The following is a 57,671-nucleotide window of genomic DNA, read 5'->3' as shown; positions in this document are numbered from 1 at the left end:
GCCGGCCTGAATGATTTCCGCCATGTAGGTGCTGTGGTGCTGCACCAGATAGTTGCCATCGAACGCGCCGTACTCGTTTTTCAGCACATGGAAGCTATGCGGATCGCAGGTGACGATGCGGTTGAAGCTGTATTTGGCCAGGGTCTGGATGTTGCGTTTGGCGAGCAACTGGAAGGTCGCTTCATCGCCGAGACGCCGTGCGACATCGCCGCTGTCTCGCTCTTCAAGACCGAGCACAGCAAAGTCGATTTTCGCCGCTTTAAGCACTTTCACGAACGCGCGCAGGGTGCGCTGGTTGCGCATGTCGAAAGCGCCGTCGCCAACCCAGAACAGCACGTCGGTGGATTTCTTCTCGCTGAGCAGAGTGAGGTTCAGGTCTGCCGCCCAGTTCATCCGCCCGCCCGGGGCGAAACCGCCGGGGTTGTCGGTAGCGATGAGGTTTTCCAGGACTTCAGCGCCCTTGTTCGGCGTCGCGCCTTTTTCCAGAGTGAGGTGCCGGCGCATGTCGACGATGGCGTCGACGTGCTCGATCATCATCGGGCATTCCTCGACGCAGGCGCGGCAAGTGGTGCATGACCACAGGGTTTCGGCATCGACCAGACCGTTGACGATCGGTTGATGCGGATTGCCGCTGTGTTCGCCCACTGGTTTGCCGGGATACGGGCTGCCGGCGAATTTGGCATCGGTGCCGCCAGCCAGGCCGACGACCATGTCCTGAATCAGTTTCTTCGGGTTCAGCGGCTGACCGGCAGCGAACGCCGGGCACGCGGCTTCGCACTTGCCGCACTGCACGCAGGCGTCGAAACCGAGCAACTGGTTCCAGGTGAAGTCCTTGGGTTTTTCCACGCCCAGTGGCGCGTTCGGATCGTTCAGATCCAGCGGTTTCAAACCGGTGGAACGGCCGCCGCCAAAGCGTTCGGCGCGACGGTGCCAGGCCAGGTGCAACGCACCGGCAAAGGCGTGTTTCATCGGCCCGCCCCAGGTCATGCCGAAGAAAAGTTCCGACACACCCCACAGCACACCGATCCCCAAAATGACCGCGAGCAGCCAGCCACCGAAGTTCTCCGGAAGAATCCCGGCCACCGGCAAGGTCAGCAGAAAGAACGACGCCGAGAACGCCAGCAGGCTTTTCGGCAGGCGCATCCACGGGCCTTTCGACAACCGTGCCGGCGGATTGCGCCGACGCAGGTAAACGAAAATCGCACCGACAAACATCACTGCCGTCATCAGCAGCAAGGCGTAACCGAGGATGCGGTTATGCAGGCCGAAACCGTGCACCAGCAGCGCCAGCACAATCGACGCAACCGCACCGCCGGCCGTGGCCACGTGGGTGTTGGCGATGTATTTGTCCCGCGCCACGACATGGTGCAAATCGACCATATAGCGCTTGGGCATGGCGAACAGGCCGCCGATCAGATCGACCTTCGAGGCCCGGCCCCGACGCCACATCGCTACCCGCCGCAACGCGCCAAGGACACCAAGGCCCAAGGCTGCGAACAACAGGATTGGAAGAAGGGTGTTCAACATGGTGAAGCTCCCACCAGTACAACCTGGAGAAACACGATCCGCTTTACTGTGGGAGCGAGCCTGCTCGCGAAAGCGGTGAATCAGTCAGCTCATCTTTCACTGACAGATTGCATTCGCGAGCAGGCTCGCTCCCACAGGGTTTGGTGCAAGTCCTTAGAAATCCTTGCAGAGCCGCAGGGCGTCGTAGATGGCGGCGTGTGTGTTGCGCTGCGCCACGCAGTCGCCGATGCGGAACAGCAAGTAGCCGTCGCCGGTGGTGCTCAGCGAAGGTTGTGGCTGGATCGCGAACAACGCTTCGACGTCGATCTGACCCTTGTTGCGCGAACCCTCTTTGAGCGCGTAGTAGATTTCCTCATCCGGACGCACACCGTTTTCCACCACCACCTGATCGACCACCCGCTCCTCTTTGGCGCCGGTGTATTCGTTCTCCAGCACCGCGACCAGTTTGTCGCCTTCGCGGTAGACCTTCTCGAGCATCATGTCGCCGGTCATGATCACTTCTTTCGGGTACATGCTGCGGTAGTAGGTCGGGAACGACGTACCGCCGATGGCCACACCCGGTTTGATGTCGTCGGTGACGATCTCGACCTGGCTGCCCTTGTCGGCGAGGAAGTCGGCAACCGACATCCCGGTGAACTCGCAAATGGTGTCGTAGACCAGCACGTTCTTGCCCGGCGCAACCTTGCCGTCGAGCACGTCCCAGCTGCTGACTACCAGTCCTTCGGCGGCGCCCCAGTGCTCGTTCTGCTCCAGGTACGGATGCCCGCCGACCGCCAGCACCACCACGTCCGGACGCAAGTCCATGATGGTCTCGGCATCGGCCGCCGTGCCCAGACGCAGATCGACTTTCAGCCGCGCCAGTTCCAGCTGGAACCAGCGGGTGATGCCGGCGATCTGGTCACGCTGCGGCGCTTTCGATGCGGTGGTGATCTGGCCGCCGATGAATTCCTTCTTCTCGAACAGGGTCACATCGTGGCCGCGTTCGGCGGCCACGCGTGCCGCTTCCATACCGGCCGGGCCGGCACCGACGATCACAACCTTGCGTTTCGGTCCGGTGGATTTCTCGATGATGTGCGGCACGCCCATGTATTCACGGGACGTCGCGGCGTTCTGGATGCACAACACGTCGAGGCCTTGATACTGACGGTCGATGCAATAGTTGGCGCCGACGCACTGTTTGATCTGGTCGATCTGGCCCATCTTGATCTTGGCGATCAGGTGCGGGTCGGCGATGTGCGCGCGGGTCATGCCAACCATGTCGACGTAACCGCCTTCAAGGATGCGCGTAGCCTGGTTCGGGTCCTTGATGTTCTGTGCGTGCAGCACCGGCACCTTGACCACTTCCTTGATCCCGGCGGCCAGATGCAGGAACGGCTCCGGTGGATAACTCATGTTCGGAATCACGTTGGCCAGGGTGTTGTGAGTGTCACAACCTGAGCCGACAACACCGATGAAATCGAGCATGCCGGTGTCGTCGTAATACTTGGCGATCTGCTTCATGTCCTCGTGGGACAAGCCGTCCGGGTGGAACTCGTCACCGCACAGACGCATGCCCACGCAGAAGTCGTCACCGACCTCGGCGCGCACGGCTTTCAACACTTCCAGACCGAACTTCATCCGGCCTTCGAAGGTGCCGCCCCATTCGTCGGTACGCTTGTTGACGCGCGGGCTCCAGAACTGGTCGATCATGTGTTGGTGCACAGCTGACAGCTCAACGCCGTCGAGGCCACCGGCCTTGGCCCGGCGCGCGGCCTGGGCGTAGTTGCCGATCACCCGCCAGATTTCTTCCGGTTCGATGGTTTTGCAGGTGGCGCGGTGCACCGGCTCACGGATACCCGACGGCGACATCAGGGTCGGCCAGTTGAAGCCGTCCCAGCGCGAGCGCCGGCCCATGTGGGTAATCTGAATCATGATCTTGGCGCCATGCTTGTGCATGGCGTCGGCCAGATTCTGGAAATGCGGAATGATCCGGTCGGTCGACAAGTTGACCGAGCTCCACCACTCCTGCGGGCTGTCGATGGCGACCACAGAGGAGCCGCCGCAAATCGCCAGGCCGATGCCGCCCTTGGCTTTCTCTTCGTAATACTTGACGTAGCGGTCGGTGGTCATGCCACCGTCGGTCGCGTAGACCTCGGCGTGCGCAGTGCTGAGCACGCGGTTGCGGATGGTCAGTTTGCCGATCTGGATCGGCTGGAACATTGCTTCGAAAGCCATGGCGGGTTCCTCGACTTACAACGGCTTGACGGTGAACAGGCCGTCGTCGTGGCCTTCTTCGGAGCCACCGTAAACTTGCTCGGCAACCGTGCGAATCTTGCTGCCGCGCGCTTCAAGAATCTGATCCATGGCCCCGGCAAACCAGCCGGTGAACATGTAGTCGACCTTGCGCCCAACCTTGCCGTACACATAGACGAATGCCGAGTGTTCGAGCTTGACGCTGGCGGTGCCTTTGTCGAGGTCGATGTCCTGGATCTTGAACAGGCCCCAGCCACGTTGCGACAGGCGCTTCATGTAGTGCTCGAACACCGCAACGCCTTCCAGGCCGTGGCATTCAGCTTCTTTTTCACACCAGTGCCAGGCGGATTTGTAGCCGGCCTTGTAGAGGATCTCGGCGTAGGCGTCAGCGCCCAGAACCTCTTCGATGCCCATGTGGTTGTTGACGAAGAAGTGACGCGGCACGTACAGCATCGGCAGGGCGTCGGAGGTCCAGACACCGGTTTCGCTGTCGACTTCGATTGGCAATTGCGGGGCGATCTTGGCCATGGAAACTTAACTCCAGAAAAATAGTGGATTCAGTGATGACCGCTGCCCTCACCCCAGCCCTCCCACAGGAGAGGGGGCAGATCGGCGGCGGTCTTGAGTCAGCGTTACTCGCCCCAGACGTCCTTGAGGACGTTGACCCAGTTCTCGCCCATGATCTTGCGTACCACGCGCTCGGAATGGCCGCGCTTGAGCAGGGTTTCGGTCAGGTTCGGGAACTCGCCGACGGTGCGGATGCCCAGCGGGTTGATGATCTTGCCGAAGCTGGTCAGACGGCGGGCGTAGCCCTTGTCGTGGGTCAGGTATTCGAAGAAGTCCTGACCGTGACCCTGGGTGAAGTCGGTGCCGATGCCGATGGCGTCTTCGCCGACGATGTTCATGGTGTATTCGATGGCTTCGGCGTAGTCGTCGATGGTCGAATCGATACCCTTGGCGAGGAACGGCGCGAACATGGTCACGCCGACAAAACCGCCGTGGTCGGCAATGAACTTCAGCTCTTCATCAGACTTGTTGCGCGGGTGCTCTTTGAGACCCGACGGCAGGCAGTGGGAATAACAGACCGGTTTTTTCGATTCGAGGATGACTTCTTCCGAGGTCTTGGAACCGACGTGGGACAGGTCGCACATGACGCCGACGCGGTTCATCTCGGCGACGATCTCGCGACCGAAGCCCGACAGGCCACCGTCACGCTCGTAGCAACCGGTGCCGACCAGGTTCTGGGTGTTGTAGCACATCTGCACGATGCCGACGCCGAGCTGCTTGAACACCTCGACGTAGCCGATCTGGTCTTCAAACGCGTGGGCATTCTGGAAGCCGAAGAGGATGCCGGTCTTGCCTTGCTCTTTGGCGCGGCGGATGTCGGCGGTGGTGCGCACCGGCATCACCAGATCGCTGTTTTCGCGGATCAGCTTCTGGCTGGCAGCAATATTGTTCACGGTCGCCTGAAAGCCTTCCCACACCGACACAGTGCAGTTGGCCGCCGTCAGACCGCCCTTGCGCATGTCTTCAAACAGCTCGCGGTTCCATTTGGCAATGATCAGACCGTCGATAACGATGCTGTCTGCGTGTAATTCGGCTGGGCTCATCAGGCGTCCCCTTATTGGCGATTCATGCGCCGAATCGTCTGCCGGCGCTTTGGGGCCAGCATATGCCTCGGTGCAGGGGCGACCGGGTGCAAAAACGACAGGGGAATTGCCGAAAGCGTCAATCCGCGACAAAGGGTCGCCAGACGCTCCGATCAGCTACCTGTTCAAGCCCGTCAGCTTGAGCCAGAATCTGGCGCATCTTGGGATACACCACTGGATTAGAGCGGCGACAACAATGAAATCGATCTTCCTGGCTTTGGCACTGATGGCAACCGGCGTACACGCCGCCGAAGAGTCCGACAACAACCCGTGCGACGCGGTGGAAAACGACGTCCAGACCCTGGAATGCTCGACCTACAGCCGCACTACTGCCGAAGACCTGCTCAAGGACAACTACGCCAGCCTGACCGAACGCATGCAGACCGCGTACGGCAAGAACCCGACGCAACTGGCTGATATCACCGCCAAACTCAAAACCGCCCAGCAACAGTGGTTGAAGACGCGGGATGCGGATTGCGCGGTTGAGGCATTCCCGGCTACGGCGGGGAGCAAGGCTTTTACCATTGCGCAGAATGACTGCGTGGCACGGATGAGTGATGAACGGTCGGAGTTTTTGGAGTCTATTGGGCAGGAGTGATCCTGACTTCTCGCAACATGCCGTCAAACTTGTTGATTGGCTTTGGGAAAAATATAAGCAAAGATTCTGAAATCTTATAAAAGACTTATATCTCTCCTAATATGAAGTTACCCACAGATATCCAAATCATCAACGACGCCGAGGGCAACCCCGCCTTCGTCGTCATCCCTTACGCGCAGTACGTTGCGCAAAAAATGCAGCCCGACCTGATTCCCCATGAGGTCGTCAGTCGGATGGTCGATGGGGCAACACCGATCCGTGCCTGGCGCGAACACCTCAACCTGACTCAGGAAGAAGTCGCCAAACGCATGGGTATTTCGCAACCGGCGTTTGCCCAGCAGGAAACAGTCGCCAAGCCTCGCAAGGTTACGCGTGAGAAAATTGCGTCGGCGTTCGGCATCACCGCCAATCAGCTTGAGCTGTAAGCTGCCCTCTTCACTTCAAGGAATTCCCCATGAACATCTGCGGCATCGAAATCAAAGGCAGCGAAGCGATCATCGCCGTGGCCGCTCTCGACGGTTCGACCCTGAGCCACATTCCCCTCGCCACCAAGAAGATCGCCCTCGAAGACGATGACGAAGCGGCCAACGTGAAGCTGTTCGCGGCGCAGGTGGCGTCGTTTGTGCGGGAGAATTCGGTTGACCGGATTGCGATCAAGAAGCGCAGCAAGAAGGGTGAGTTTGCCGGCGGGCCGACCACTTTCAAAATTGAGGGGGTGTTTCAGTTGCTCGATGGGTGTGAGGTGACGTTGTTGTCGCCGCAGACGATCAATGCGCAGGCAAAGAAGCATAATTTCGAGCTGCCGGGGACACTGAACAAGTATCAGCATGAGGCGTACAAGGCGGCGTGTTCGGCGTTGGTGAAGAAGTAACCAACAGCAAGATCAAAAGATCGCAGCCTTCGGCAGCTCCTACATTGGAATGCATTTCCCTGTAGGAGCTGCCGAAGGCTGCGATCTTTTGATTTCAGGCCTGGGCAGTACGCCGGTCTTCGCGCGGGCAGCGGGCGAAGCGTGCCCGGTAGCTGCGGGTGAAGTACGACGGTGATTCAAAGCCGCAGGCGATGCTCACTTCAAGCACGCTCATGTCGGTCTGGCGCAGCAGCTGTCGGGCCTTTTCCAGCCTTAACCGCAGATAGAAATTGCTCGGCGTATCGTTCAGGTGCAGCCGGAACAAGCGCTCCAGTTGCCGCCGCGTCACCTTGATCGATTCCGCCAGTTGCAGCGTGGTCAGCGGCGGTTCGCTGTGCTGTTCCATCTCGCCAATCACCTGCACCAGTTTCTTGTTGTTGATCCCGTAACGCGTGGCGACTTCCATGCGCTGGTGGTCTTTGCGTGGACGAATGCGCCCCAGCACAAACTGCTCGCTGACCTGAATCGCCAGTTGCGGGCCATGGGCCTGAGCGATCAGATCGAGCATTAGATCGATGGAAGCCGTGCCGCCGGCCGAGGTGATTCGCCGGCGGTCGATCTCGAACAGCTCCTGGGTCACGCTGAGCTGTGGATAAGATTCCTTGAATGCGTCGATGGCTTCCCAGTGCAGGGTCAGGCGATGACCGTCAAGCAGGCCCGCTTCAGCGAGGACAAAGCTGCCGGTGTCGATGGCGCCGAGAGTCACGCCTTCGTTATCCAGCCGCCGCAACCAGTGTTCAAGGGTTGGCGTGGCGAATTTCAGCGGTTCAAACCCGGCCACCACCAGCAACGTCGCGCCTTTCTTCAACGGCTCCAGTGCCGCATCGGCGTTGACCGACATGCCATTGCTCGCCAGCACCGCCCCGCCGTCAGCGCTGAGCACATGCCAACGATACAACTCGCCACGAAAGCGGTTGGCCACGCGCAGCGGTTCGATCGCAGAAATAAAGCCGATGGCGGAGAACCCCGGCATCAGCAAAAAGTAGAAGTCCTGGGACATGGGCGCACTCGATTCGCGGGTAACGAGAGGGAGGGGAGCGTGGGATGTTGATACGCCGATTGTCGTCAGCGTTCAAGCGCACAGGTCGCTACAGTGCAAATGCCAGTCGCCGCAGTGCGCTTTCACGGACGTATAGCTGCGTAACTTGGCATCACCGGCGCATCAGACGCCGGGCCCCACAATAAACGACCTGCCGAGGAACCCGACATGAAACGACTGATCAGCAGCTGTGTTCTTGCACTCAGCGGTACCGCTTTCTTCAGCGCCGGCGTCATGGCCGCCGAACCCGCATCCTGCAAAAACGTACGCATGGGCGTGGTCAACTGGACCGACGTGATCGCCACCAGTGCCATGACCCAGGTCCTGCTCGACGGCCTCGGCTACAACACCAAACAAACCAGCGCGTCCCAGCAGATCATCTTCGCCGGGATCCGCGATCAGCGCCTGGACCTGTTCCTCGGTTACTGGAACCCGCTGATGACCCAGACCATTACGCCGTTCGTCGACGCCAATCAGGTCAAAGTCCTCGAAGCGCCGAGCCTGAAAGACGCCCGCGCCACCCTCGCCGTGCCGACTTACCTGGCGGACAAAGGCCTGAAAACCTTCGCCGACATCGCCAGGTTCGAAAAAGAACTGGGCGGCAAGATCTACGGCATCGAACCCGGTTCCGGCGCCAACACCCAGATCAAAGCGATGATCGCCAAGAACCAGTTCGGCCTCGGCAAATTCCAGTTGGTCGAGTCCAGCGAAGCCGGGATGCTCGCCGCCGTCGACCGCGCCGTGCGCCGCAAAGAGGCCGTGGTGTTCTTCGGCTGGGCGCCGCACCCGATGAACGTCAACGTGCAGATGACGTATCTGACCGGCAGCGACGACGCCCTCGGCCCGAACGAAGGCATGGCCACCGTGTGGACCGTCACTGCGCCGAAATACGCCGAGCAGTGCCCGAACATTGGCCGTCTGTTGACCAACCTGACGTTCACCGCCGAAGACGAGAGCCGGATGATGCAACCGCTGCTCGACCACAAGGACGCCTTCGAATCGGCCAGGCAGTGGCTCAAGGATCACCCTGAAGACAAGCAGCGCTGGCTCGAAGGTGTGACCACGTTCGATGGCAAACCGGCCGCTGAAAACCTTCAACTGACCAGCAAATAACTCTCGATTGAAAAGCCCTCTCCCAGATGGGAGGGGCGCCTGACCGACGCTTCGCAGCCCGAAAAGGGCTGCGGACAGACCCATCACGCCTTAAGGAAACCGCACCATGAACCACGACGTCATCATCACCTGCGCACTCACCGGTGCTGGCGACACGACCGCCAAGAGCCCACACGTGCCGGTCACTCCGAAACAGATCGCCGCTGCCGCCGTCGAAGCGGCCAAGGCCGGCGCCACCGTGGTGCACTGCCATGTGCGTGACCCGCAGACCGGCAAGTTCAGCCGCGACGTGGCGCTGTACCGCGAAGTAATGGAGCGCATTCGCGAGGCCGACGTCGACATCATCGTCAACCTCACCGCCGGCATGGGCGGCGACCTGGAGATCGGCGCTGGCGAGAACCCGATGGAGTTCGGCCCGAACACCGATCTGGTCGGCCCGCTGACCCGTCTCGCCCACGTTGAGGAGTTGCTGCCGGAAATCTGCACCCTCGATTGCGGCACGCTGAACTTCGGCGACGGCGACACCATTTATGTCTCGACGCCAGCGCAACTGCGTGCCGGCGCCAAGCGTATTACCGAGCTGGGCGTGAAGGCCGAGCTGGAGATTTTCGACACCGGTCACCTGTGGTTCGCCAAGCAGATGATCAAGGAAGGCCTGCTCGATAACCCGCTGTTCCAGCTGTGCCTGGGCATCCCGTGGGGCGCGCCGGCAGATACCACCACCATGAAAGCCATGGTCGACAACCTGCCCGCCGATGCGGTGTGGGCCGGGTTTGGCATTGGCCGCATGCAGATGCCGATGGCCGCGCAAGCGGTGTTGCTCGGCGGCAACGTGCGGGTCGGGCTGGAAGACAACCTGTGGCTGGACAAAGGCGTGCTGGCGACCAACGGCCAATTGGTCGAACGCGCCACCGAAATCCTCAGCCGCCTCGGCGCCCGGGTGCTGACCCCGGCGGAAGGTCGCAAGAAAATGGGCCTGACCCAGCGCGGTTAAACGAGCACTCATTTCCCCCTGTAGGAGCTGCCGAAGGCTGCGATCTTTTGACTTTGATTTTTAGAAGCAAGATCAAAAGATCGCAGCTTTCGGCAGCTCCTACAGGGATCACCTTACTCGGGAAAATCCCTATGAGCTTTATCACCGAAATCAAAACCTTCGCCGCGCTGGGCAGCGGTGTCATCGGCAGCGGCTGGGTCGCGCGTGCCCTCGCCCATGGCCTCGACGTGGTGGCCTGGGACCCGGCGCCCGGCGCTGAAGCGGCGCTGCGCAAACGCGTCGCCAATGCCTGGGGCGCGCTGGAGAAAAATGGCCTGGCACCGGGGGCTTCTCAGGATCGCCTGCGTTTTGTCGCGACCATCGAGGAATGCGTGCGCGATGCCGACTTCATTCAGGAAAGCGCCCCGGAACGTCTGGAACTGAAACTCGAGCTGCACAGCAAAATCAGCGCGGCCGCGAAGCCAGATGCCTTGATCGGATCGAGCACTTCCGGCCTGTTGCCGAGCGAGTTCTACGAGAGTTCGACGCACCCGGAACGTTGCGTGGTTGGCCATCCGTTCAACCCGGTTTACCTGTTGCCGCTGGTGGAAGTCGTGGGCGGGAAGAACACCGCGCCCGAGGCTGTGCAAGCCGCAATGAAAGTCTACGAATCCCTCGGCATGCGTCCGCTGCACGTGCGCAAGGAAGTGCCCGGTTTCATCGCTGACCGTTTGCTTGAAGCGCTGTGGCGCGAGGCGTTGCATCTGGTCAACGATGGCGTGGCGACCACGGGCGAAATCGACGATGCGATCCGCTTTGGCGCTGGTTTGCGCTGGTCGTTCATGGGCACCTTCTTGACGTATACCCTGGCCGGGGGTGATGCCGGCATGCGCCACTTCATGTCGCAATTCGGCCCGGCGTTGCAGTTGCCGTGGACGTACTTGCCGGCACCGGAACTGACTGACAAGTTGATTGATGACGTGGTCGATGGCACCAGTGATCAGCTCGGCCGCCACAGCATTTCGGCGCTGGAACGCTATCGTGATGATTGTTTGCTGGCGGTGCTTGAGGCGGTGAAGACCACCAAGGAAAAGCATGGGATGGCGTTCAGCGAGTGATGTGTCTGGCATGACATCGCTGCCCTCACCCTAGCCCTCTCCCGGGGGGAGAGGGGACTGACCGAGGTGTTTTTGCGAGCCACGCCGATTTGCACTACTGAGTCGAACTCAAGACTTGAAAGACTTGAAGATCTGCTCCCTTTCCCCCTCGCCCCCCTTGGGGGAGAGGGCTGGGGTGAGGGGGTAGCTCTTGATCTTAGCGACCCGCCAACTGCCGGAACCCAAACCATGCCCCACCTCACCACCTACCAAACCAGAATCATCGCCGACTGGGTCGACTACAACGGTCACCTGCGCGACGCCTTCTACCTGCTGATTTTCAGCTACGCCACCGACGCCCTGATGGACCGTCTGGGCATGGACAGCAGCCACCGCGAAGCCAGCGGTAATTCGCTGTTCACCCTGGAACTGCACCTCAACTACCTGCACGAAGTGAAGCTCGACACTGAAGTCGAAGTGCGCACGCAAATCATCGCCCACGACAGTAAACGCCTGCACCTCTATCACAGCCTGCACAAGGTCGGTGAGGAACAGGAACTGGCCGGCAACGAACAGATGCTGTTGCACGTCGACCTCGCCGGCCCACGCTCGGCACCGTTCAGCGCGGACACCTTGAGCTGCCTGCAAAGCATCGTCGCCGAGCAGCAAGACTTGCCCGCTCCCGCTTACATCGGCCGCGTTATCGCGCTGCCACCCGCCAGGTAATCCATCGATCTATAGGAGCCCGCCATGCACACCGCTGCCGTTGTTGCCGATTTCCGTACTTATCCGTTGATCAGCGCGCTCGGTGGCGTGCAGACCCTGGCGGATCGCGTTGCCATCGAATGGGCTGACGGTCGCATCAGCCCGTTTCACCATGTCTGGTTGCGGGATAACTGCCCGTGCCCGCAGTGCGTCTACAACGTTACCCGCGAGCAGGTGTTCGAGATTGTCGATGCCGCTGAAGACCTCAAGCCTGCCGCCGCCCATATCGATACCGACGGCTGCCTGCGCATCGACTGGCAGGACGGCCACCTCAGCCGCTTCGATCCGGGCTGGTTGCGCGCTCATGCCTATGACGATGAATCCCGCGCCGAACGCTTGGCCGGCAAACCCAAGTCTTATCTGTGGCGCAACGATCTGCAGTTGCCGGTATTCGAATACGCGGCACTGATGAACGACAACGCCGCGCTGCTCCAATGGCTGCTCGCCGTACGCGACATCGGCCTGACGCAAGTGCGCGGTGTGCCCACTGAATCCGGTTCGTTGAAACTCATCGCGCAACGCATTTCCTTTATTCGCGAAAGCAACTTCGGTGTGCTGTTCAACGTGCAATCCAAAGCCGATGCCGACAGCAACGCCTACACCGCTTTCAACTTGCCGTTGCACACCGATCTGCCCACCCGCGAGCTGCAACCGGGGCTGCAATTTCTGCATTGTCTGGTGAATGACGCCGAGGGCGGCGAAAGCATTTTTATCGATGGTTTTGCGATTGCCGATGCGCTGCGCAGTGAAGACCCGGCATCGTTTCAGGCCCTGTGTGAAATCCCCTTAGAGTTTCGCAACAAGGATCGCCATAGCGACTATCGCTGCCTGGCGCCGATCATTGCCTTGGATGCCTTGGGTCGCGTGACCGAGATTCGCATGGCGAACTTTCTGCGCGGGGCGTTTGATACCTCGGTGGAACAAATGCCACGGTTGTACCGGGCGTATCGGCGCTTTATCGCGATGACCCGCGAACCACGGTTTCAGCTGATGCAAAGGCTCAATCCGGGGGAGCTGTGGTGCTTTGATAACCGCCGCACGTTGCATGCGCGCAATGCGTTTGACCCGGCCACCGGGGCGCGGCATTTTCAGGGCTGCTACATCGACCGGGATGAGTTGTTGTCGCGGATTCTGGTGTTGCAGCGCTAGACCATTCAATGCAAAAAGATCGCAGCCTTCGGCAGCTCCTACATTGGAATGCGTTTTCCTGTAGGAGCTGCCGAAGGCTGCGATCTTTTGCCTTTCACAAAATGAAAAAAGCCCCGATACAAGCCGTGACAGGATCGGGGCAGAGGGTACTGTTGAGGAGCTGCCAAGCGAGGGTGACCAAACCTTCGTGTTGCAAGCTGAGTTCAGTGTGCCGACTCCCCTCGCCGCCGAGTTAGCCGAAAACGACCTGTTCATAGCCGTCGCAGCCACTGCGACAAATCGCCCTTGCCGTGCCCCCGCATGGCTACCAGAATCGAGCCACGACCTCCGTTATTGAAGAAGGATGCGCGTCATGATGTATGCCGATTTGATCGATCAGGAAGATTTGCTGGGCCAGCTCAAGGCGTTGGGATTTCAAGTGCCGAGCGGTTCAACGGCCGAGCAGGCTTGCGAGCATGCCGTGCGCGGCCTGGATAATGTTCGTGCGTTTGAATTGCGCAAAATGGTCAAGGACATGTACACCAGCGGCGCCAGTATCCAGCCGGCGGTGCGTCAGGCGATCGACAAACAATTACTGCCGGCATTGGCGGACTATCAGCAAAGCCATAGCGCCTGACAGCAGATCAAAAGATCGCAGCCTTCGGCAGCTCCTACATTGGAACGCATATCCCTGTAGGAGCTGCCGCAGGCTGCGATCTTTTGCCTTACAGCCTTACGCTGGCAAACGTCGACTCATTGCGCGCCTGACTCAACGCCGACATCGGCCCCGACAGCGGCGACATCACGATCGCCTGCGGCAGCGGCAGCATCGCAACTTGCTGGGTGGTGTTGGAACCTACGCGCTCGTCACGCGGCGGAATGCCGAAGTATTCGCGGTAGCACTTGGAGAAGTGCGGTGTCGAGACGAAACCACACACCGAGGCCACTTCGATGATCGACATCGGCGTTTGCTTGAGCAACTGCCGGGCGCGGATCAAACGCAGCTTCAAGTAGTAACGCGACGGCGAGCAGTGCAGGTATTTCTGGAACAGCCGCTCCAGCTGTCGACGCGACACGGCGACGTACACCGCCAGTTCGTCAAGGTCGATCGGCTCTTCAAGGTTGGCTTCCATCAGCGCCACGATTTCCTGCAGTTTCGGCTGGTTGGTGCCGAGCATGTGCTTGAGCGGCACACGCTGGTGATCCTGCTCGTTGCGGATGCGTTCGTAGACAAACATCTCCGAGATCGCGGCGGACAGTTCACGGCCGTGATCGCGGCTGATCAGGTGCAGCATCATGTCCAGTGGCGCGGTGCCGCCAGAGCTGGTGAAACGGTTACGGTCGAGGGTGAACAGGCGTGTGCTCATGGCCACGCGCGGGAAAGCTTCCTGCATCGCCGCCAGACATTCCCAGTGCACGCTGCAATCGAAACCGTCGAGCAGGCCGGCACAGGCCAGAGCCCAACTGCCGGTGCACACCGCGCCAAGACGCTTGGACTGGCGCGCCTGGCTTTGCAGCCATGAAACGTGTTCGCGGGTGACAGTGCGTTGGATACCGATGCCACCGCAGACAATCACGGTGTCCAGCGGTGGCGCTTTGTGCATGGAAGCGTCGGGAGTGATTTGCAGACCGTCACTGGCCCACACCTGGCCGCCATCGACGGTGAGGGTGCTCCAGCGATACAGCTCGCGACCGGACAATTGGTTGGCCATGCGCAGGGGTTCTACTGCGGACGCCAGAGAAATCAGCGTGAAATTGTCCAGCAGCAGAAAGCCGATGGATTGAGGCGCACGGTTCTGGGGTTGGGCCCCGGAGTTGAACGACGTCATCGCGGTATCTCCTCACACAAAGCGGGTGATGGCCTCAGGCGGAGGCTCTTGTTATTGCCAGCGTTCTCGCGTGGGAGACGGGCTTTGTTATGACAGAGCAATTGCCATGCCTAAAGTTGGATGGCCGTTCAATAACTCCTGAAAACGACGTCGCGACGTGTCTACACGAACGGTCCGACCAGGGGAGTTTCGAAGTGCCATCAGCGGCGGTGAAAGCCCTGCTCCGGCAGGTGTGAGCAGATCGGTAGCACTTGTGGGAACTGGCCTGCGCACGATTGTCGGACAGTGTCACCGCAGGCACGGGTGACGGACGGTAGGGGGTGCTGAGCGCCTGTAACAGCTGGGAAAGACTCTTATCTGTTTGCGACGCGCTAAAAGGTGGCGTGATTTATTGTCCGTGTTCACTTAGCGCGCAGTTTTGACTGGTCTGGCCTCATCGCTGGCAAGTCGAATCGTCGCACCGCAGCTCCCACAGGGATTTTCAGTGTGATCAAGATATCGGTATCACCAAAGAACCTGTGGGAGCTGGCTTGCCAGCGATAGTGGCGACGCGGTCTCAGCACTCAACCGCGCTAACGGCCAAGCCACCGCGCGAAGTCTCTTTATATTTGTCATGCATGTCGGCGCCGGTATCGCGCATGGTGCGGATCACCCGATCCAGCGAGATAAAGTGCTGACCATCGCCACGCAATGCCATCTGCGCCGCGTTGATCGCCTTCACCGCGGCAATCGCATTACGCTCGATGCACGGCACCTGCACCAGGCCACCGACCGGATCGCAGGTCAGTCCAAGGTTATGCTCCAGACCAATCTCCGCCGCGTTGCACAATTGCTCCGGCGTGGCGCCAAGAATCTCCGCCAGCCCTGCCGCCGCCATGGCGCACGCCGAGCCGACCTCACCCTGACAACCCACTTCGGCGCCCGAGATCGAAGCATTCTTTTTGCACAGAATGCCCACCGCCGCTGCACCTAGGAAGTAATCGACCACGTTGGCGTCCGTCACCGCCTCGCTGAACTTCATGAAGTAGTGCAACACCGCCGGAATGATCCCTGCGGCACCATTGGTCGGCGCCGTGACCATCCGTCCGCCCGCCGCATTTTCTTCATTAACCGCCAGGGCGAACAGGTTGACCCACTCCATCGCGCTCAGCGTCGAGCCGATCACGTTGGGCTTGTTCAATTCCTGAAGACTGCGATGCAACTTCGCCGCGCGCCGACGCACATTCAATCCACCAGGCAGGATGCCTTCGTGCTTGAGGCCCTGCTCGACGCAATCCTGCATGGCCCGCCACAGTTTCATCAGCCCGGCGCGGATTTCTTCCTCGCTGCGCCAGACCTTTTCGTTGGCCATCATCAATTCGGCGACGCGCAGATTGTTGCGTTTGCACAGTTCCAGCAACTCGACCGCGCTGGAAAAGTCGTAGGGCAATTCAGTGCGATCCAGATCGACCACTCCGCTGGAGGCCTGCGCCTGATCCACCACAAACCCGCCACCCACCGAATAGTAGGTGTCGCGATGCAGTTCGCCGTGATCGCCCTCGGCAACAATCGTCATGGCATTGGGGTGGAACGGCAGGTTCTCATCAATGAGGCGCATGTCCCGTGCCCAGACAAACGGCACCGACAGACGACCATCCAATAGCAGGGTATGCGTTTCGCGCAGCGCCTGAATGCGGGGACCGATCTGCGACGGGTCGATTGCGTCCGGCCACTCGCCCATCAAACCCATGATCACCGCGTTGTCGCTGCCGTGACCAATGCCCGTGGCCGACAGCGATCCGAACAATTGCACTTCTATACGGCGCACCTGTTCCAACTGGTGCTTGTCCCGTAGCGACTCGACGAACAACGCCGCGGCGCGCATCGGCCCGACGGTGTGGGAACTGGAAGGGCCGATGCCGATTTTGAACAGGTCGAAAACGCTGATAGCCATTGCTGCAGAGCTCCTGAGGATGCCGGTCCGGGGCGTGAAGCGCCCGCTGGCGGAGCTGCTACGCTCAAGCTGCGTTCCGCCGGAATGCCCGCATCATCAGGCTTTTGTCGGAGCGCACGGCGTCTGACACCGACGCACTCATGTCCACCAGCGCCGCGCCGTTTTTGCCCCGGTTTTTCGCCGTTTTTGTGCGGTTCAGATGGCCATTCGGGGCTGAAAAAAGCTGTAAACGACGTCACTGACACTGGATGCGACCATCCCTGTACTGGATACGACCCCCCCTGTAGGCGTCAGATTTTCACTGGTACATGATCGTTATGACTCGATTGCAAGGCGCCGTGACAGAGCTGTCTCCAGAACGCCATCCAACCGCAACCTATAAGTGCGGTGGTCCACAGTCGGAACACTGCCAAAAAAAACACCAAGGAGTCCATCCATGAAAGGTTCCCCGTCGTTGTTGTTGGCCGCCATGCTGAGTCTGCCGTTACTGGCGCAAGCTGCAGAACCGGCACAGTGCAGTACCGTTAACTTCTCCGATGTCGGCTGGACCGACATCACCGCTACCACCGCTACCACCTCCGTTGTACTCAACGCCCTCGGCTACAAGACCAAGACCACCATGATCTCCGTGCCCGTGACCTACAAGTCGCTGGCCGACGGCAAGAACATGGACGTGTTCCTCGGCAACTGGATGCCGACCATGGAAAACGACATCAAGGCCTATCGCGACGCCGGCACCGTGGAAACCGTGCGCACCAACCTCAAGGGCGCCAAGTACACCCTCGCCGTGCCGCAAGCGCTGTATGACAAAGGTCTGCATGACTTCGCCGACATCGCCAAATTCAAGAAAGAACTCGACGGCAAGATCTACGGCATCGAGCCTGGCAACGACGGCAACCGTCTGATCCAGAGCATGATCGACAAGGACGCCTTCGGCCTGAAAACCGCCGGTTTCAAAGTGGTTGAATCATCGGAAGCGGGCATGCTCTCGCAGGTGGATCGCGCGCAAAAACGCGACACCGCCGTGGTCTTCCTCGGCTGGGCGCCGCACCCGATGAACAAGCGCTTCAAGATTCAATACCTGACCGGTGGTGATGATTTCTTCGGCCCCGATTTCGGTGCTGCAACCGTGGCGACCAATACCCGCAAGGGTTATGCCGAGGAATGCAGCAACGTCGGTCAGTTGCTGAAGAACCTGGAGTTCACCGTCGACATGGAAAGCGAACTGATGGGCAACATCCTCGACGACAAGATGAAGCCTGACGCGGCCGCCAAGGCCTGGCTGAAAAAGAATCCACAAGTGCTCGATACCTGGCTCACTGGCGTGACCACCATTGACGGTAAACCTGGCCTGGAGGCCGTGAAAGCCAAGCTTCAGTAATCGCTTATGCCGGGTGGGTTCGCCCGCCCGGGCTGTTTATTTCCTTGCATGCGGACGTTCACTACCATGCTGATTGATCAGAAAATACCTTTAGGCCAGTACATCGCGGGCTTCGTTGAATGGTTGACGCAACACGGCGCCAACACCTTCGACGCAATCGCCGTGACACTGGAAACGATGATCCACGGCGTGACGTTTGCGCTGACCTGGTTCAACCCACTGGTCTTGATTGGCCTGATTGCAATCATCGCCCATCTGATTCAACGCAAATGGGGCCTGACCGCGTTTGTGGTCGCCTCCTTCCTGCTGATCCTCAATCTGGGGTACTGGCAGGAGACCATGGAAACCCTCGCCCAGGTCATGTTCGCGACCCTGGTCTGCGTGGTCATCGGCGTGCCGTTGGGCATCGTCGCCGCGCACAAACCGATGTTCTACACAGTAATGCGTCCGGTGCTCGATCTGATGCAGACCGTACCGACCTTCGTTTACCTCATTCCTACCCTGACCCTCTTCGGGCTGGGTGTGGTGCCGGGCCTGATCTCCACGGTGGTGTTCGCAATCGCCGCGCCGATCCGCCTGACCTACCTGGGCATCCGCGATGTCCCGCAAGAACTGATGGACGCTGGCAAGGCCTTCGGCTGCTCGCGTCGCCAACTGCTCTCACGGATCGAACTGCCTCACGCCATGCCAAGCATCGCGGCCGGCATCACCCAGTGCATCATGCTGTCGCTGTCGATGGTGGTGATCGCGGCACTGGTAGGCGCCGACGGACTCGGCAAACCGGTGGTCAACGCACTGAACACTGCTGATATCGCCCTGGGCTTCGAAGCGGGCCTGGCGATCGTACTGCTGGCGATCATGCTCGACCGTATCTGCAAACAACCCGACGCCAAAGTAGGGGGTGACGCATGAGCATAATTCGCTTCGAAGACGTCGACGTAATCTTCTCCAAAGATCCACGCGAGGCACTCAAGCTGCTGGATCAGGGCATGACCCGCAACGAGATCCTGAAAAAAACCGGGCAGATCGTCGGCGTGGAAAAGGCCTCGCTGGACATCAACAAAGGCGAAATCTGCGTGCTGATGGGCCTGTCGGGTTCCGGCAAGTCGAGCCTGCTGCGCTGCATCAACGGCCTCAACACCGTGAGCCGCGGCAAGCTGTTCGTCGAGCATGAAAACCGCCAGATCGACATCGCCTCCTGCACCCCGGCCGAGTTGAAAATGATGCGCACCAAACGCATCGCCATGGTGTTCCAGAAGTTCGCCCTGATGCCGTGGCTGACGGTGCGCGAGAACATCAGTTTCGGTCTGGAAATGCAGGGTCGACCGGAGAAGGAACGCAAGAAGCTCGTCGACGAGAAACTGGAACTGGTTGGCCTGACCCAATGGCGCAACAAGAAGCCTGACGAACTCTCCGGCGGCATGCAGCAGCGTGTCGGTCTGGCGCGGGCACTGGCGATGGACGCCGATATTCTGCTGATGGACGAACCGTTCTCGGCGCTCGACCCGCTGATCCGTCAGGGTCTGCAGGATGAACTGCTGGAACTGCAACGCAAGCTGAGCAAGACCATCGTGTTTGTGAGCCACGACCTCGACGAGGCGCTGAAACTCGGTAGCCGCATCGCGATCATGAAAGACGGCCGGATCATCCAGTACAGCGTGCCGGAAGAGATCGTGCTGAACCCGGCGGACGACTATGTGCGCACCTTCGTCGCGCACACCAACCCGCTCAACGTCCTCTGCGGCCGCAGCCTGATGCGCACGCTGGACAAGTGCAAACGCATCAACGGTTCGGTGTGTCTCGATCCGGGCGGCGATTCGTGGCTCGACCTGGCCGAAGGCAACACCATCAAAGGTGCGCGGCAGAATGGTTCGGTGCTTAACCTGCAGAACTGGGCACCAGGGCAAGCGGTTGAGGGACTGGAGCGCAAGCCAACGCTGGTGGATTCGAATATCGGCATGCGTGACGCGCTGCAGATTCGTTATCAGACCGGCAACAAGCTGGTGCTGCACGATAACAATCATGTGGTGGGGATCTTGGGCGACAGCGAGTTGTATCACGCGTTGCTGGGCAAGAACCTCGGTTAAGGCGGGGTAAAAAAAGGGATCGCGGTGAGCGATCCCTTTTTTATTGGGTCAGGAAAAAAAGCCCCTCACCCTAGCCCTCTCCCAGAGGGAGAGGGGACTGACCGAGTTGTATTTTCGAACTACGCCGACCTGAATGACCGAGTGGAACTAAGATTTGGAGAAGCTCGCAACCTGCTGCAGCCAATCCATAATCGACTCGATCTTTCAGGTCGATGTACGACGCCAGACACCTCGGTCAGCTCCCTCTCCCTTCGGGAGAGGGTTGGGGTGAGGGGCTTTTGACTGGCATTGAAATATCGAGTCGAACTCAGGCTTTGAAAAGCCCCCGACCTGCTCCCTTTCCCCCTCTCCCTTGGGGAGAGGGTTAGGGTGAGGGGGCTTTTGACTTTAGCTGTACACCCGGCCAAGGAGCTGCCGATGGCTTTCAAACTGATCGAGCACATCGCGCGTGATCTGATCCTGTGTGAAGCCCATCAGGTCGTAATCCTGGCTGCCGTTGTGCAAATACACTTCAGCGCGGTAGTAACGCTGGCGCGCTTCATCGGACTGGGCCGATTCGGTCGGGGTCGCCAGATAGCCGTCCAGGCTGACTTCGTAGACGAAAGGGTTGCCCTCTTCCATCTCGATACGCACGCCCATGCAACGCTTGGATTTACCCAGCAGCGTCTGCACTTCCAGACCCTGCGCACGCATCTGCGCCGCAGCATCCTCCAGCGCCGGGCTGACCTGCTTGTCCATGAAACGCTGCACCACCGATTGGCTCGGTTGCAGGTCCAGTTGCGTCAGACGCTCGCTGAAACCACGACGACCGCGTTCCGCCAGTTGCGCCTGCTCCTGTTCGATCTGCACGTCCTGACGCATCGCCTTGTGCAGGCCAAACATGAAGAACACCAACACCACCGAGAACGGCAGACCAGCCAGCACGACCATGGTTTGCATGGCTTCGAAGTTACCGGCAAACAGCAGACCGATGGTCACCAGCGTGATCACCACCGACCAGAAGATCCGCAGCCAGTGCGGCGCATCTTCATCGACGTTGCCGCCCTTGCAGGACAGATTCGCCATCATTACCGCGCCAGAGTCGGCCGGGGTCAGGAACAGCACAAAACCGACAAAGATCGACACACCGATGACGACTTTCGACGCCGGGTAGTGCTCAAGCAATTGATAGATCGCCATCGACGGCTGTTCCAGCGCCGTCTTGCCCAACTCAACCGCCCCCTGATTCATCACCAGATCCAGCGCCGAGTTACCGAAGATCGACAGCCAGGCCAAGGTGAAGCCCAGCGGAATCAGCAGCACACCCGCCACCAGTTCACGCACGGTACGACCACGGGAAATACGCGCGATGAACATGCCTACGAATGGTGCCCAGGAAATCCACCAGGCCCAGTAGAACAGGGTCCACAGGCCCATCCAGCGCTCGGACTTGGCGTTGTCGCCTTCATACACATAAAGGTCGAAGGTTTTCAGCACGATGCCATTGAGGTAGTCACCGATGTTCTGCACGAAGCCGTTGAGCAGGTGCAGGGTCGGGCCGAACAGCAATACGAAAATCAGCAGACCGCTGAACAGCACGATGTTCAGGTTGGACAGACGACGAATGCCGTTTTCCACGCCGGACACGGCAGCGATGGTCGCCACGGTGCTCATCACGATGATCACGATCAGCAGGTTGGTGTTGCTGTGCTCCATGCCGAACAGGTTTTCCAGGCCCGACGACACTTGCAGCGAGCCGATCCCCAGGTTGGTCACCAGCCCCAGCAGGGTCACGAACATGCCAAAGCCGTCCACCGCGTGACCGGCCGCGCCTTTGACCCAGCGCTCGCCAACCAGCGGATACAGCGCCGAACGCAGGGCCAGCGGCTGGTTATGCCGGTAAGCAAAGTACGCCACGGCCAGACCGACCAGTGCATAGATCGCCCAGCCGTGAAGGCCCCAGTGCAGGAACGTCAGTTGCACCGCCTGACGCGCGGCCATGTTGGTGGCCGCAGCGCCTTCCGGCGGATTGAAGTAGTGGTCCAGTGGCTCGGACGCGCCGAAGTACAGCAGAGAAATGCCGATACCCGACGAGAACAGCATCCCCGCCCAGGCGCCGTAACTGAAATCCGGGGTGTCGTCCTTGCTGCCCAGTTTGAGTTTGCCGTACGAGGAAAACGCCAGGCCCACAACAAATACCAGGTAGGCGGCGATCACCACCATGTAGTACCAGCCAAAGCTGCGCGACAACCAGGCCTGAGCGATACCCAACAGTCTGCCGGCCTCTTGCGGGGCGATGATCAGAATGGCGGTCAACAACAGAATCAGCGCGGTAGAGGTGTAAAACACCCAACCGTTGACCGTCACCTTCTCGGGCGGGGTCTTTATTAGCGAGGCAGAACTCATGGCACAAATGCTCCAGGCAGTGCGAGAGAAGAACACAAGGCAACACGGAACCCGACCAATCGGTTAGTTGGCAGCCGACCGGCGGGTGATATAAAGACACCCCGAAAAAAGCCCGAACCTGCCGAAATGGCGCTGCGAATCGCAATCGTGGCCGAAGGTGTACGGACGTTCATCCGAAACCTGGCCCTGAGCGTCTTGCCCTTTCAACACGTCCATCGAATCGCGAACCGCGCCATGCCCCACGCAGGTTTCGAGCATTTTCGGATGTCGGTTTTATCGCCACTTACACGTAGGAAAAATCTGTAGGCAGCGACGATTTGTCGCAGATCTTATTCTTTGTTGATTGAACGTTCAATCAAAACAAAATAGACTGGCCCTCAATCCGATAAGCGTTATTCGCCCCTCGGAAGGCCTAAGGAGATGTGCAAGATGCCCAAGGTCGGTATGCAACCCATCCGCCGCCAACAACTGATCGAAGCCACTTTGCAGGCGGTCGATCAGGTCGGAATGGGGGACGCCAGCATTGCGCTGATCGCCCGTTTGGCAGGTGTCTCGAATGGCATCATCAGTCATTACTTTCAGGACAAGAACGGCCTGATTGCCGCCACGATGCGGTATCTGATGAATGTCCTCAGCGAGAACGTCACCGCGCGCCGTCAGGCGCTGGCAGATGACAGCCCACGGGCGCATCTGCAGGTGATCATCGAAGGCAACTTCGACGCCAGCCAGGTCAATGGCCCGGCAATGAAAACCTGGCTGGCCTTCTGGGCCACCAGCATGCACCAACCGTCTTTGCACAGGTTGCAGCGGATCAACGATCACCGTCTGTATTCCAACCTGTGCTGCCAGTTCCGCCGTGTGCTGTCGCTCGAAGATGCACGCAGCGCAGCACGAGGACTGGCAGCGTTGATTGACGGCTTGTGGTTGCGCGGCGCGCTGTCGGGAGATGCTTTCGACACGGCGCAGGCGCAACAGATCGCTTACGAATACATGGATTTCCAATTGGCCAAGAAGGTGAGCTAGAGCACAAAGAAAACGCTCGGCCCCTGAACTGTCACCGACCAGCGATGCCACAGTTACATGGCTCACCCGGTGACCAACGCCAACCACTTATGCACTTGCGAGGACACTATGGCCCGTTTCGAACTGCAAAAACTTTACATCGATGGCGCGTACTCCGACGCCGGCAGCGATGCCACCTTCGAAGCCATTAACCCGGCTAACGGTGAAGTCCTCGCACTGGTGCAACGTGCGACCAAGGAAGACGTCGAGCGTGCTGTGGTCAGCGCTGAAAAGGGCCAGAAAATCTGGGCCGCGATGACCGCCATGGAGCGTTCGCGCATCCTGCGTCGCGCCGTCGACATCCTGCGCGAGCGCAACGATGAGCTGGCCGCACTGGAAACCCTGGACACCGGTAAAGCGTTCTCGGAAACCAAGTACGTCGACATCGTCACCGGCGCCGACGTGCTGGAATACTACGCAGGTCTGGTGCCAGCGATCGAAGGCGAGCAGATCCCGCTGCGTGACACCTCGTTCGTCTACACCCGTCGCGAGCCGCTGGGCGTGGTCGCCGGTATCGGCGCGTGGAACTACCCGATCCAGATCGCACTGTGGAAATCCGCGCCAGCCCTGGCTGCCGGTAACGCGATGATCTTCAAGCCAAGCGAAGTGACCTCGCTGACCACCCTGAAACTGGCCGAGATCTACACCGAAGCCGGCGTTCCAAACGGTGTGTTCAACGTATTGACCGGTAGCGGCCGTGAAGTCGGCACTTGGCTGACCGAGCACCCGCGCATCGAAAAAATCTCCTTCACCGGCGGCACCGACACCGGCAAGAAGGTCATGGCCAGCGCTTCGGCTTCGTCGCTGAAAGACGTGACCATGGAACTGGGCGGTAAATCCCCGCTGATCATCTGCGACGACGCCGATCTGGATCGCGCTGCCGACACCGCGATGATGGCCAACTTCTACAGCTCCGGTCAGGTCTGCACCAACGGCACTCGCGTGTTCGTTCCGGCGCACCTCAAAGCCGCTTTCGAAGCCAAGATCGTCGAGCGTGTTGCACGCATCCGCATCGGCAACCCGGAAGACGAGAACACCAACTTCGGCCCGCTGGTCAGCTTCCCGCACATGGAAAGCGTGTTGGGTTACATCGCCAAGGGTAAAGAAGAAGGTGCCCGCGTCCTGTGCGGCGGCGAGCGTCTGACCGACGGCGAATTCGCCAAAGGCGCATTCGTGGCTCCGACCGTGTTCACCGATTGCACCGACGACATGACCATCGTCCGTGAAGAAATCTTTGGCCCGGTGATGGCGATCCTCTCCTACGAGACTGAAGAAGAAGTGATCCGCCGCGCCAACGACACCGACTTCGGCCTGGCCGCCGGTATCGTCACCAAAGACCTGAACCGCGCGCACCGCGTGATTCATCAGCTGGAAGCCGGTATCTGCTGGATCAACGCCTGGGGCGAGTCCGACGCAAAAATGCCGGTCGGCGGCTACAAGCAGTCGGGTGTCGGCCGCGAAAACGGCATCAGCTCGCTGAACAACTTCACCCGCATCAAATCGGTACAGGTCGAACTGGGCGATTACGTCTCGGTGTTCTAAGACCCGAGTCTTGTATTGCCCGCGAGGGCCTCTTCGCGGGCAAGCCCGCTCCCACAGGTTTGGAGTTGTCCATCAAATCTGTGGCAGCCCCCAATCCTTGTGGGAGCTGGCTTGCCAGCGATTCGAGTGCACAGCACTCGCCGAGGTCTGACCTGACCACTATCAAAGAGGGTGCATTCAATGTCCCAAGAATTCGATTACATCATCATCGGTGCCGGCTCGGCCGGTAACACACTTGCGACCCGTCTGACTGAAGACGAAGGCGTCACCGTTCTGCTGCTCGAAGCCGGCGGCCCGGATTACCGTCTCGACTTCCGCACGCAAATGCCGGCCGCGCTGGCGTTCCCGCTGCAGGGTCGTCGTTACAACTGGGCGTACGAAACCGATCCAGAGCCACACATGGACGGTCGCCGGATGGAATGCGGTCGCGGCAAAGGCCTCGGCGGTTCTTCGCTGATCAACGGCATGTGCTACATCCGTGGTAACGCGATGGACTACGACGGCTGGGCAAAACTGCCAGGCCTGGAAGACTGGTCGTACCTCGACTGCCTGCCGTACTTCCGCAAAGCGGAAACCCGTGATATCGGCCCGAACGACTACCACGGTGGCGACGGCCCGGTCAGCGTGACCACGCCAAAGGCGGGCAACAACCCGCTGTTCCACGCCATGGTTGAAGCTGGCGTGCAGGCCGGTTACCCGCGCACCGAAGACTTGAACGGCTACCAGCAGGAAGGCTTCGGCCCGATGGACCGCACCGTGACGCCAAACGGCCGCCGTGCATCCACCGCCCGTGGCTACCTCGACGTCGCCAAGAAGCGCTCGACCCTGACCATCGTCACTCACGCCCTGACCGACAAGATCCTGTTCGAAGGCAAGCGTGCCGTTGGCGTGCGTTACCTGATCGGCGACGCCGAAGAGCGTGTTGAAGCCAAAGCGCGCAAAGAAGTGCTGCTGTGCTCCGGCGCCATCGCTTCGCCGCAGATTCTGCAGCGTTCCGGTGTCGGTCCTGCCGAACTGCTGAAATCCCTCGACATCCCGGTCGTTCACGACCTGCCGGGCGTCGGTGAAAACCTGCAGGATCACCTCGAGCTGTACCTGCAATACGCCTGCACCCAACCGGTTTCGCTGTACCCGTCGCTGCTCTGGTACAACCAGCCGGCGATCGGTGCCGAGTGGCTGTTCAACGGCACCGGCATCGGCGCCAGCAACCAGTTCGAAGCCGGCGGTTTCATCCGTTCGCGTCCGGAATTCGAATGGCCGAACATCCAGTACCACTTCCTGCCGGTGGCGATTAACTACAACGGCAGCAACGGTGTGAAAGAACATGGTTTCCAGGCGCACATGGGCTCCATGCGTTCGCCGAGCCGCGGTCGCATCCAGGCCAAGTCGAAAGATCCGCGCCAGCACCCGAGCATCCTGTTCAACTACATGGCCACCGAGCAGGACTGGCAGGAATTCCGCGACGGTATTCGCCTGACCCGCGAGATCATGCAGCAGCCGGCCCTCGACGCGTTCCGTGGCCGCGAAATCAGCCCGGGCATCGACGTGCAAACTGATGAGCAACTGGACAAGTTCATCCGCGAACACGCCGAAACCGCGTTCCACCCGTCCTGCTCGTGCAAGATGGGCACCGACGAAATGGCCGTAGTGGATGGCGAAGGTCGCGTGCACGGCATGCAGAGCCTGCGTGTGGTCGATGCCTCGATCATGCCGATCATCACCACCGGCAACCTCAACGCGCCGACGATCATGATCGCCGAGAAAATCGCCGACAAGATCCGTGGCCGCAAGCCGCTGCCGCGTAGCAATGCTGCCTACTACGTCGCTGGCGGTGCGCCAGTGAAGGGCAAACCGATGCGTGATATCACCCCGGCGGCCCAGTAAGACGTAATACCGCGTCACGGCTAATCGCTGGCAAGCCAGCTCCCACAGGGTTTTGCGTCGTTCACACATATTGTGTTCACCAAAAAACCTGTGGGAGCCTGGCTTGCCAGCGATGGGGCCCTCAGATTCAGCACAAATTCCCTCGCTGCACAGTAAATCCTCCTACACCCCCTCTTCACTTGATCCTACCCCCACGCAGGCCTACTCTAGACCTCGCGCAACCGTTTCACCCCCTCCCCGCCGCTGCTCTACCGCTTCCCCCTGACAAGGAGGTTCCCGAATGTTCGATTTCCACCCCCAGCTCAAGCAGCGCTTCGCTGCCTTGCGCACGGGCGCTGAGTTCTTTTCCCTGCGGTATGTACGCGAATCCGGGCAATACCTGTCGGTGCGCAAGAATGTCGCCGAGCCGCCGAGCCTGAGCCGCGACGAAGGCGCGATGCTCACCGTGCGCGTCAACGGCGTTGAGGCCTACGCGGCGACCAACGACCTGTCGCAGCAAGGCCTGCAAGCCGCCCTCGAACGCGCCGAGCAGCAAGCCCGCCGCCTCAAGCCGCACGCCTTGCTCGACCTGCGCGAGCAGCCGGTGTCCAGCGATCGCGCTGATTACTTTTCGCCCAATCTCGAACAAGCCTTCCCGTCCCTGAGCGAATGCTTCGAGCTGCTCGGCGCGGAATCCGCCTCGGTGCCAAAGGATGAGCGCCTGGTGAACTGGCAAGTGAGCATCGGCATCACCCACGTCGAGCAGATTTACCTGAGCAGCGCCGGGGCTGAATTGCGCCAGGCCCAGCGCTTCGTCTACCCGGGCCTCGACGTCACCGCTTACGACGGCAACGACAGCCAGACCCGCAGCCTCGGCCGCGAGAACTTCGGCCAGCAGGGCGGCGCTGACGTGATCAGCCGCTGCGGTTTGATCGGCGCCGGCCCGCAAGTCGCCGATCAGGCGCTGCAACTGCTGCTCGCGCCGAACACTCCGCAAGGCCCGCGCGACCTGCTGTTGATGCCGGATCAGATGATGCTGCAGATCCACGAATCCATCGGCCACCCGCTGGAGCTCGACCGCATCCTCGGCGACGAACGCAATTACGCCGGCACCAGTTTCGTCAAAGCCAGCGACTTCGGCAGCCTGCAATACGGCTCCAAACTGCTCAACGTGACGTTCGATCCGGGTATTCCCGAAGAACTCGCCAGCTACGGTCATGACGACGACGGCAGCAAGGCCAGCAAACAATTCCTGATCCGCGATGGCCTGTTGTTGCGCCCGCTGGGCGGTGCGCTGTCGCAGTTCCGCGCTGGTCTCGATGGCGTCGCCAACAGCCGCGCCTGTGGCTGGAATCGCCCGCCGATCGACCGCATGGCCAACCTCAATATCGAGCCGGGCGATCAGCCTCTGAACAAGCTGATCGAAGGCATCGAGCACGGCATCCTGATGAGCACCAACCGCTCATGGTCGATCGACGATGCGCGCAACAAATTCCAGTTCGGCTGCGAATGGGGCCAGTTGATCGAAAACGGTGAACTCAAAAGTGTGGTGAAAAACCCGAACTATCGGGCGATTTCCGCGCACTTCTGGAAAAGCCTGCGCGCTGTCGGCGACGCCAACACCGTTAAGGTGCTGGGCACGCCGAACTGCGGCAAGGGCGAACCGAACCAGGTGATCCGCGTCGGCCACGCTTCGCCGGCCTGCGTATTCAGCAACGTTGATGTATTTGGGGGAGACGCCTGATGAGCATTTCGAAGAGTCAGTCCGACGCCTTCAAGGTCATGGTCGAGTGGCTGCGCGACAGCGTGCGCGAGCCGGAACAGTTCACCCTCAGCTTTGCCGCCGAATCCTCGGCGTTCGTGCGATTCAATCACGCCAAGGTGCGTCAGGCCGGGCAAGTGCAGCAGGCCAACGTCGTTCTGAAACTGATCAACGACGGTCGTCATGCCGACCTGCAAGTCACCCTGTCCGGTGATCAGGAAGGCGATCTGCAACGGCTTGCCGAAGGTCTGCAACAACTGCGCGAAACCCTGCCGTTGCTGCCTCAGGATCCGTACCTACTGCTCAATCACAACGGCTGGCAGAGTCAGAACGTGCAGGAACATCCGCTGCCGGACACTGAACAGGTAGTCGATGAAATCTGTGCTGCCGCTGAGGGTCTGGACTTGGTTGGCTTCTATGCCGCCGGCCCGATCAGTCGTGGCTTCGCCAGTTCTTCGGGCGCGTTTGGCTGGCATCAGGCCAACAGCTTCAACTTCGATTTCAGCCTGTTCCACGAGAACGGCGAAGCGGTGAAAGCCAGCTACGCCGGGCACGACTGGAGCAGTGAGGGCTTCGCAAAGCGCTTCGGCCAGGCCCGCGAGCAACTGGAGTTTCTCGGCCGACCGCTGCGCACTTTGGCGCCGGGGCAGTACCGCGCGTACCTGGCACCGGCGGCGCTGGAAGAAATCATGGGCATGTTGAGCTGGGGCGGTTTCTCGGCGCAGTCGATCGCCAGCAAGAGCAGCCCGCTGCAGAAGCTGTATGTCGGCGATCAGGCCTTCAGTCCGCTGCTGTCGCTGGATGAGAAAGTCAGCGAATCGCTGAGCCCGGCGTTTTCCGGCGAAGGTTATCCACGCAGTGATTTGCGCCTGATCGTCGAAGGCAAGGCCGGTGATCAACTGGTCGGCTCGCGCAGTGCTGCTGAATACGGTTTGACCGCCAACGGCGCCGGCGGCGGTGAAATGCCCAGTGCGTTGAACATGGCGGCGGGTGATCTGGCGCAAGCAGAGATCCTCAAGCAATTAGGCACCGGGCTGTACATCAGCAACCTGTGGTACCTGAACTACTCGGATCAACCGGCCGCGCGCATGACCGGAATGACCCGGTTCGCGACCTTCTGGGTCGAGAACGGCGAGATCCAGGCGCCGGTCAGCACCATGCGTTTCGACGACAGCGCCTACAGCCTGCTCGGTTCGCAGCTGGAAGCGTTGACCGCCGAGCGTGAGTTGTTGCTGTCGGCGAGTACGTACAGCCAGCGCAATACCTCGTCAGCGTTGCTGCCGGGGGCGTTAGTTAGCCGCCTGACCCTTACCCTGTAACACCGCAAAAACCTGTGGGAGCTGGCTTGCCAGCGATGGCGGACTTTCAGACGAAAACGATGTTGAATCTGCCGTCCTCATCGCTGGCAAGCCAGCTCCCACAGGATTGTGTTCCGTCTGCCACACATTTTCAGAGGTTCCATGCCCAACCGCCCGCCTCTCGACGCCATCACCGCACGCTGGTTGCCGTGGGTCGTCGCCATTGCGTTCTTCATGCAGTCCCTCGACGGGACCATCCTCAACACCGCCCTGCCCGCCATGGCCCGCGATCTGGCCGAAGATCCGTTGCGCATGCAAGGCGTGATCATCGCCTACATGCTCACCGTGGCCTTGCTGATACCGGCCTCGGGCTGGATCGCCGACCGTTTCGGCACCAAGAAAATCTTCTTCGGCGCGATCCTGTTGTTCAGCTTCGGCTCGCTGCTCTGCGCGTTGTCGAGCAGCCTGAGCATGCTGATCGGCGCCCGGGTGATTCAGGGACTCGGCGGTGCGCTGATGCTGCCGGTCGGGCGACTCGTCGTACTACGCGCCTATCCGCGATCCGAACTGGTGCGGATCATGGGTTTCATCACCATCCCCGGCCTGCTCGGCCCGCTGATCGGCCCGACCATGGGCGGCTGGATGGTCGAATACCTGACGTGGCACTGGATCTTCCTGATCAACCTGCCGGTCGGCTTGATCGGCTGCTACGCGGTGTGGAAGTTCATTCCCGACCTGCGCGGCACCGAACGCACGCGTTTCGATAGTCTGGGTTTCCTGCTGTTTGGCGCGGCGATGATCCTGATCACCATCGCCATGGAAGGCCTTGGCGAACTGCACTTGCCGCACCTGCGGGTGATGTTGCTGCTGTTCGGCGGCATGGCCTGTCTGGCCGCGTACTGGTTGCGCGCCGGGCACATCGAAAACCCGCTGTTCGCCCCGTCGCTGTTCAAGACCCGCACATTTGCCGTCGGCATTCTCGGCAATCTCTTTGCCCGACTGGGCAGCGGCGCCTTGCCGTTTCTGGTGCCGTTGTTGCTGCAAGTGGCGCTGGGCTATTCGCCGTCGCAAGCGGGGATGAGCATGCTGCCGCTGGCAGCGGCGGCGATGTTTGCCAAGTGGATGGCGCGGCCGCTGATCGAACGCTTCGGCTATCGCCTCGTCCTTACCGGCAACACCCTGGCCCTGGGGATCATGCTGGCGAGCATGGGTCTGGTCAGCGAGCAAACGCCGTACTGGCTGCTGCTGTGCCTGCTGGCGATTCTCGGCGCGATCAACTCGCTGCAATTCACCGCGATGAACACCGTCACGCTGATCGACCTCGACGACGCCAGCGCCAGCAGCGGCAACAGCTTGCTGTCGGTGGTGGCGCAGTTGTCGTTGAGTCTGGGTGTGGCGTGCGCCGGTGCATTGCTCGGTGGCTTTACGGCAGAGATCGGCAACGATGGCGTGGAAACCGTGCTCGGCGCGTTCCAGCTGACCTTCGTCACCGTCGGGATCATGGCGATGCTCGCCGCGACAATCTTCTCGCAACTGTCGAAAGAAGACGGCCGGCGGGCCAAACGCCCGGAAGAACACATCGAACATTAACCACTGTTCGTCCAGAACTTTCGAAGAAAGTGGCACGGGGCTGCTACACTGCGCGACATTTTGTTTTGCAGGCCAGTCCCGTGACCACCATCGCCACCGCTTTTAATACTCTGCCGCTGTCCGCCGCCATGCTGGCTAACCTCGAATCCCTCGGTTATGCCCAGATGACGCCGATCCAGGCGCAGAGCTTGCCGGTGATCCTCAAGGGGATGGACCTGATCGCCCAGGCCAAGACCGGCAGCGGCAAGACCGCCGCGTTCGGCATTGGCCTGCTCAACCCGATCAACCCGCGCTACTTCGGTTGCCAGGCACTGGTGATTTGCCCGACGCGCGAACTGGCCGACCAGGTCGCCAAGGAAATCCGTCGTCTGGCCCGCGCCGAAGACAACATCAAGGTCCTGACCCTGTGCGGCGGCGTGTCGTTCGGCCCGCAGATCGCTTCGCTGGAACACGGCGCGCACATCATCGTTGGCACCCCGGGCCGAATTCAGCAGCACCTGCGCAAAGGTTCGCTGGTGCTCGATGGCCTGAACACGCTGATCCTCGACGAAGCCGATCGCATGCTCGACATGGGTTTCTACGACGCCATCGAAGACATCATCGTCAAGACTCCAGAGCGTCGTCAGACCCTGCTGTTCTCCGCGACTTACCCGGTGGGCATCAAGCAACTGGCCTCGAAATTCATGCGTGATCCGCAAACGGTCAAGGCCGAAGCGTTCCACGACGACACGCAGATCGAACAGCGCTTCTACGAAATTTCCCCGGAAGACCGCATGAGCGCAGTGACCAAAGTCCTGCACCATTTCCGTCCGGCGTCTTGCGTGGCGTTCTGCTTCACCAAGCAGCAAGTGCAGGAAACCGTTGATCACCTGACCGCCAAAGGCATTTCCGCCGTCGGCCTACACGGCGATCTGGAACAGCGTGACCGCGATCAGGTACTGGCGATGTTCGCCAACCGCAGTACTTCGGTACTGGTCGCCACCGACGTCGCCGCCCGAGGTCTGGACATCGATGCGCTGGACATGGTGATCAACGTCGAACTGGCGCGCGATTCGGAAATCCACATTCACCGCGTTGGCCGTACCGGTCGCGCCGGCGAAAAAGGTATCGCAATCAGTCTGGTTGCACCGGGCGAAGCGCACCGCGCGCAAGCCATCGAACAACTGCAGAAATCGCCGTTGAACTGGGATCAGGTCGATAACCTCAAGTCCCAGGGCCTCGCACCGCTGCAACCGCCGATGACCACGTTGTGCATCGGTGCTGGCCGCAAAGATAAAGTGCGTCCGGGCGACATTCTGGGTGCATTGACTGGCGATGCCGGCATTCCGGGTGCGCAGGTTGGCAAGATCGCGATTTTCGACTTCCAGGCTTATGTAGCCGTTGACCGCACCGTGGCCATGCAGGCCTTGCAGCGTTTGAACGACGGCAAGATCAAGGGCCGCTCGCTGCGCGTACGCATCCTGTAAGAACAACGTAACTCCCCTGTAGGAGCTGCCGCAGGCTGCGATCTTTTGACTTTGTTTTTTAAGAGCAAGATCAAAAGATCGCAGCCTGCGGCAGCTCCTACAGTTCGTTTTGTGGTGATATTTCAGAGGACACCGTTTTGCGCTCTACCGAAGTCGTGATCATTGGCGCTGGCGCCGCTGGGTTGATGTGTGCACTGACCGCCGCCGGGCGCGGGCGTCAGGTGTTGCTGCTCGACCACGCGAACAAGGCCGGCAAGAAAATCCTGATGTCGGGCGGTGGCCGCTGCAACTTCACCAACATGTACACAGAACCGAGCAATTTTCTCTCGCAGAACCCACACTTCTGCAAATCCGCGCTGGCGCGCTACACCCAGTGGGACTTCATCGGCATGGTCGGCAAACACGCCGTGCCGTATCACGAGAAAAAACTCGGCCAGTTGTTCTGCGATAACAAATCCAGCGACATCCTCGAAATGCTCCTGACCGAGTGCGATCAGGTCGGTGTGGAGCTGCATCTGGACACCTCGATCCAGACCATCGAGAAGGTCGAAAGCGGTTACTTGCTCGACACCACCCTCGGCCAGATTCAGTGCCAGTCGCTGGTGATCGCCACCGGCGGGCTGTCGATCCCGACGCTGGGCGCCACCGGTTTCGGTTACCAGGTGGCCAAACAGTTCGGCCATGAACTGCTGCCAACCCGCGCCGGGCTGGTGCCGTTCACCATCACCGATCAGCTCAAGGAACTCTGCACCGAGTTGTCCGGAACGTCGGTGGATTGTCTGGTCAGCTGCAATGACCAGAGCTTTCGCGAGAACATCCTGTTCACTCACCGTGGTCTCAGCGGCCCGGCGATTCTGCAGATTTCCTCGTTCTGGGAATCTGGCGATACGGTAGAGATCAACCTGCTGCCGGATCACGACGCGGCGAGCTGGTTGCAGCAGCAAGTCGCCGACCGCCCGAACAGTGAGCTGAAAACCCTGCTGGGTGAAATCTTCACCAAGAAAATGGCCAACCTACTGGCAGACAACTGGTTCGTGTCCAAGCCGATGAAGCAGTACACCCACGCGGAACTGGCGGAAATCGCCGAGAAGCTGGGCAGCTGGAAAGTCGTGCCGGCCGGCACGGAAGGCTATCGCACCGCTGAGGTTACACTCGGTGGCGTTGATACCCGCGAAGTGTCGTCCAAGACCATGGAATCGCTGAAAAGCCCGGGCCTGTACTTCATTGGCGAAGTGCTCGACGTCACCGGTCATCTGGGCGGCTTCAACTTCCAGTGGGCCTGGGCCTCGGGCTACGCCGCCGCGCAGTACGCTTAATTCAAAGCTAAATACAAAAACCTGTGGGAGCTGGCTTGCCAGCGATGAGGCAGGCAGATCCAACATCATTGTTGACTGTCATGCAGCCATCGCTGGCAAGCCAGCTCCCACAGGGTTCCGTGCCCAATTCAAGATTTAGTTCTACACAAGATCTCAAAGGAACACTTTTTGCTGTCAGATGTGATCGGCGCCATTGCGTCGGCGTCATTACTGGCTCAATTTAGCGGCATCGCCTCGGAAGGCCTTCGCACTTCATGTCCTCGACCTCGTTTCGTCAGTCTTTGCGGCGCCTGTGGGCGCTGGATAAATTCAGCTACAGCGTGCGGGTATTCATCGCCCTGACCGGCAGCATGGCGCTGTGTTGGTATCAGGATGAAATGGGCCTGCTGATCCCGTTGTTCCTGGGGATTATCGCCAGCGCCCTGGCCGAGACCGACGACAGTTGGCAGGGCCGCCTCAACGCCCTCGCCGTGACGCTGGTGTGTTTCAGCATCGCCGCGCTGTCGGTGGAATTGCTCTTCCCCTACCCCATCATATTTGCCATTGCCCTGGCGCTGGCCAGTTTCGGTCTGACCATGCTCGGGGCGCTCGGCGAGCGTTATGGGGCGATTGCTTCGGCGACGTTGATTCTGTCCGTATACACGATGATCGGCGTTGATCAGCGCGGTGGCGCGGTCACCGACTTCTGGCACGAACCGATGCTGCTAGTGGCCGGCGCCGCTTGGTACGGCTTGCTCTCGGTGTTGTGGCAGGCAATGTTTTCCAACCAGCCGGTGCAGCAGAGTCTGGCGCGGCTGTTCCGCGAACTGGGTTTTTACCTGAAGCTGAAATCGTCGCTGTTCGAGCCGATCCGGCAGATGGACGTCGAGGCCCGGCGTCTGGAACTGGCCAAACAAAACGGCCGCGTGGTGGCGGCGCTGAACAGTGCCAAGGAAATCATCCTGCACCGCGTCGGCAACGGCCGCCCCGGTTCGAAGGTCAGTCGCTACTTGAAGCTGTATTTCCTCGCTCAGGACATCCACGAACGCGCCAGCTCTTCGCACTATCCGTACAACGCCCTCGCTGATGCGTTTTTTCACAGTGACGTGCTGTTTCGCTGCCAGCGCCTGTTGCGCCAGCAAGGCAAAGCCTGCCGCGCACTGGCCGAATCGATTCAGATGCGCCAGCCGTTCATTTACGACGCCAGTTTCGCCGAAGCCCTGAGCGACCTCGACGCTTCGCTCGAACACTTGCGCATCCAGAGCAACCCGGCTTGGCGCGGGTTGCTGCGTTCGCTGCGTGCACTGGCCGCCAACCTCGGCACCCTCGACCGTTTGCTCAGCGACGCGAGTAATCCCGATGCCTTGGCCGACGCGACCGACAGCAGCTTGCTCGACCGCTCGCCGCGCAACCTCAAGGACGTCTGGATTCGCCTGCGCACGCAGCTGACGCCAACGTCTTTGCTGTTCCGCCACGCCCTGCGCCTGCCCTTGGCGCTGAGTATCGGTTACGGCATGGTGCATTTGATTCACCCTTCGCAGGGTTACTGGATCATCCTCACCACCCTGTTCGTCTGCCAGCCAAACTATGGCGCGACGCGGCGCAAACTCGGTCAGCGGATCCTTGGCACCGCCATCGGCCTGACAGTGGCGTGGGCGTTGTTCGATCTGTTCCCGAGCCCGCTGGTGCAATCGTGCTTCGCCATTGCCGCCGGCGTGGTGTTCTTTACCAACCGCACCACCCGCTACACCCTGGCGACAGCGGCGATCACCATCATGGTGCTGTTCTGCTTCAACCAGGTCGGTGACGGTTACGGGCTGTTCCTGCCACGGCTGTTCGATACTTTGCTCGGCAGCCTGATTGCCGGCCTGACGGTGTTCCTGTTCCTGCCGGACTGGCAGGGCCGACGCCTGAACAAAGTGCTGGCCAACACTCTGACCTGCAACAGCATCTACCTGCGCCAGATCATGCAGCAATACGCCGCCGGCAAGAGTGATGACCTCGCCTATCGGCTGGCCCGCCGCAACGCGCACAACGCCGACGCCGCGCTGTCGACAACGCTGGCCAACATGCTCATGGAGCCGGGGCATTTCCGTAAGGAAGCGGATGTTGGATTCCGCTTTCTGGTGTTGTCGCACACGTTGTTGAGTTATCTGTCAGGGCTGGGCGCGCATCGCGAGACGCAGTTGCCGGCGGATGTGCGCGAGCATCTGATTGATGGCGCCGGGGTGAAACTGGCGACAAGTATTGATGAAATCGCCCAAGGGCTGGCGAACAAGCAGCCGGTGGCGATTCAGAGTGATGAGGAAGAAGCGCTGGCCAATGAGCTGGAGCAGATGCCTGATGAGATTGATGAAGGGCAGCGGCTGGTGCAGACGCAACTGGCGTTGATCTGTCGGCAGTTGGGGCCGTTGCGTACATTGGCGGCGCATTTGATCAAGGACACCGCTGAAGTTTGAGGTGGCCGGACTGGCCCCATCGCTGGCAAGCCAGCTCCCACAGTGGGTAGGGTTGATTCACAAAATTGTGCATCACCAAAGAACCCTGTGGGAGCTGGCTTGCCAGCGATGAGACCCTCAGCAACAACACAACTCCGGGACCAGAAACTCACATCCCATGCTGGCGAAGCAACTTTTCATAACTCCCATCCGCTTTCATCTCCGCTATGGCTTTATCAAACCCCGCGACAATCTGCTCATGCTGCGGATTCTTCAGGCTTACCAGAATGTGCAGGCTGTTCTCACTCAACGGCTTGGGTAGAAACTCCACCGAATTGCGCACCTTGGCGGATTCCCGCGCCAGGTAATACTTCGCCACATATTCATCCTCCAGCGTCAACTTGACCCGATCCGCCGCGAGCATGCGCACGGCCATGGCGAAGTTATGCACAGGGACTTTCTGCAACGCCGTGTCGGCATCGAACGGCGCCGAATAGGCGTAGCCACGCACCACCGCAATCGGATAGGTGTGCAATTGCTGCAGATTGCTGTAATCGAGTGGTGTGTCTTTGCGCTTGAGAAAGCGGATGCGGTTGAGCAGGTATTCCCCGGAAAACTGGCCAAGCCTGGTTCGTTCGTCGTTGTACCAAGCGTTGACCAGCACATCGTAGCGACCCTCACCGACGCCAAGCAGCGCCCGCGCCCACGGCACCTGCTCATAACCGCTGGCATAGCCGGCCCGGGCGAGTGCGGTGGTGACAATGTCGGTAGCCAGACCGCCGTTGACTAGCGTCTCGTCGGTAAAGGGTGGCCAGATATCAAACACCAGTCGCAGCTTCTCCGCTGCAGCGGTCTGAGCCAGCAAGAGCAATCCGATCAAAGCAAAGGCTCGATGCAAACGCGGCATGCTTGAAATCCTTAGCGGGCACATTGCCCAGCATGTTTTCAGCCAAAACCCCAAGGCCCCTTACCGGCAAAACCCAGGCCCTAACATTAGCTCATTGCAGCCAGTGCACAGGGCTCTCCAGCAGATTACACAAAGTCACCGAGGCTGCGAGAAAGGAATGATGGCATTTTGACCTTTGTCACAGACTCTTACGCCATACAGACATCTTTGCCGTGGGCGCTTAGTATCGGGCGACACGTTCAAGGAATCGGCAAATGACAATCGAATGGGTCTGCAAACATCACAGTGATCTGGGCAAGGAACAGCTGTACGCGCTGTTGAAGCTGCGCTCGGACGTGTTCGTCGTCGAGCAGAAATGCGCCTATCCGGACCTCGATGGCCAGGATCTGGAAGGCGATACCTATCACCTGATGGGTTGGGAAGATGACCAGTTGATGGCGTACCTGCGCCTGCTGGATCCGGAATCCCAGGGTGGCGACGTGGTGATTGGCCGGGTGGTTACCGCACCGCAAGGGCGCGGCAAAGGGCTGGGGCACGAAATGATGGAGCAAGCACTGAAACAGGCCGAGAAGCATTGGCCGCAAGTGCCGATCTATCTGTCAGCGCAGGCGCATTTGCAGGGGTATTACGGCAAGTACGGGTTTGTTGTGGCGGGTGAAGAGTATCTGGAGGATGACATTCCACACATTGGCATGCGTCGCTCCTGAACAACCCTCACCCTAGCCCTCTCCCAGAGGGAGAGGGGACTGACCGAGTTGTCGTGCGTCAGACATCGACCTGCAAAACCGAGTCGATTATGGATTCACAGCAACACTTTCAGGTCGGCGTACCTCTCCAATATCCCCCAATCGGCCCCCTCTCCCTCCGGGAGAGGGCTGGGGTGAGGGCATTTAGGGATACTCAAGCACAGCCTTGATCTGCCGCAAATTACGCTCGATCCACCCGCGATCAATCGCCCCCCACTCACGAATCCGATAGCGCCCGGCGTGATTACGCGCGCCCTCCTCCTGCTCGAATTCACAGACGATATCCAGATCCGCCAACGCGGCAATCGTGTCCTGCGCCGTGCGCCGGGGCATGCCGGTCACTTCGGTCAGCGTCGGCACACTCGGCGCCAGACCGCTGTCGATCAGGTACGCCACATACAAGCGGCGGTAGAAACTGCTTTTGGTCTTGCTGACGTCCATCCACACCTTCCTGGTTGCGTACTGTTAAGCCTGCATATCGCGCCATGTCAGGTACACGCGCAGATCAAACTCGACCTGGTGATACCCCGGCAGCATGTGCTCGCATAATTTATAGAACGCCTTGTTGTGATCCGACTCCTTGAAGTGCGCCAGTTCGTGCACCACGATCATTTTCAGAAAGTCCGGCGCGGCATCCTTGAACAACGAGGCGATACGAATCTCTTTCTTGGCCTTGAGCTTGCCGCCCTGCACCCGTGAAACCGTGGTGTGCAGACCAAGGGCGCGATGGGTCAGGTCAAGACGGTTGTCGAACAGCACTTTGTCGATGGCCGGGGCGTTGCGCAGGTATTCCTGTTTCAGATCCAGCGCGTAGCTGTACAAGGCCTTGTCGCTCTGCACGTCGTGTCGCCCTGAATAGCGTTGATTCAGGTATTCACCCAGACGCCCTTCGGCAATCAATTGGCGCACCTGATCCTGCAATTGCGCGGGATAGGCCTGGAGGTACTTCAACACTGTCATGGACGAGCGACACGGTTCGAAAAAGGTCTACCAGTGTAGCGAATTCAACCGGGTAGCGCGCTCCAGTCAAACGGTTCGGCGAAGCTGACCGCATCCTCGGCCATCAATGGCCGCGCGACGAGAAAACCCTGCACGTATTCGCAGCCGTGGGCTTGCAGCCATTGGTATTGCTCGATGGTTTCCACCCCTTCGGCAATCACCAGCAAGCCGTATTGCTTGCACAGACTGATCACCGTACTGACCAGTGAAGCGTCGCGTTTGGAGTCCGGCAATCGCGCAATGAGATGGCGATCGAGCTTGAGGGTATCGAGCTCCAGATCGCGCAGATGCGCCAGCGAACACGGCCCGGAACCGAAGTCATCCAGCGCCACCCGCACGCCCAGATTGCGCAGCAAACGCAGCTGTTTGCGGGTTTCGTCGGGATTTTGCATCAGCGCTTCTTCGGTGACCTCGACCTCCAGTTGCCGTGGCTGCAAGGCATGTCGCTCCATGACCTGGCGCAGTTCGGTGACCAGATTCGGCAGGCTGAACTGGGTATTGCTCAAACTCACGCCGAGCACCAGATCTTCGGCGAAGAGGGTTTCCCAGGCTTTACGCTGGCCGGCGCCGCGATGATAAATCCAACTGCCGAGGCGACTGATCAGCCGCGCCTCTTCCAGCAGCGGCAAAAACAATCCCGGCGGCACATCGCCGACACTCGGGTGCTGCCAGCGCAACAACGCCTCGAAGCCACGAATCTGGCCCGTGTCGATGGCCACTTGCGGCTGATAGACCAGATTGAAATCGCGATTCTCGATGGCCGCACGCACGCTCTCTTCGAGCATCAGTCGCGAACGTGCCCGGCCGTTCATTTCATGATCGTAGAAACGATATTGCTGGCGCCCGGCGCGCTTGGCCTCGTACATGGCGATGTCGGAGGCACGCAGCAATCCGTCGAGGTTCGAGCCGCAATCCGGATAAGTGGCGATGCCGATACTGGCACCGAGGGCGATGTCCAAGCCTTCGATCTGCTGACAGATAGACACCCGTTCGATGAGTTTCTCGGCAATCTTCGCCGCTTGTTCGGGGAACTCCAGGTCCAGCAGCGCGGTGAACTCATCGCCACCCATGCGCGCAAGAATGTCGAACGGCCGCAGGCAGGCTTTCAACTGCTCGGAGACCCAGCGCAACACCCGATCGCCAGCGTCGTGACCGAGGGAATCGTTGACCCGTTTGAAGCCGTCGAGGTCCAGATACAGCAACACCCAACTGCTGTCGCTGCGCTCGCCGCGTAGCAGCAGATTTTCAACAGTCTGGTAAAAGCCGCGACGGTTCAGCAAACCGGTCAGCGGATCGGTCACCGCTTGAAATTCCAGTTGCTGGTGCAAGTGCCGCACTACCGACATGTCCAGTACGGTCACCACCATCGCGTGTTGCTCGGAGGGCAGCGCGGCGCAGGACAGCGCAACCGGCACTTGCTGGCCGGGCGCGGTGCGCAGCAAAGCGTCGTGCAGCCTCAACGTCTCGCCACGCTTGTAGCTGGCATAAAACTCGGAATCGGCCCACAGCGGGATGTGCGGTTTCTGTAGAAAATCGAGAAATTCCTTACCTTCCAGTTCCTTCACCGGCGCATTCAGCAAGCGTGAAATCGCCGGGTTGGCGAAGCGGATCAAACCGTCCTCGCCCACCACCAATATCCCTTCGGCAGCGTTATCCAGCACCGAAGCATTGAAGGCGCGCGCTACTTCCAGGTCATGACTCAGGCGCTGCAACGCGCGGCGATTGCGCTGATGTTCCAGCAACGCTTGCACTTTGGGCTTGAGGATCTGCGGATCGAACGGCTTGAACAGGTAATCCACCGCGCCACTGGCATAGCCCTTGATCACGGCGTCCTGGGATTGCTCGTTGGCGGTCAGAAAGATAATCGGCGTCAGGCGCGTGCGTTGGCTGCCGCGCATCAACCGCGCCACTTCAAAGCCGTCCATGCCCGGCATCTGCACATCCAGCAGCACCAGATCGACGTCGTGAGAGAGCAGAATATTCAGCGCTTCGAAACCGGAAGCTGCGGTGAGGACGTGCCAATCCTGACGCTGCAGCAACGCGCGCATGCTGATCAGATTTTCAGGGTAATCATCAACGATCAAAAGGACAGAGCTGCCTTCACCTGGCGGGGGTTGCGCGCATTCCATGCTGCTTCTCTTGTCGGGACTTCAGGGCGATTCCGGTAAAACCGTACACACATCGAGCCTTCACTCTAGTCGTGGATCCGAAAAAGCAGAAGCTGTCATCAGGCCATCATTTAACCAAAGCGTGAGTTTGCCGACTAACGGTCACCGCTGAAGCCCCCGGAAACCGGCAGAGATGGCATTTCGACAGGATGTTGACGTCAATCATCTGCCAAACGGGCATTAACAAAAAATCCCTCTACGCTTATAAAGGCCGCCCCAAAACGTGCGGGCTAGAGCTTCTGGCACGTACGTGCAGTGAAACTTGAGTGGAAGAACCGACATGATCGATCTCGCAACCTGGAACCTCAGCGTTCCCGTTGGCAGCCCGCCATACACCGTCGAAACCTCCAAACTGGTGAACGGCTTCAAAGATCAGTACTTCCATTCCGACACCGGCACCTTGTTCTTCTGGTCACCGGTTACCGGGTCAAAAACCGAAAACGCCATCTACCCGCGCACCGAACTGCGCGAAACCTACAGCAACGGCACCCTGCGCAACTGGTATTACCCGGATGCCGACAATTCATTGCGCGCGACCGTCACGGTGAACAAAGTACCGAGCTCCGGCAAGATCGTCATCGGCCAGATTCATGCTTATGAAAGCCAGAAGCCGATGGTCAAACTCGAGTACCAGTACAAGACCAAAACCGAAACCGGCAACCTGGTGATCAAAGTACGCATGCACCCGGATGATGACGAAAGCCGCGTCATCACCCTGGCTACCGGGATCAAACTGGATCGCGAATTCAACTACCTCATCCACTTAAGCCCCGGCGGCGCATTGGGCATCAGTGCGGCGGGTTATCAGTGGGACTCACAGATCAGCGCGACATGGCGCAACAAGCCGTTGTACTTCAAGGCTGGGGTTTATGTGCAGGACAACACGGGGTACACCAGCGAAGGTGGCCAAGTGACGTTCAGCAAACTCGATATCGATCACGATAAATAGTGATACCAGCCAATCAAACACAAAAAAACCCGCCGTTCGGCGGGTTAATTATCTAAGTGAAACGATATGACTCAACGCGAAAACAACGTTACTTAACTCACTCGCCGACCAATATATTGCGAGTCAAGCAAAGGACTTTTATCACGATTGAGATCAAGATTGCGTCGGTGTTCACTTATACTTGCCCCTCCCATCTGCAACAGCTGCCTTAATCGCATTGGCAGTCGCTGCTCCGCCTCTTTGTTGAATTGAAATTTCAACCTTCTCAAAGCTAGCAATATTTTGATAAGGGACTGTTTGTTTTGGATCCGCCCCTAGCCCAATCAACAGAGAGGTTGCATCTTTCTTTTCCACTATCCCTTCTATCTCTACGCCAGCATTATTAATGACTTTATAACGTGCACCAAATGTAAAGCTTGCTGCGCTGATACTCATAGCCGTACTCCCTTACGATATTGAAGAAACTCTATCTTCAACTATAAAGAATCCCAAGACACCTGTAATTTCTGACAGGTTTTTATACGATTTTGGAATTACCACACTTCTAAATTGGCCGGTGGATAGCAAAACCCTGTACACAAAAGAGGCCAAGCGCACTATGGACCTGACGGACTGTATTCAACAACGTTGTTTAAGCCACCCAGCAGTTACTTCCGGATGCCTACAACAGCTTGCGTCGTTGCCTACGGGTACGCCAGAATCCGCCGGCTTGTGCGCCTGGCGGGCCATCGGTAACTTGATTCGCGTCACTGATTTCCAGTGATCGGGTTTAGTAGCCCGTGGTGTTTTTCAGTTTTGTGCAAAGCGCATCCGTCGGTGATTGCTGTCCGACTTGATGGTGGCTGTGTGCAGGGCGCTTCGGCGCGCCGGTTAATGCTGAATACTCCCCGGTCTACTAACCTGCGCACAGCTGCCACCCTTCTTTTAGTAGAGAAGACGAAGCGGCTCCATCAGGAGTTTTCAGCTAATGATCAAATCAACGCCACACCCGCCGGTCACTGACCCGGCCTCCCCGTACGAATCCCTCAATTCCAAAAAACTCAACGACGCCGCAGAGCGCGCCCTCGACCATTACCTCAAACCGTCCGCCTTCATCATGGCCAGCACGCATAAACCCGAGCCCATGTACCTCGCCAACCCGAAGTACAACACCGAATCCCTGCTGGCCAACGCCAGCGAAACCCTGGGTTCTGCCAGCGAAATGCTCAACAACTTCGCCGCCATGCTCGACACCTCACACCGCAAGACCGCGCTAGGCATCGCGCAAGTGGTCATGCTCGGTGAACTGGCGGTGAATCAGGCGCTGGATCACGTTGAACTGAAGGAATAGTCGTCCACAAACGGCCCGCCTCACCGCGGGCTTCTTGAGCCAATTAGATTAAATGTTCCGCATACGCTACATTGACATCAAAATGTGACGGTAGCGCAACATGGATTACTCTCTTTTAATTACCCGTCTCGGCATTCAATTACGTGAAAAACGTATAAATCGTGGCCTGACGCAGGCGCAGCTCGCCGAGCTGGCGGGACTGACGCGATACAAAGTCATCGCGGTGGAGAAAGGCACCCTTTCTGTCGGCATGATCGCTTACGCGCGGGTTTTGGCTGCGTTGGACTGCGAACTCTCGGTGGTTCCAGCAACGATGCCAACCCTTGAAGAGCTTGGAGATTTATTCGAATGAAAATGTCCTCTCTTCAAGTCAGTACCCTTGAGGGTAATAGCGGCAGACTGTTCAGCGATGCCGAGGATTTCACTTTCCGTTATCACGAAGATGCATCGCCACAAATGGCGATCAGCCTCTCGATGCCTGTGCGACATGACGAATTTCGTCGGCGCGAGCTGCACCCTGTTTTTCAGATGAACCTGCCAGAAGGCTATGTATTGGAGCAGTTGCGCAACCGCCTGGCCAAAACTGTGAACGTCGACCCAATGCTGCTACTGGCGCTTTCCGGCAGTACATCGCCCATTGGCAGGGTTCACGTACGCTCTGAAACCGTTGATGCCTTGTTGGAGGCGCAAGAATTTCCGGGAGAAAAACTCGAAGAGATTCTCACGTGGGACGGTACGGAAGATATCTTCGCCGACATGCTTGATCGCTACATCCTGCGGGCGGGCATTTCAGGTGTTCAACCCAAGTTGCTGGTGCCGGAGCGGCAAGAAATAGAATTGCCGAGAGTGACATCCAAAACCTCGGATCTGATCATCAAGAGTGGCAGAGACGAATTTCCGGGCCTGGCGATCAACGAATTCCTTTGCATGTCCATGGCGAAAGAGGCGGGTATTCCCGTTCCACCGTTTTACCTTTCCGACAACGCCAAACTGTTTGTCATGCGCCGCTTTGACCGCGACGACCAGCTCAATCCGATTGGGTTTGAAGACATGGCGGTGCTGATGGGGCTGTCGGCTAACCAGAAGTACAGCAGAAGTTATGCGGCAATCGCCAAGGCTGTTCGAGTGTTTTGTCCGGTGAGACACTGGCGTACGTCGCTTGATCAACTCTTCGATAGCATCGCCCTGAGCTGCATCGTCGGAAACGGCGACGCTCATTTGAAAAATTTCGGATTGCTCTATTCAGAACCCACGCAACGCGATGCGCATCTGGCGCCGGCTTACGACATCGTCAACACCACGGCCTATATTCCAGAAGATGTTTTGGCATTGGATCTGGCGGGCAACAAGTCAATGTTTGCCTCACGACAAGGTCTCCTGGAATTTGCTTATACCTGTGAAATCGACCAACCCAAGGAACGCATTCAGCATCTGCTTGCTTCGGTTGAAGCAGTGCTCAAGCGCTATCCCCAGTATCGTGAGCAGGCTCCTCATGTGGTCAACGCCATTGAGCACGCGGCAGCGCCATTTTCTCTGACTTTTGGATAGCGTTGTAACCACAAGAAATAACCGTCCACATCCGCCTAACGACGTTTTTTATCAGCAGTTTTAAACTACTCAAACTTAGCTAACCCTAGCCTTCAACTCCCCCTTCAGATAATGCTTATACATCGCTTCCAGCGAGATCTTACTTAAATAAATCCGCCAATTTTTGACACTGCCTATTTTTTGGCATCTCCTTATTTCACTTACAAAAAACGCATAACCCTTATAGTAAATAAATATTAAAAACTGTCATTTATTACAGGTGCTCGCATGAGCATAAAAAACTATTCTTATTGAAGCAACATGAAATAGAACAAGGCACACAATTAAATCTATTTCTTTTCGCACATCGAAACAAACCACAAGTCCACCATTCAAGGAGATAGACATGTCACACCCAATAAATGGCGATTACATCAATGGCGGCTACGACGTCGAGCAAGAGACTATTAGCTTTAGAATTTCCAGCCATGATGAAGCCAGTGGCAGATTCAGCGGGACATTAACTGAGTACAAGCCCAAACTCCCTACAGCCACCCAGGATATAAAAGGAGGGTTCAAATTTAATAGAGACACTAGTTCTACATCGTTTAGCTTCGAGACGCCTACAGACAACTGGGATTTGCAATCACCATACTTGGAGAGCCCGAATCAATTCGCGATAATGAACGCTACCCGCACCCCTAAAGACCAATCGCAACCGCCTCAAAAATTGGTTTTTCATAAAGCAGGGCCGCGCTCACGTACTTAGTCATTCTTACATTCACCAACGAAGTGCGCCTTCATGAAGGCGCATTTTCATCAGGCGAAACAGTCGCCCACAAAAAACCCGCCTCCCGGCGGGTTTCTTTTAAACCAGTTTAACGCTCAGGCTCAGTTTACCTTGGCGTTCAACTCACCCTTCAGATAACGCTGATACATCGCTTCCAGCGAGATCGGTTTGATCTTCGAAGCATTACCGGCAGTACCAAACGCTTCGTAACGAGCGATACAAACATCACGCATTGCAGTAACAGTCGCGCCGAAGAATTTACGCGGGTCGAATTCGCTCGGGTTGGTGGCCATCAGGCGACGCATCGCACCGGTGGATGCCAGGCGCAGGTCGGTGTCGATGTTGACCTTGCGCACGCCGTGCTTGATGCCTTCGACGATTTCTTCAACCGGTACGCCGTAGGTCTCTTTGATGTCGCCGCCGTATTGGTTGATGATCGCCAGCCACTCTTGTGGCACCGAGGACGAACCGTGCATCACCAGGTGGGTGTTCGGGATGCGTTTGTGGATTTCCTTGATGCGGTCGATGGCCAGCACGTCACCGGTAGGTGGCTTGGTGAACTTGTAGGCGCCGTGGCTGGTGCCGATGGCGATGGCCAGGGCATCGACTTGGGTGCGTTTTACGAAGTCAGCGGCTTCTTCCGGGTCGGTCAGCATTTGGCTGTGATCCAGAACGCCTTCGGCGCCGATGCCGTCTTCTTCACCGGCCATGCCGGTTTCCAGCGAACCCAGGCAGCCCAGCTCGCCTTCTACCGAAACGCCGCAGGCGTGAGCCATGGCCACGGTTTGTTGGGTAACGCGGACGTTGTAGTCGTAGTCGGTCGGGGTCTTGCCGTCTTCGCCCAGCGAGCCGTCCATCATCACCGAGCTGAAGCCCAGTTGAATCGAACGCTGGCAGACGTCAGGGCTGGTGCCGTGGTCCTGGTGCATGCACACCGGGATGTGCGGGAACTCTTCGATCGCGGCGAGGATCAGGTGACGCAGGAAAGGTGCGCCGGCGTATTTACGGGCGCCGGCCGAAGCCTGGACGATCACCGGGGAGTCAGTCTTGTCAGCGGCTTCCATGATGGCGCGCATCTGCTCAAGGTTGTTGACGTTGAAAGCTGGAACGCCGTAGCCGAATTCGGCTGCGTGGTCCAACATCTGGCGCATGCTGATAAGTGCCATTGTGTGTGTCTCTCCCGGTTGAGGGTCGTTAATCGTGCCAGCCTGCCGGAGCGGCGGCGGCTATTCAAGTGATTGCAGATCGGGGGTTGAGGCCCGGTCTGGTGATTCGATAAAGCAAATCTTGGAAACCTGCACAGTCCCTGTGGGAGCGAGCCTGCTCGCGAAAGCAATCTTGCAGTCAGCGATGCAGTGCCTGTCAGACCGCTTTCGCGAGCAGGCTCGCTCCCACATTAGAACTGTGGTGTGTCAATTACTGCGCTTTGCAGCCGCGGCCGATCAGGTCATTGGTGGCGACCCAGTACACCAGGCCTTCGTCACCCTTGACGTGAAACGCCAGCATGCCGTCGCTGTACAGCGTGCCCGAAGCGCCCGGCTCTTCTTTCAGGCGATAGACCTGGTCACCGCCACCCAGCCGAACGTCGACTTCCTTCTGGCCGGCATCGGCGTAACGCCACAGCACTTTGGCTTGGCTGTCGCAGGTCCAGGTGGTCCAGTGATCCGCCGGGGCGGACGACTGAAACAGGTTCAACTGCGCGCAACCGCCCAACAATGCCAACGCCGCAATGGCGATCAAGCCTTTCATCCGTGTTCCTCGACTGACGGCGCACGCCGCCAGCCCTGAGTTAAAGAGTCAGACCCGTCAAGGACAACCATGTTCCTTGGCCGGGGTTTGCGTCTCGTATTTGTCCAGACCGTCCGGCCCCGAACGCTTGTTCAGCACCGGGTTGGTTTCGGCCTGCCAGTCGGCCTGATAGCAGCCCTTCTGCGACTCGCTCGGCGCCGGCGTGGCTTCGGCCTTCGGGTTACTCCCGCAGGCCGCCAGCGTACCGGTCAGCAACAACAGCGCTAACGACTTGACCATGTAAACACTCCTTTGCCTGGCCAAACGGGCGGCCTCAGGCCTTGGCCCGGCTTTCCAGGACTTCAACGGCTGGCAGCACTTTGCCCTCGACGAATTCGAGGAACGCGCCGCCACCGGTGGAAATGTAGGAGATTTGCTCAGCCACGCCATATTTATCGATCGCAGCCAGGGTGTCGCCACCGCCGGCAATGGAGAACGCCGAGCTTTCAGCGATGGCCTGGGCCAGCACTTTGGTGCCGTTGCCGAACTGGTCGAATTCGAACACGCCGACCGGACCGTTCCACAGGATAGTTTTCGAAGATTTCAGCAGTTCGGCGAAGTTGGCTGCGGTTTGCGGGCCAATGTCCAGAATCATGTCGTCGGCAGCAACGTCAGCGATCAGCTTGACGGTGGCTTCTGCAGTTTCGGCGAATTCCTTGGCAACCACCACGTCGACCGGCAGTGGCACGCTGACTTTGGCAGCGATGGCGCGCGCAGTGTCGAGCAGATCCGGTTCGTAAAGCGATTTGCCAACCGGGTGACCGGCCGCCGCGAGGAAGGTGTTGGCGATGCCGCCGCCGACGATCAGTTGATCGCAGATCTGGCTCAGGCTGTTCAGCACGTCGAGTTTGGTCGACACCTTGGAGCCGGCAACGATGGCCGCCATTGGCTTGGCCGGCGCACCGAGGGCTTTGCCCAGTGCGTCCAGTTCAGCGGCCAGCAACGGGCCAGCAGCCGCAACCTTGGCGAATTTGGCCACGCCGTGGGTCGAACCTTCGGCGCGGTGAGCGGTGCCGAACGCGTCCATCACGAACACGTCGCACAGGGCGGCGTATTGCTGAGCCAGTTCGTCAGCGTTCTTTTTCTCGCCTTTGTTGAAGCGCACGTTTTCGAACAGCACGATGTCGCCGGCCTTGACGTCCACGCCGCCCAGGTAGTCAGCCACCAGCGGCACTTCACGGCCCAAGGCCTTGCTCAGGTAGTCAGCGACTGGCTTGAGGCTGTTCTCGGCGGAGAATTCGCCTTCGGTCGGACGGCCAAGGTGCGAGCAGACCATCACGGCCGCACCTTTTTCCAGGGCCAGCTTGATGGTCGGCAGCGAAGCCAGGATACGCGCATCGCTGGTGACAACACCGTCCTTGACTGGGACGTTGAGGTCTTCGCGGATCAATACGCGCTTACCTTGCAGATCGAGGTCGGACATCTTCAACACGGTCATGGGTCGCACTTCCTACGGTTTTTTTGAAGTTGCTGTTTGCAGATAGTGTTCTGCAACGTCCAGCATTCGGTTGGCAAAACCCCACTCGTTGTCGAACCAGGCCAGGATGTTCACCAGTTTGGGGCCGGAGACACGGGTCTGACTGGCATCGACGATGGCCGAATGTGGGTCATGATTAAAATCACAGCTGGCGTGGGGCAACTCGGTGTAGGCCAGCAGGCCTTTGAGCGGGCCGTTGGTGGCGGCTTCGCGCAGGATCCGGTTGACCTCATTGGCATCGGTCGCGGTGGCGGTCTGCATCGTGATGTCGAGGCAGGACACGTTGACCGTGGGCACGCGTACGGCTTTGGCCTGAATTCGCCCGGCAAGTTCCGGCAGCAGGCGCTCGATACCGCGCGCCAGACCAGTGGACACCGGGATCACCGACTGGAACGCCGAACGCGTGCGGCGCAGGTCTTCGTGGTGATAGGCGTCGATCACCGGCTGATCGTTCATCGCCGAGTGAATCGTGGTGATCGACACGTAATCGAGGCCGATCGCCTTGTCGAGCAAGCGCAACAGCGGCACACCGCAGTTGGTGGTGCAGGAGGCGTTGGACACCAGCAGTTCGTCGCCGGTCAGGCAGTCCTGATTGACGCCGTAAACGATGGTGGCATCGACATCCGCCTCGCTGGCCATCGGCTGCGAGAACAGCACGCGCGGCGCGCCGGCGTTAAGGAAACGCTGGCCGTCTTCACGGGTGTTGTAGGCGCCGGAGCATTCGAGCACCAGATCGACGCCCAGCGACGCCCAATCGATGCCTTCGGGGGTGGCACTGCGCAGCACCTTCACGCAGTCGCCATTAATATGCAGACAATCGCCTTCTACTCGCACTTCGCCCGGAAAGCGGCCGTGGGTGGAGTCGAAGCGTGTCAGGTATTCGATGCTGGCCATGTCGGCCAGATCGTTGATTGCGACAATTTCAAACCCGGCCTTCTCGCCTCGCTCAAACAACGCACGCAAGACGCAACGACCAATGCGGCCGTAGCCGTTGAGTGCAACTTTGTAAGGACGCGGTTGAGGCATGGGGTTCTCGATAGTGTTCGCTAACAACATAACCCCATGTAGGAGCTGCCGAAGGCTGCGATCTTTTGATCCTGTTTTTTAAGATCAAGATCAAAAGATCGCAGCCTTCGGCAGCTCCTACAGGGGAACGCGGTGGCCGGGGCCACCGCATTCGTACTGCTTAGTCTTCCAGCAGTTCTTCAGCCTGACCCAGGATGTTTTCCAGGGTGAAGCCGAACTCTTCGAACAGTGCCGAAGCCGGCGCCGATTCGCCGTAGGTGGTCATGCCGATCACGCGACCTTCTAGGCCCACGTACTTGAACCAGAAGTCGGCGTGAGCCGCTTCGATCGCGATACGCGCGCTGACCTGCAACGGCAGAACCGATTGCTTGTAGCCTGCGTCCTGAGCGTCGAACACGCTGGTGCACGGCATGGACACCACACGCACCTTGCGACCTTGCTCGGTCAGTTTGTCGAAAGCCTGAACCGCCAGGCCGACTTCCGAACCGGTGGCAATCAGGATCAGCTCAGGCTCGCCTGCGCAGTCCTTCAGCACGTAACCGCCACGGCTGATGTCGGCAATCTGGCCGGCATCGCGTTCCTGGTGCTGCAGGTTCTGACGCGAGAAGATCAGCGCCGATGGGCCGTCCTTGCGCTCCAGAGCGTTTTTCCAGGCCACAGCCGACTCCACGGCATCGGCTGGGCGCCAGGTGTCGAGGTTCGGGGTAGTGCGCAGGCTGGTCAGTTGCTCGATCGGCTGGTGCGTCGGGCCGTCTTCGCCCAGACCGATGGAGTCGTGGGTGTAGACATGGATCACGCGCTGCTTCATCAGTGCCGACATGCGCACCGCGTTGCGGGCGTATTCCATGAACATCAGGAAGGTCGCGCCGTAAGGCACCAGGCCGCCGTGCAGGGTCACGCCGTTCATGATTGCGGTCATGCCGAATTCGCGCACGCCGTAGTACATGTAGTTACCGCTGGCATCTTCAGCGCTGACGCCTTTGCAACCTTTCCACAGGGTCAGGTTGGAACCGGCCAGGTCAGCGGAGCCGCCGAGCAGTTCCGGCAGCAACGGGCCGAACGCGTTCAGGGTGTTCTGGCTGGCTTTACGGCTGGCGATGGTTTCGCCTTTGGCCGCAACTTCAGCGATGTAAGCCGAAGCTTTTTCCGAGAAGTCAGCTGGCAGCTCGCCGCTCAGGCGACGTACCAACTCGTTGGCTTCGGTCGGGAACGCAGCGGAGTAAGCAGCGAAACGCTGATCCCACTCGGCTTCGGCCGCGCGACCTTTTTCCTTGGCATCCCACTCGGCATAAATGTCGGCAGGGATTTCGAACGGGCCGTGGTTCCAGTTCAGCGCCTGGCGGGTCAGGGCGATTTCCGCGTCACCCAATGGCGCGCCGTGGCAGTCTTCTTTGCCTTGCTTGTTCGGCGAACCGAAACCGATGGTGGTCTTGCAGCAGATCAGCGTCGGCAGCGGGCTTTTGCGCGCGGTTTCGATGGCGGTCTTGATCTCTTCCGGGTCGTGACCGTCAACGTTGCGGATCACTTGCCAGTTGTAGGATTCAAAACGCTTCGGGGTGTCATCGGTGAACCAGCCTTCGACTTCGCCGTCGATGGAGATGCCGTTGTCATCGTAGAAAGCGATCAGTTTGCCCAGACCCAGCGTACCGGCCAGGGAAGCGACTTCGTGGGAAATGCCTTCCATCATGCAGCCATCACCCAGGAACACGTAGGTGTGGTGGTCAACAATGTCGTGGCCTGGACGGTTGAACTGCGCGCCCAGTACCTTTTCAGCCAGGGCGAAGCCCACTGCGTTGGCCAGGCCCTGACCCAATGGGCCGGTAGTGGTTTCAACGCCCGGGGTGTAACCGAATTCCGGGTGGCCCGGGGTGCGGCTGTGCAGTTGACGGAACTGCTTGAGGTCGTCGATCGACAGGTCGTAACCGGTCAGGTGCAGCAGCGAGTAGATCAACATCGAGCCGTGACCGTTGGACAGCACGAAGCGGTCACGGTCGGCGAACGATGGGTTGCTCGGGTTGTGCTTGAGGTAGTCGCGCCAAAGCACTTCGGCGATATCTGCCATACCCATAGGGGCACCGGGATGGCCGCTGTTGGCTTTTTGCACGGCATCCATGCTGAGGGCACGAATGGCGTTGGCACGCTCACGACGGCTAGGCATCGCTGATCTCCTGGGTTCTGGTAAGTCGAAACGGAAAAAAGGAGGGCATTTTCCCTCACCGGAGCGCCTCGGGGCAATGACAGATAGTCATCGGGGGGCGTTTTTCCAATGGATAGCGGCGCTTTCTGTTGGTGAAACCTTTCCGCTAGTCGTTTGTAGAGTTAACCGTCTCGTGAGAAGTGCCATTTATCGAGCAATATCAAAACTTTTTGATATTGGCCTTGCGATGATTTGCCCCCCTCTCTAGACTGCCAGCCCTATGAACTTACCCATGCCTTCCATTCGCCCTGACGATTGCGACGAGCTGGCGGCCCTGTGCAAGGCCGGCGGCGATCCGTTGCGGCTGAATGTATTGCGCGCGCTGGCCAACGATTCGTTCGGTGTTCTGGAGCTGGCGCAGATTTTCGGCATTGGCCAGTCGGGCATGAGTCATCACCTCAAGGTGCTGGCCCAGGCTGGTCTGGTGGCGACGCGCCGCGAAGGCAACGCGATTTTTTATCGCCGCGCCCTGCCCCACACCGAACTGCTGGGTGGCAAGTTGCACGCGGCATTGTTAGAAGAAGTCGACCATCTGGCACTGCCTGACGACGTGCAAGCACGCATCGAACAGGTTCACGGCCAACGTGCCGCCGCCAGCCAGGACTTTTTCGCCCGGGTCGCGGAGAAATTCCGTGCCCAGCAAGACTTGATCGCAGGCCTGCCGCAGTACCGTGACAGCGTGCTGGCCCTGCTCGACAAACTGAACTTCAATGGCGAAGCCACGGCCATTGAAGTCGGCCCCGGCGATGGTGCTTTTCTGCCGGAACTGGCCCGTCGCTTCGGCACCGTAACCGCGCTGGACAACAGCCCGGCGATGCTCGAACTGGCGCGTCAGGTATGTGAACGTGAACAGCTGGCTAACGTCAGCCTGCAATTGGCCGATGCATTGAATGGCACAAGCCTTACGGCCGATTGCGTGGTGTTGAATATGGTGTTGCACCATTTCGCCGCGCCGGCCGATGCGCTCAAGCATATGGCCAAGCTGCTACAACCGGGCGGTAGTTTGCTCGTGACAGAGTTATGTAGCCACAACCAGAGTTGGGCCAGGGAGGCCTGCGGTGATCTGTGGTTGGGGTTTGAACAGGACGATTTGGCCCGTTGGGCCACCGCTGCGGGACTCGTTCCCGGGGACAGCCTCTATGTAGGCTTACGTAATGGTTTCCAGATCCAGGTTCGCCACTTTCAGCGACCGGCTGGCGACACTCACCATCGGTAAATTCAGGAAAACATCGAGATGAGCGAATACTCCCTCTTCACCTCCGAGTCCGTGTCCGAAGGGCATCCGGATAAAATCGCCGACCAGATTTCCGATGCGGTGCTGGACGCCATTATTGCCCAGGACAAACACGCACGCGTTGCCGTGGAAACCCTGGTCAAGACCGGCGTGGCCATCGTTGCCGGTGAAGTGACCACCAGCGCCTGGGTCGACCTGGAGCAGATCGTTCGTGATGTGATTTGCGACATCGGCTACACCAGCTCCGAAGTCGGTTTCGACGGCGCGACCTGCGGCGTGATGAACATCATCGGCAAGCAATCCCCAGACATCAACCAGGGTGTTGACCGTGCCAAGCCTGAAGATCAGGGCGCCGGCGACCAGGGCCTGATGTTCGGCTACGCCAGCAACGAAACCGACGTTTTGATGCCAGCGCCGATCACCTTCTCGCACCAACTGGTGCAGCGCCAGGCCGAAGCCCGTAAATCGGGTCTGCTGCCTTGGCTGCGTCCGGACGCCAAGTCGCAAGTGACTTGCCGTTACGAAGGCGGCAAAGTTGTCGGTATCGACGCAGTTGTCCTGTCGACCCAGCACAACCCTGAAGTGTCGTACAAAGACCTGCGCGAAGGCGTGATGGAGCTGATCGTCAAGCACGTGCTGCCTGCCGAACTGCTGAGCAAAGACACCCAGTTCCATATCAACCCGACCGGCCAGTTCATCATTGGCGGCCCGGTAGGTGACTGCGGTCTGACCGGTCGCAAGATCATCGTCGACAGCTACGGCGGCATGGCCCGTCACGGCGGCGGCGCGTTCTCCGGTAAAGATCCATCGAAGGTTGACCGTTCGGCGGCCTACGCTGGCCGTTACGTGGCCAAGAACATCGTCGCTGCCGGCCTGGCCGAGCGTTGCGAGATCCAGGTTTCCTACGCGATCGGTGTGGCTCAGCCGACCTCGATCTCGCTGAACACCTTCGGCACCGGCAAGATCAGCGATGACAAGATCATCAAACTGGTCCGCGAAGTGTTCGACCTGCGCCCATACGCAATCACCACCATGCTCGACCTGCTGCACCCGATGTACCAGGAAACTGCAGCCTACGGCCACTTCGGTCGGGCGTCACAGACCAAGACCGTTGGCGAAGACACCTTCACCACGTTCACCTGGGAAAAAACCGACCGCGCCGACGCCCTGCGTTCTGCTGCTGGTCTGTAAGACTTCCCCGGCGGTACAAAAAGCCCCGCACGGTTCGCGCCGTGCGGGGCTTTTTCATGCCTGAAATACCTCCCTGTGGGAGCGAGCCTGCTCGCGAAGAGGCCAGCCGGACCAACATCACTTCCCGACCAGACACACCCCGCAAAACACCCCACCTGCCAAGCCCCCAATCGTCTTCTAACCTTCAAGCATTCCCCCTGAGCAAGGACGCTCACAATGCTTGTCACGCTGCGCCTGTTGTTGGTTTTCTTCACCGCCTGTACGGCCCTCAACACCCACGCCGACTGCCCGAAATGGCCGGCCACTCAAGCAAAAAGCGAAATCGCCACCCTGCAAAAACAGATCAACCAATGGGACGACGCCTATCACCGCGAAGGCCGCTCACTGATCGCCGACGAACTCTACGACCAGTCACTCCAACGCCTGAGCGCATGGCGTGAATGCTTCAGGCTACCCTCGCCCGTCGAACCTTTGCGCACGGCTTCAGGCACAGTCACCCACCCCATCGCCCATACCGGTCTGGATAAAATCCATAAAGCCGAGGCCGTGCAAGCATGGCTACGAGATCGTCAGGACGTCTGGGTTCAACCCAAAATCGATGGCGTGGCAGTGACGCTGGTTTATCGCCAAGGGATGTTGCAACAAGCCATCAGTCGCGGTGACGGGATCAGCGGACAGGACTGGACGACTTCAGCGCAAAGAATCAACGCCATACCTCAACGCCTGACGCAGCCGCTGGATCTGCTGGTTCAAGGGGAGCTCTATTGGCGCTTGAATGAACACGTGCAAGCCCGATCCGGCAGCGTCAACGCCCGTGCCGCCGTTGCCGGACTGATGAACCGCAAATCCTTCACGGCAGAACAGGCTGCCGGGATCGGACTGTTCGTTTGGGACTGGCCGCAAGGACCTTTGGATTTGCCCGAACGGATTTCACGATTGGTAGCGCTGGGCTTTGCCAAGACTGAACCGTATAGCCAGCCCGCCAGCGATTTCGCAGAGGCACAAAAATGGCGCGACCATTGGTATCGCTCGCCTTTACCCTTTGCCACCGACGGCGTGGTGTTGCGCCAGAGTCAGCGCCCGCCCGCCGAACGCTGGCAAGCTCGCGCACCGTACTGGGCGATCGCCTGGAAATACCCGTTTGCGCAAGCGTTGGCCGAAGTTCGCAAGATCAACTTCAAGATTGGCCGCACTGGCCGCATCACACCGGTGATCGAGTTGACCCCGGTCATGCTCGATGACCGAGAGATCAAACGGGTCAGTGCCAGCTCGTTGAAACGCTGGCAAGCGCTGGATATTCGTCCCGGCGATCAGGTGGCTATCAGCCTCGCCGGCCTGACCATTCCCCGACTCGACGGCGTTGTACTGCGGGCCGCCGAGCGGGCAGATATCGACATCCCCAACGCCGACGACTTCCATGCTTTGAGTTGCTGGCAACCGACTCCCGGCTGTGAAAGCCAGTTTCTCGCCCGCTTGACCTGGCTCAGTGGCAAACAAGGGCTGGCGATGCAGCATGTCGGTCGCGGCACCTGGGAGAAACTTTTCGAAACAGGCCGCCTGAATAACCTGCTGGATTGGCTGACCCTCGATGGGCCGGAGCTTGCTAACATTGCCGGCTTTGGCGAACGCAGCAGCGCCCGTCTGATGCACAGTTTTCACAGCGCCCGCCAACGGCCCTTCGCGCAGTGGCTCAAAGCCTTGGGCATACCGCCAACCGGTCAGGCACAACTGCCTGATTCGTGGCAGGCGCTGGCACAACGTGACACCGAACAATGGCAGGCAGAACCCGGTATCGGCCCCGGTCGCGCAGCGCAATTGAGCGCCTTCTTCCGCGACCCGCAGGTGTTAGCCTTGAGCGATACCTTGCGTACCGCTGGCATCGGCGGTTTCTGAGCACGCAATCCCGGTACGCCGGGAACCCAACCACTACCCAGGCGCTCCAACAGCGCAGTGCCGCCCCGACCCGATTGCCTTTGCACATGGAGCTTTTATGAAATTTCTCGCACCGCTCGCCATGCTGACCCTTTGCGGCGTGATGGCCGCCCCTGTGATGGCCGACGAAGACGCCCCGGGTCTGACCGGTTGCGCTGCCAAGAAGCAGGGCATCATGAATCAGATCGAACAGGCGAAATCGCGCGGCAATGCCGATCAGCAGGCAGGCCTGGAAACGGCCTTGCGCGAAGTGACCGAGCATTGCACCGACGCCGGCCTGAAGAAAGAGCGCGAAAACAAGGTGCTCGAAGCCAAACACGAAGTGAGCCAGCGCCAGGCTGATCTCGACAAAGCCATGAAGAAAGGCGACCCGGAGAAGATCAACAAACGCAAAGACAAACTCGCCGAATCGCGCAAAGAACTGCAGGATGCGCTAGACGAAATCGAT

Annotated in this window: 48 protein-coding genes and 1 pseudogene (1 of these 49 cut by a window edge); 30 read left to right on the top strand and 19 right to left on the bottom strand. The window is 59.3% G+C overall.

Annotated elements, in window-relative coordinates; all coding sequences use genetic code 11:
- From dgcB to M9827_RS14080, 4 genes are all read right to left on the bottom strand, one after another.
- Positions 1 to 1,527 carry the 5' portion of a dimethylglycine demethylation protein DgcB gene (dgcB, locus tag M9827_RS14095; RefSeq protein ID WP_250605871.1) on the bottom strand. Its footprint begins 423 nt before the window's first position, so the window shows 1,527 of its 1,950 coding nt (coding positions 1-1,527); it begins with the start codon at positions 1,525 to 1,527; its stop codon lies beyond the left edge, outside the window.
- 153 nt (positions 1,528 to 1,680) lie between these two features.
- Entirely contained in the window at positions 1,681 to 3,741 is a 2,061-nt protein-coding gene (gene dgcA / locus M9827_RS14090; protein ID WP_093429899.1) for a dimethylglycine demethylation protein DgcA, read from the bottom strand.
- 15 nt (positions 3,742 to 3,756) lie between these two features.
- Positions 3,757 to 4,287: a DUF5943 domain-containing protein gene (locus tag M9827_RS14085; RefSeq protein ID WP_005792152.1), complete on the bottom strand. Its 531-nt coding sequence runs from the start codon at positions 4,285 to 4,287 to the stop codon at positions 3,757 to 3,759.
- Positions 4,288 to 4,391: 104 nt separating this feature from the next.
- Entirely contained in the window at positions 4,392 to 5,369 is a 978-nt protein-coding gene (locus M9827_RS14080; RefSeq protein WP_027610650.1) for a dipeptidase, read from the bottom strand.
- A gap of 235 nt (positions 5,370 to 5,604) precedes the next feature.
- On the opposite strand from M9827_RS14080, the gene M9827_RS14075 reads away from it, so the two are divergent.
- The 3 genes from M9827_RS14075 to M9827_RS14065 all read left to right on the top strand — a co-directional run bounded on the left by M9827_RS14075 (position 5,605) and on the right by M9827_RS14065 (position 6,877).
- Positions 5,605 to 6,006, top strand: a complete 402-nt coding sequence (locus M9827_RS14075; protein WP_150749962.1) for a lysozyme inhibitor LprI family protein — start codon at positions 5,605 to 5,607, stop codon at positions 6,004 to 6,006.
- A gap of 101 nt (positions 6,007 to 6,107) precedes the next feature.
- Complete coding sequence (locus M9827_RS14070) at positions 6,108 to 6,431, top strand: helix-turn-helix domain-containing protein (protein ID WP_093429897.1); 324 nt, start codon at positions 6,108 to 6,110, stop codon at positions 6,429 to 6,431.
- 29 nt (positions 6,432 to 6,460) lie between these two features.
- Entirely contained in the window at positions 6,461 to 6,877 is a 417-nt protein-coding gene (locus M9827_RS14065) for a DUF3010 family protein (protein ID WP_250605870.1), read from the top strand.
- Positions 6,878 to 6,916: 39 nt separating this feature from the next.
- On the opposite strand, the pseudogene M9827_RS14060 reads toward M9827_RS14065, so the two are convergent.
- A pseudogene (locus M9827_RS14060) lies at positions 6,917 to 7,916 on the bottom strand (GlxA family transcriptional regulator).
- A gap of 207 nt (positions 7,917 to 8,123) precedes the next feature.
- Between M9827_RS14060 and M9827_RS14055 the strand changes: the two are divergent.
- The 6 genes from M9827_RS14055 to M9827_RS14030 all read left to right on the top strand — a co-directional run bounded on the left by M9827_RS14055 (position 8,124) and on the right by M9827_RS14030 (position 13,668).
- On the top strand, positions 8,124 to 9,068 hold the full coding sequence (locus M9827_RS14055; RefSeq protein ID WP_250605869.1) for a choline ABC transporter substrate-binding protein: 945 nt from the start codon (positions 8,124 to 8,126) through the stop codon (positions 9,066 to 9,068).
- A 106-nt stretch (positions 9,069 to 9,174) separates the two neighbouring features.
- Positions 9,175 to 10,062: a 3-dehydrocarnitine:acetyl-CoA trimethylamine transferase CdhC gene (cdhC, locus tag M9827_RS14050; protein ID WP_016983621.1), complete on the top strand. Its 888-nt coding sequence runs from the start codon at positions 9,175 to 9,177 to the stop codon at positions 10,060 to 10,062.
- A gap of 131 nt (positions 10,063 to 10,193) precedes the next feature.
- Positions 10,194 to 11,159: an L-carnitine dehydrogenase gene (locus M9827_RS14045; protein WP_250605868.1), complete on the top strand. Its 966-nt coding sequence runs from the start codon at positions 10,194 to 10,196 to the stop codon at positions 11,157 to 11,159.
- A gap of 228 nt (positions 11,160 to 11,387) precedes the next feature.
- A complete protein-coding gene (locus M9827_RS14040; protein WP_250605867.1) occupies positions 11,388 to 11,864 on the top strand; it encodes a thioesterase family protein in 477 nt (158 codons plus the stop codon).
- A gap of 24 nt (positions 11,865 to 11,888) precedes the next feature.
- Positions 11,889 to 13,052 (top strand): gamma-butyrobetaine dioxygenase, encoded by a 1,164-nt coding sequence (locus M9827_RS14035; protein ID WP_250605866.1) that lies wholly within the window; start codon positions 11,889 to 11,891, stop codon positions 13,050 to 13,052.
- 352 nt (positions 13,053 to 13,404) lie between these two features.
- A complete protein-coding gene (locus M9827_RS14030) occupies positions 13,405 to 13,668 on the top strand; it encodes a hypothetical protein (RefSeq protein ID WP_250605865.1) in 264 nt (87 codons plus the stop codon).
- Positions 13,669 to 13,756: 88 nt separating this feature from the next.
- On the opposite strand, the gene gbdR is transcribed toward M9827_RS14030, so the two are convergent.
- Both gbdR and M9827_RS14020 read right to left on the bottom strand, forming a co-directional pair.
- Positions 13,757 to 14,860 carry a choline metabolism transcriptional regulator GbdR gene (gbdR, locus tag M9827_RS14025; RefSeq protein ID WP_007949927.1) on the bottom strand — a complete coding sequence of 368 codons (1,104 nt, stop codon included), beginning with the start codon at positions 14,858 to 14,860 and terminating at the stop codon, positions 13,757 to 13,759.
- A gap of 556 nt (positions 14,861 to 15,416) precedes the next feature.
- The gene (locus M9827_RS14020) at positions 15,417 to 16,793 is read right to left on the bottom strand and encodes an L-serine ammonia-lyase (protein WP_250605864.1); all 1,377 of its coding nucleotides are present in this window, start codon (positions 16,791 to 16,793) and stop codon (positions 15,417 to 15,419) included.
- Between the two features lie 436 nt (positions 16,794 to 17,229).
- Here M9827_RS14020 and M9827_RS14015 point away from each other — a divergent pair, with 436 nt between their 5' ends.
- From M9827_RS14015 to choV, 3 genes are all read left to right on the top strand, one after another.
- Positions 17,230 to 18,174 carry a choline ABC transporter substrate-binding protein gene (locus M9827_RS14015; protein ID WP_250605863.1) on the top strand — a complete coding sequence of 315 codons (945 nt, stop codon included), beginning with the start codon at positions 17,230 to 17,232 and terminating at the stop codon, positions 18,172 to 18,174.
- A gap of 66 nt (positions 18,175 to 18,240) precedes the next feature.
- A complete protein-coding gene (gene choW / locus M9827_RS14010; RefSeq protein WP_095121426.1) occupies positions 18,241 to 19,086 on the top strand; it encodes a choline ABC transporter permease subunit in 846 nt (281 codons plus the stop codon).
- A complete protein-coding gene (gene choV, locus M9827_RS14005) occupies positions 19,083 to 20,261 on the top strand; it encodes a choline ABC transporter ATP-binding protein (protein WP_095112760.1) in 1,179 nt (392 codons plus the stop codon). Before choW ends, choV begins: the two co-directional genes overlap by 4 nt.
- Before the next feature lie 387 nt (positions 20,262 to 20,648).
- Here the strand turns inward: choV and betT are convergent, their stop codons facing one another.
- Positions 20,649 to 22,646 carry a choline BCCT transporter BetT gene (gene betT, locus M9827_RS14000; protein ID WP_284676852.1) on the bottom strand — a complete coding sequence of 666 codons (1,998 nt, stop codon included), beginning with the start codon at positions 22,644 to 22,646 and terminating at the stop codon, positions 20,649 to 20,651.
- Between the two features lie 429 nt (positions 22,647 to 23,075).
- On the opposite strand from betT, the gene betI reads away from it, so the two are divergent.
- The 9 genes from betI to yccS all read left to right on the top strand — a co-directional run bounded on the left by betI (position 23,076) and on the right by yccS (position 36,983).
- A complete protein-coding gene (gene betI, locus M9827_RS13995; protein ID WP_150693773.1) occupies positions 23,076 to 23,669 on the top strand; it encodes a transcriptional regulator BetI in 594 nt (197 codons plus the stop codon).
- A 108-nt stretch (positions 23,670 to 23,777) separates the two neighbouring features.
- The gene (betB, locus tag M9827_RS13990) at positions 23,778 to 25,250 is read left to right on the top strand and encodes a betaine-aldehyde dehydrogenase (protein ID WP_103304247.1); all 1,473 of its coding nucleotides are present in this window, start codon (positions 23,778 to 23,780) and stop codon (positions 25,248 to 25,250) included.
- Positions 25,251 to 25,430: 180 nt separating this feature from the next.
- Positions 25,431 to 27,134 (top strand): choline dehydrogenase, encoded by a 1,704-nt coding sequence (betA, locus tag M9827_RS13985; RefSeq protein ID WP_250605862.1) that lies wholly within the window; start codon positions 25,431 to 25,433, stop codon positions 27,132 to 27,134.
- Between the two features lie 280 nt (positions 27,135 to 27,414).
- Positions 27,415 to 28,857 (top strand): TldD/PmbA family protein, encoded by a 1,443-nt coding sequence (locus M9827_RS13980; RefSeq protein WP_250605861.1) that lies wholly within the window; start codon positions 27,415 to 27,417, stop codon positions 28,855 to 28,857.
- Positions 28,857 to 30,194, top strand: a complete 1,338-nt coding sequence (locus M9827_RS13975; RefSeq protein WP_250605860.1) for a TldD/PmbA family protein — start codon at positions 28,857 to 28,859, stop codon at positions 30,192 to 30,194. Before M9827_RS13980 ends, M9827_RS13975 begins: the two co-directional genes overlap by 1 nt.
- Positions 30,195 to 30,335: 141 nt before the next feature.
- On the top strand, positions 30,336 to 31,763 hold the full coding sequence (gene mdtD, locus M9827_RS13970; protein WP_250605859.1) for a multidrug transporter subunit MdtD: 1,428 nt from the start codon (positions 30,336 to 30,338) through the stop codon (positions 31,761 to 31,763).
- Between the two features lie 128 nt (positions 31,764 to 31,891).
- Positions 31,892 to 33,229 carry an ATP-dependent RNA helicase DbpA gene (gene dbpA, locus M9827_RS13965; RefSeq protein WP_230669476.1) on the top strand — a complete coding sequence of 446 codons (1,338 nt, stop codon included), beginning with the start codon at positions 31,892 to 31,894 and terminating at the stop codon, positions 33,227 to 33,229.
- Positions 33,230 to 33,366: 137 nt separating this feature from the next.
- Positions 33,367 to 34,545, top strand: a complete 1,179-nt coding sequence (locus M9827_RS13960; protein WP_250605858.1) for a BaiN/RdsA family NAD(P)/FAD-dependent oxidoreductase — start codon at positions 33,367 to 33,369, stop codon at positions 34,543 to 34,545.
- Positions 34,546 to 34,799: 254 nt separating this feature from the next.
- Positions 34,800 to 36,983: a YccS family putative transporter gene (gene yccS, locus M9827_RS13955; RefSeq protein ID WP_250605857.1), complete on the top strand. Its 2,184-nt coding sequence runs from the start codon at positions 34,800 to 34,802 to the stop codon at positions 36,981 to 36,983.
- A gap of 148 nt (positions 36,984 to 37,131) precedes the next feature.
- Here yccS and M9827_RS13950 read toward each other — a convergent pair whose 3' ends face one another.
- Positions 37,132 to 37,869, bottom strand: coding sequence for a substrate-binding periplasmic protein (locus M9827_RS13950; protein ID WP_250605856.1), 738 nt, complete (start codon positions 37,867 to 37,869; stop codon positions 37,132 to 37,134).
- Positions 37,870 to 38,123: 254 nt separating this feature from the next.
- Here M9827_RS13950 and M9827_RS13945 point away from each other — a divergent pair, with 254 nt between their 5' ends.
- Positions 38,124 to 38,576 (top strand): GNAT family N-acetyltransferase, encoded by a 453-nt coding sequence (locus M9827_RS13945; RefSeq protein ID WP_250605855.1) that lies wholly within the window; start codon positions 38,124 to 38,126, stop codon positions 38,574 to 38,576.
- A 183-nt stretch (positions 38,577 to 38,759) separates the two neighbouring features.
- On the opposite strand, the gene M9827_RS13940 is transcribed toward M9827_RS13945, so the two are convergent.
- The 3 genes from M9827_RS13940 to M9827_RS13930 are packed head-to-tail and all read right to left on the bottom strand — an operon-like array spanning position 38,760 to position 41,743.
- Complete coding sequence (locus M9827_RS13940; protein ID WP_007913779.1) at positions 38,760 to 39,056, bottom strand: winged helix-turn-helix domain-containing protein; 297 nt, start codon at positions 39,054 to 39,056, stop codon at positions 38,760 to 38,762.
- Positions 39,057 to 39,080: 24 nt separating this feature from the next.
- Entirely contained in the window at positions 39,081 to 39,575 is a 495-nt protein-coding gene (locus M9827_RS13935; protein WP_034153713.1) for a M48 metallopeptidase family protein, read from the bottom strand.
- A gap of 44 nt (positions 39,576 to 39,619) precedes the next feature.
- Positions 39,620 to 41,743 carry a putative bifunctional diguanylate cyclase/phosphodiesterase gene (locus M9827_RS13930; RefSeq protein ID WP_108225106.1) on the bottom strand — a complete coding sequence of 708 codons (2,124 nt, stop codon included), beginning with the start codon at positions 41,741 to 41,743 and terminating at the stop codon, positions 39,620 to 39,622.
- Between the two features lie 319 nt (positions 41,744 to 42,062).
- Between M9827_RS13930 and M9827_RS13925 the strand changes: the two genes are divergently transcribed.
- Positions 42,063 to 42,731 carry a polysaccharide lyase family 7 protein gene (locus tag M9827_RS13925; protein WP_137217412.1) on the top strand — a complete coding sequence of 223 codons (669 nt, stop codon included), beginning with the start codon at positions 42,063 to 42,065 and terminating at the stop codon, positions 42,729 to 42,731.
- A 171-nt stretch (positions 42,732 to 42,902) separates the two neighbouring features.
- On the opposite strand, the gene M9827_RS13920 is transcribed toward M9827_RS13925, so the two are convergent.
- Positions 42,903 to 43,166: a hypothetical protein gene (locus M9827_RS13920; RefSeq protein ID WP_250605854.1), complete on the bottom strand. Its 264-nt coding sequence runs from the start codon at positions 43,164 to 43,166 to the stop codon at positions 42,903 to 42,905.
- A gap of 532 nt (positions 43,167 to 43,698) precedes the next feature.
- On the opposite strand from M9827_RS13920, the gene M9827_RS13915 reads away from it, so the two are divergent.
- From M9827_RS13915 to M9827_RS13905, 3 genes are all read left to right on the top strand, one after another.
- Positions 43,699 to 44,061, top strand: coding sequence for a DUF6124 family protein (locus M9827_RS13915; RefSeq protein WP_095121447.1), 363 nt, complete (start codon positions 43,699 to 43,701; stop codon positions 44,059 to 44,061).
- A 100-nt stretch (positions 44,062 to 44,161) separates the two neighbouring features.
- The gene (locus M9827_RS13910) at positions 44,162 to 44,413 is read left to right on the top strand and encodes a helix-turn-helix domain-containing protein (protein WP_186616169.1); all 252 of its coding nucleotides are present in this window, start codon (positions 44,162 to 44,164) and stop codon (positions 44,411 to 44,413) included.
- Complete coding sequence (locus tag M9827_RS13905) at positions 44,410 to 45,609, top strand: type II toxin-antitoxin system HipA family toxin (protein ID WP_250605853.1); 1,200 nt, start codon at positions 44,410 to 44,412, stop codon at positions 45,607 to 45,609. The genes M9827_RS13910 and M9827_RS13905 overlap by 4 nt, the downstream gene beginning before the upstream one ends.
- 870 nt (positions 45,610 to 46,479) lie before the next feature.
- On the opposite strand, the gene fba is transcribed toward M9827_RS13905, so the two are convergent.
- From fba to tkt, 6 genes are all read right to left on the bottom strand, one after another.
- Positions 46,480 to 47,544, bottom strand: a complete 1,065-nt coding sequence (fba, locus tag M9827_RS13900) for a class II fructose-bisphosphate aldolase (RefSeq protein ID WP_008081027.1) — start codon at positions 47,542 to 47,544, stop codon at positions 46,480 to 46,482.
- Between the two features lie 250 nt (positions 47,545 to 47,794).
- On the bottom strand, positions 47,795 to 48,127 hold the full coding sequence (locus tag M9827_RS13895; RefSeq protein ID WP_250605852.1) for an MliC family protein: 333 nt from the start codon (positions 48,125 to 48,127) through the stop codon (positions 47,795 to 47,797).
- 57 nt (positions 48,128 to 48,184) lie between these two features.
- Positions 48,185 to 48,406 (bottom strand): hypothetical protein, encoded by a 222-nt coding sequence (locus tag M9827_RS13890; protein WP_007913756.1) that lies wholly within the window; start codon positions 48,404 to 48,406, stop codon positions 48,185 to 48,187.
- Positions 48,407 to 48,440: 34 nt separating this feature from the next.
- Positions 48,441 to 49,604, bottom strand: a complete 1,164-nt coding sequence (locus tag M9827_RS13885; protein ID WP_090287056.1) for a phosphoglycerate kinase — start codon at positions 49,602 to 49,604, stop codon at positions 48,441 to 48,443.
- Positions 49,605 to 49,616: 12 nt separating this feature from the next.
- A complete protein-coding gene (gene epd, locus M9827_RS13880; RefSeq protein WP_250605851.1) occupies positions 49,617 to 50,669 on the bottom strand; it encodes an erythrose-4-phosphate dehydrogenase in 1,053 nt (350 codons plus the stop codon).
- A 160-nt stretch (positions 50,670 to 50,829) separates the two neighbouring features.
- Positions 50,830 to 52,827: a transketolase gene (tkt, locus tag M9827_RS13875; protein ID WP_250605850.1), complete on the bottom strand. Its 1,998-nt coding sequence runs from the start codon at positions 52,825 to 52,827 to the stop codon at positions 50,830 to 50,832.
- 259 nt (positions 52,828 to 53,086) lie between these two features.
- Here tkt and M9827_RS13870 point away from each other — a divergent pair, with 259 nt between their 5' ends.
- From M9827_RS13870 to M9827_RS13855, 4 genes are all read left to right on the top strand, one after another.
- Complete coding sequence (locus M9827_RS13870) at positions 53,087 to 54,082, top strand: ArsR/SmtB family transcription factor (protein WP_250605849.1); 996 nt, start codon at positions 53,087 to 53,089, stop codon at positions 54,080 to 54,082.
- A gap of 18 nt (positions 54,083 to 54,100) precedes the next feature.
- Positions 54,101 to 55,291, top strand: coding sequence for a methionine adenosyltransferase (gene metK / locus M9827_RS13865; protein ID WP_250605848.1), 1,191 nt, complete (start codon positions 54,101 to 54,103; stop codon positions 55,289 to 55,291).
- 216 nt (positions 55,292 to 55,507) lie between these two features.
- Positions 55,508 to 57,184 (top strand): NAD-dependent DNA ligase LigB, encoded by a 1,677-nt coding sequence (gene ligB / locus M9827_RS13860; protein ID WP_250605847.1) that lies wholly within the window; start codon positions 55,508 to 55,510, stop codon positions 57,182 to 57,184.
- A 97-nt stretch (positions 57,185 to 57,281) separates the two neighbouring features.
- Positions 57,282 to 57,671: DUF1090 domain-containing protein (locus tag M9827_RS13855; protein ID WP_250605846.1), on the top strand; the 390-nt coding region annotated here is incomplete at its 3' end.

It is taken from the genome of Pseudomonas sp. AKS31 (assembly GCF_023634765.1).
Lineage (GTDB): Bacteria > Pseudomonadota > Gammaproteobacteria > Pseudomonadales > Pseudomonadaceae > Aquipseudomonas.
This window is presented reverse-complemented; position numbering and strand designations above follow the sequence as displayed.

Bases quoted from the DNA above. Each gene is read 5' to 3' on its own strand.
- dgcA (WP_093429899.1), bottom strand. From the start codon at position 3,741: ATGGCTTTCGAAGCAATGTTCCAGCCGATCCAGATCGGCAAACTGACC.
- M9827_RS14085 (WP_005792152.1), bottom strand. From the start codon at position 4,287: ATGGCCAAGATCGCCCCGCAATTGCCAATCGAAGTCGACAGCGAAACC.
- M9827_RS14080 (WP_027610650.1), bottom strand. From the start codon at position 5,369: ATGAGCCCAGCCGAATTACACGCAGACAGCATCGTTATCGACGGTCTG.
- M9827_RS14075 (WP_150749962.1), top strand. From the start codon at position 5,605: ATGAAATCGATCTTCCTGGCTTTGGCACTGATGGCAACCGGCGTACAC.
- M9827_RS14070 (WP_093429897.1), top strand. From the start codon at position 6,108: ATGAAGTTACCCACAGATATCCAAATCATCAACGACGCCGAGGGCAAC.
- M9827_RS14065 (WP_250605870.1), top strand. From the start codon at position 6,461: ATGAACATCTGCGGCATCGAAATCAAAGGCAGCGAAGCGATCATCGCC.
- M9827_RS14055 (WP_250605869.1), top strand. From the start codon at position 8,124: ATGAAACGACTGATCAGCAGCTGTGTTCTTGCACTCAGCGGTACCGCT.
- cdhC (WP_016983621.1), top strand. From the start codon at position 9,175: ATGAACCACGACGTCATCATCACCTGCGCACTCACCGGTGCTGGCGAC.
- M9827_RS14045 (WP_250605868.1), top strand. From the start codon at position 10,194: ATGAGCTTTATCACCGAAATCAAAACCTTCGCCGCGCTGGGCAGCGGT.
- M9827_RS14040 (WP_250605867.1), top strand. From the start codon at position 11,388: ATGCCCCACCTCACCACCTACCAAACCAGAATCATCGCCGACTGGGTC.
- M9827_RS14035 (WP_250605866.1), top strand. From the start codon at position 11,889: ATGCACACCGCTGCCGTTGTTGCCGATTTCCGTACTTATCCGTTGATC.
- M9827_RS14030 (WP_250605865.1), top strand. From the start codon at position 13,405: ATGATGTATGCCGATTTGATCGATCAGGAAGATTTGCTGGGCCAGCTC.
- gbdR (WP_007949927.1), bottom strand. From the start codon at position 14,860: ATGACGTCGTTCAACTCCGGGGCCCAACCCCAGAACCGTGCGCCTCAA.
- M9827_RS14020 (WP_250605864.1), bottom strand. From the start codon at position 16,793: ATGGCTATCAGCGTTTTCGACCTGTTCAAAATCGGCATCGGCCCTTCC.
- M9827_RS14015 (WP_250605863.1), top strand. From the start codon at position 17,230: ATGAAAGGTTCCCCGTCGTTGTTGTTGGCCGCCATGCTGAGTCTGCCG.
- choW (WP_095121426.1), top strand. From the start codon at position 18,241: ATGCTGATTGATCAGAAAATACCTTTAGGCCAGTACATCGCGGGCTTC.
- choV (WP_095112760.1), top strand. From the start codon at position 19,083: ATGAGCATAATTCGCTTCGAAGACGTCGACGTAATCTTCTCCAAAGAT.
- betT (WP_284676852.1), bottom strand. From the start codon at position 22,646: ATGAGTTCTGCCTCGCTAATAAAGACCCCGCCCGAGAAGGTGACGGTC.
- betI (WP_150693773.1), top strand. From the start codon at position 23,076: ATGCCCAAGGTCGGTATGCAACCCATCCGCCGCCAACAACTGATCGAA.
- betB (WP_103304247.1), top strand. From the start codon at position 23,778: ATGGCCCGTTTCGAACTGCAAAAACTTTACATCGATGGCGCGTACTCC.
- betA (WP_250605862.1), top strand. From the start codon at position 25,431: ATGTCCCAAGAATTCGATTACATCATCATCGGTGCCGGCTCGGCCGGT.
- M9827_RS13980 (WP_250605861.1), top strand. From the start codon at position 27,415: ATGTTCGATTTCCACCCCCAGCTCAAGCAGCGCTTCGCTGCCTTGCGC.
- M9827_RS13975 (WP_250605860.1), top strand. From the start codon at position 28,857: ATGAGCATTTCGAAGAGTCAGTCCGACGCCTTCAAGGTCATGGTCGAG.
- mdtD (WP_250605859.1), top strand. From the start codon at position 30,336: ATGCCCAACCGCCCGCCTCTCGACGCCATCACCGCACGCTGGTTGCCG.
- dbpA (WP_230669476.1), top strand. From the start codon at position 31,892: ATGCTGGCTAACCTCGAATCCCTCGGTTATGCCCAGATGACGCCGATC.
- yccS (WP_250605857.1), top strand. From the start codon at position 34,800: ATGTCCTCGACCTCGTTTCGTCAGTCTTTGCGGCGCCTGTGGGCGCTG.
- M9827_RS13950 (WP_250605856.1), bottom strand. From the start codon at position 37,869: ATGCCGCGTTTGCATCGAGCCTTTGCTTTGATCGGATTGCTCTTGCTG.
- M9827_RS13945 (WP_250605855.1), top strand. From the start codon at position 38,124: ATGACAATCGAATGGGTCTGCAAACATCACAGTGATCTGGGCAAGGAA.
- M9827_RS13940 (WP_007913779.1), bottom strand. From the start codon at position 39,056: ATGGACGTCAGCAAGACCAAAAGCAGTTTCTACCGCCGCTTGTATGTG.
- M9827_RS13935 (WP_034153713.1), bottom strand. From the start codon at position 39,575: ATGACAGTGTTGAAGTACCTCCAGGCCTATCCCGCGCAATTGCAGGAT.
- M9827_RS13930 (WP_108225106.1), bottom strand. From the start codon at position 41,743: ATGGAATGCGCGCAACCCCCGCCAGGTGAAGGCAGCTCTGTCCTTTTG.
- M9827_RS13925 (WP_137217412.1), top strand. From the start codon at position 42,063: ATGATCGATCTCGCAACCTGGAACCTCAGCGTTCCCGTTGGCAGCCCG.
- M9827_RS13920 (WP_250605854.1), bottom strand. From the start codon at position 43,166: ATGAGTATCAGCGCAGCAAGCTTTACATTTGGTGCACGTTATAAAGTC.
- M9827_RS13915 (WP_095121447.1), top strand. From the start codon at position 43,699: ATGATCAAATCAACGCCACACCCGCCGGTCACTGACCCGGCCTCCCCG.
- M9827_RS13910 (WP_186616169.1), top strand. From the start codon at position 44,162: ATGGATTACTCTCTTTTAATTACCCGTCTCGGCATTCAATTACGTGAA.
- M9827_RS13905 (WP_250605853.1), top strand. From the start codon at position 44,410: ATGAAAATGTCCTCTCTTCAAGTCAGTACCCTTGAGGGTAATAGCGGC.
- fba (WP_008081027.1), bottom strand. From the start codon at position 47,544: ATGGCACTTATCAGCATGCGCCAGATGTTGGACCACGCAGCCGAATTC.
- M9827_RS13895 (WP_250605852.1), bottom strand. From the start codon at position 48,127: ATGAAAGGCTTGATCGCCATTGCGGCGTTGGCATTGTTGGGCGGTTGC.
- M9827_RS13890 (WP_007913756.1), bottom strand. From the start codon at position 48,406: ATGGTCAAGTCGTTAGCGCTGTTGTTGCTGACCGGTACGCTGGCGGCC.
- M9827_RS13885 (WP_090287056.1), bottom strand. From the start codon at position 49,604: ATGACCGTGTTGAAGATGTCCGACCTCGATCTGCAAGGTAAGCGCGTA.
- epd (WP_250605851.1), bottom strand. From the start codon at position 50,669: ATGCCTCAACCGCGTCCTTACAAAGTTGCACTCAACGGCTACGGCCGC.
- tkt (WP_250605850.1), bottom strand. From the start codon at position 52,827: ATGCCTAGCCGTCGTGAGCGTGCCAACGCCATTCGTGCCCTCAGCATG.
- M9827_RS13870 (WP_250605849.1), top strand. From the start codon at position 53,087: ATGAACTTACCCATGCCTTCCATTCGCCCTGACGATTGCGACGAGCTG.
- metK (WP_250605848.1), top strand. From the start codon at position 54,101: ATGAGCGAATACTCCCTCTTCACCTCCGAGTCCGTGTCCGAAGGGCAT.
- ligB (WP_250605847.1), top strand. From the start codon at position 55,508: ATGCTTGTCACGCTGCGCCTGTTGTTGGTTTTCTTCACCGCCTGTACG.